The 56698-nt window shown below is 57.3% G+C and carries 51 protein-coding genes and 3 pseudogenes; 26 read left to right on the top strand and 28 right to left on the bottom strand.

Annotated features, from left to right (window positions below; translation table 11 throughout):
• The first annotated feature begins 237 nt into the window (after nt 1-237).
• A complete protein-coding gene (locus tag AC6CWS_RS23085) occupies nt 238-483 on the top strand; it encodes an AbrB/MazE/SpoVT family DNA-binding domain-containing protein (RefSeq protein ID WP_001514834.1) in 246 nt (81 codons plus the stop codon).
• A 326-nt stretch (nt 484-809) separates the two neighbouring features.
• On the opposite strand, the gene AC6CWS_RS23080 is transcribed toward AC6CWS_RS23085, so the two are convergent.
• Both AC6CWS_RS23080 and AC6CWS_RS23075 read right to left on the bottom strand, forming a co-directional pair.
• Complete coding sequence (locus AC6CWS_RS23080) at nt 810-2390, bottom strand: MltF family protein (RefSeq protein WP_080901801.1); 1581 nt, start codon at nt 2388-2390, stop codon at nt 810-812.
• 287 nt (nt 2391-2677) lie between these two features.
• The gene (locus AC6CWS_RS23075) at nt 2678-3844 is read right to left on the bottom strand and encodes an SMP-30/gluconolactonase/LRE family protein (protein WP_032454566.1); all 1167 of its coding nucleotides are present in this window, start codon (nt 3842-3844) and stop codon (nt 2678-2680) included.
• A gap of 122 nt (nt 3845-3966) precedes the next feature.
• Here AC6CWS_RS23075 and AC6CWS_RS23070 point away from each other — a divergent pair, with 122 nt between their 5' ends.
• Nucleotides 3967-4914 (top strand): LysR family transcriptional regulator, encoded by a 948-nt coding sequence (locus tag AC6CWS_RS23070; RefSeq protein ID WP_080901800.1) that lies wholly within the window; start codon nt 3967-3969, stop codon nt 4912-4914.
• Between the two features lie 269 nt (nt 4915-5183).
• Nucleotides 5184-5537, top strand: coding sequence for an anti-adapter protein IraM (gene iraM / locus AC6CWS_RS23065; RefSeq protein WP_023291644.1), 354 nt, complete (start codon nt 5184-5186; stop codon nt 5535-5537).
• Nucleotides 5538-5564: 27 nt separating this feature from the next.
• On the opposite strand, the pseudogene AC6CWS_RS23060 reads toward iraM, so the two are convergent.
• Nucleotides 5565-5759: pseudogene (locus AC6CWS_RS23060) on the bottom strand (inositol monophosphatase family protein); the annotation flags it as partial.
• A 19-nt stretch (nt 5760-5778) separates the two neighbouring features.
• Here AC6CWS_RS23060 and AC6CWS_RS23055 point away from each other — a divergent pair.
• Nucleotides 5779-6027: pseudogene (locus AC6CWS_RS23055) on the top strand (ABC transporter permease); the annotation flags it as partial.
• Nucleotides 6028-6073: 46 nt separating this feature from the next.
• On the opposite strand, the gene AC6CWS_RS23050 reads toward AC6CWS_RS23055, so the two are convergent.
• The gene (locus tag AC6CWS_RS23050; RefSeq protein ID WP_002885064.1) at nt 6074-6355 is read right to left on the bottom strand and encodes a YjcB family protein; all 282 of its coding nucleotides are present in this window, start codon (nt 6353-6355) and stop codon (nt 6074-6076) included.
• 508 nt (nt 6356-6863) lie between these two features.
• Between AC6CWS_RS23050 and pdeC the strand changes: the two genes are divergently transcribed.
• Nucleotides 6864-8468 carry a cyclic di-3',5'-guanosine monophosphate phosphodiesterase PdeC gene (gene pdeC / locus AC6CWS_RS23045; RefSeq protein ID WP_080901799.1) on the top strand — a complete coding sequence of 535 codons (1605 nt, stop codon included), beginning with the start codon at nt 6864-6866 and terminating at the stop codon, nt 8466-8468.
• Here pdeC and soxS read toward each other — a convergent pair.
• The gene (soxS, locus tag AC6CWS_RS23040; RefSeq protein ID WP_023291646.1) at nt 8453-8782 is read right to left on the bottom strand and encodes a superoxide response transcriptional regulator SoxS; all 330 of its coding nucleotides are present in this window, start codon (nt 8780-8782) and stop codon (nt 8453-8455) included. The genes pdeC and soxS overlap by 16 nt on opposite strands.
• 84 nt (nt 8783-8866) lie before the next feature.
• Here soxS and soxR point away from each other — a divergent pair, with 84 nt between their 5' ends.
• From soxR to AC6CWS_RS23020, 4 genes are all read left to right on the top strand, one after another.
• Nucleotides 8867-9325 carry a redox-sensitive transcriptional activator SoxR gene (soxR, locus tag AC6CWS_RS23035; protein WP_004206331.1) on the top strand — a complete coding sequence of 153 codons (459 nt, stop codon included), beginning with the start codon at nt 8867-8869 and terminating at the stop codon, nt 9323-9325.
• A gap of 259 nt (nt 9326-9584) precedes the next feature.
• On the top strand, nt 9585-10253 hold the full coding sequence (locus tag AC6CWS_RS23030; protein ID WP_080901798.1) for a glutathione S-transferase family protein: 669 nt from the start codon (nt 9585-9587) through the stop codon (nt 10251-10253).
• A gap of 390 nt (nt 10254-10643) precedes the next feature.
• Nucleotides 10644-11993 (top strand): NCS2 family permease, encoded by a 1350-nt coding sequence (locus AC6CWS_RS23025; RefSeq protein WP_004206333.1) that lies wholly within the window; start codon nt 10644-10646, stop codon nt 11991-11993.
• 147 nt (nt 11994-12140) lie between these two features.
• Nucleotides 12141-13787, top strand: a complete 1647-nt coding sequence (locus AC6CWS_RS23020; RefSeq protein ID WP_004206334.1) for a Na+/H+ antiporter — start codon at nt 12141-12143, stop codon at nt 13785-13787.
• A 135-nt stretch (nt 13788-13922) separates the two neighbouring features.
• On the opposite strand, the gene AC6CWS_RS23015 is transcribed toward AC6CWS_RS23020, so the two are convergent.
• Nucleotides 13923-14804 (bottom strand): LysR family transcriptional regulator, encoded by an 882-nt coding sequence (locus tag AC6CWS_RS23015; RefSeq protein WP_017900105.1) that lies wholly within the window; start codon nt 14802-14804, stop codon nt 13923-13925.
• Nucleotides 14805-14909: 105 nt separating this feature from the next.
• Here AC6CWS_RS23015 and AC6CWS_RS23010 point away from each other — a divergent pair, with 105 nt between their 5' ends.
• The 7 genes from AC6CWS_RS23010 to AC6CWS_RS22980 all read left to right on the top strand — a co-directional run bounded on the left by AC6CWS_RS23010 (nt 14910) and on the right by AC6CWS_RS22980 (nt 22186).
• Entirely contained in the window at nt 14910-15320 is a 411-nt protein-coding gene (locus AC6CWS_RS23010; protein WP_017900104.1) for a CidA/LrgA family protein, read from the top strand.
• Nucleotides 15313-16002, top strand: coding sequence for an LrgB family protein (locus AC6CWS_RS23005; RefSeq protein WP_080901797.1), 690 nt, complete (start codon nt 15313-15315; stop codon nt 16000-16002). The genes AC6CWS_RS23010 and AC6CWS_RS23005 overlap by 8 nt, the downstream gene beginning before the upstream one ends.
• 627 nt (nt 16003-16629) lie before the next feature.
• Entirely contained in the window at nt 16630-17166 is a 537-nt protein-coding gene (locus AC6CWS_RS23000) for a fimbrial protein (protein WP_017900102.1), read from the top strand.
• Between the two features lie 52 nt (nt 17167-17218).
• Nucleotides 17219-17905, top strand: coding sequence for a fimbrial assembly chaperone (locus AC6CWS_RS22995; RefSeq protein WP_048322709.1), 687 nt, complete (start codon nt 17219-17221; stop codon nt 17903-17905).
• Complete coding sequence (locus AC6CWS_RS22990; RefSeq protein ID WP_087777381.1) at nt 17859-20450, top strand: fimbria/pilus outer membrane usher protein; 2592 nt, start codon at nt 17859-17861, stop codon at nt 20448-20450. The genes AC6CWS_RS22995 and AC6CWS_RS22990 overlap by 47 nt, the downstream gene beginning before the upstream one ends.
• Nucleotides 20447-21061, top strand: coding sequence for a fimbrial protein (locus AC6CWS_RS22985; RefSeq protein ID WP_080901641.1), 615 nt, complete (start codon nt 20447-20449; stop codon nt 21059-21061). Before AC6CWS_RS22990 ends, AC6CWS_RS22985 begins: the two co-directional genes overlap by 4 nt.
• Before the next feature lie 33 nt (nt 21062-21094).
• A complete protein-coding gene (locus AC6CWS_RS22980) occupies nt 21095-22186 on the top strand; it encodes a type 1 fimbrial protein (RefSeq protein ID WP_017900098.1) in 1092 nt (363 codons plus the stop codon).
• Nucleotides 22187-22235: 49 nt separating this feature from the next.
• Here the strand turns inward: AC6CWS_RS22980 and actP are convergent, their stop codons facing one another.
• From actP to acs, 3 genes are all read right to left on the bottom strand, one after another.
• Complete coding sequence (gene actP / locus AC6CWS_RS22975) at nt 22236-23888, bottom strand: cation/acetate symporter ActP (protein WP_025999225.1); 1653 nt, start codon at nt 23886-23888, stop codon at nt 22236-22238.
• Nucleotides 23888-24199 carry a DUF485 domain-containing protein gene (locus tag AC6CWS_RS22970; protein ID WP_004206350.1) on the bottom strand — a complete coding sequence of 104 codons (312 nt, stop codon included), beginning with the start codon at nt 24197-24199 and terminating at the stop codon, nt 23888-23890. Before AC6CWS_RS22970 ends, actP begins: the two co-directional genes overlap by 1 nt.
• 184 nt (nt 24200-24383) lie before the next feature.
• Complete coding sequence (gene acs / locus AC6CWS_RS22965; RefSeq protein WP_080901640.1) at nt 24384-26342, bottom strand: acetate--CoA ligase; 1959 nt, start codon at nt 26340-26342, stop codon at nt 24384-24386.
• A 100-nt stretch (nt 26343-26442) separates the two neighbouring features.
• Here acs and AC6CWS_RS22960 point away from each other — a divergent pair.
• Nucleotides 26443-26643, top strand: a pseudogene (locus tag AC6CWS_RS22960) (hypothetical protein).
• Between the two features lie 111 nt (nt 26644-26754).
• A complete protein-coding gene (gene gltP / locus AC6CWS_RS22955; protein WP_004206354.1) occupies nt 26755-28068 on the top strand; it encodes a glutamate/aspartate:proton symporter GltP in 1314 nt (437 codons plus the stop codon).
• Nucleotides 28069-28102: 34 nt separating this feature from the next.
• Here gltP and AC6CWS_RS22950 read toward each other — a convergent pair whose 3' ends face one another.
• Together AC6CWS_RS22950 and fdhF are read right to left on the bottom strand one after the other, a co-directional pair.
• On the bottom strand, nt 28103-28789 hold the full coding sequence (locus AC6CWS_RS22950) for a tetratricopeptide repeat protein (protein ID WP_023291654.1): 687 nt from the start codon (nt 28787-28789) through the stop codon (nt 28103-28105).
• A gap of 197 nt (nt 28790-28986) precedes the next feature.
• Complete coding sequence (gene fdhF, locus AC6CWS_RS22945) at nt 28987-31134, bottom strand: formate dehydrogenase subunit alpha (RefSeq protein WP_080901639.1); 2148 nt, start codon at nt 31132-31134, stop codon at nt 28987-28989.
• Nucleotides 31135-31406: 272 nt separating this feature from the next.
• Here fdhF and AC6CWS_RS22940 point away from each other — a divergent pair, with 272 nt between their 5' ends.
• Entirely contained in the window at nt 31407-32135 is a 729-nt protein-coding gene (locus AC6CWS_RS22940) for a response regulator (protein WP_044525150.1), read from the top strand.
• Between the two features lie 50 nt (nt 32136-32185).
• Here the strand turns inward: AC6CWS_RS22940 and AC6CWS_RS22935 are convergent, their stop codons facing one another.
• From AC6CWS_RS22935 to AC6CWS_RS22920, 4 genes are all read right to left on the bottom strand, one after another.
• Nucleotides 32186-33193, bottom strand: a complete 1008-nt coding sequence (locus AC6CWS_RS22935) for a carbohydrate kinase family protein (protein ID WP_080901638.1) — start codon at nt 33191-33193, stop codon at nt 32186-32188.
• Nucleotides 33194-33267: 74 nt separating this feature from the next.
• On the bottom strand, nt 33268-34209 hold the full coding sequence (locus tag AC6CWS_RS22930; RefSeq protein ID WP_023319512.1) for an ABC transporter substrate-binding protein: 942 nt from the start codon (nt 34207-34209) through the stop codon (nt 33268-33270).
• A 30-nt stretch (nt 34210-34239) separates the two neighbouring features.
• A complete protein-coding gene (locus tag AC6CWS_RS22925; protein ID WP_023291658.1) occupies nt 34240-35238 on the bottom strand; it encodes an ABC transporter permease subunit in 999 nt (332 codons plus the stop codon).
• Nucleotides 35235-36755 (bottom strand): sugar ABC transporter ATP-binding protein, encoded by a 1521-nt coding sequence (locus AC6CWS_RS22920; RefSeq protein ID WP_080901637.1) that lies wholly within the window; start codon nt 36753-36755, stop codon nt 35235-35237. Before AC6CWS_RS22920 ends, AC6CWS_RS22925 begins: the two co-directional genes overlap by 4 nt.
• Nucleotides 36756-36934: 179 nt before the next feature.
• On the opposite strand from AC6CWS_RS22920, the gene AC6CWS_RS22915 reads away from it, so the two are divergent.
• Nucleotides 36935-39220, top strand: a complete 2286-nt coding sequence (locus AC6CWS_RS22915) for an ATP-binding protein (RefSeq protein WP_080901636.1) — start codon at nt 36935-36937, stop codon at nt 39218-39220.
• 70 nt (nt 39221-39290) lie between these two features.
• On the top strand, nt 39291-39647 hold the full coding sequence (yjdP, locus tag AC6CWS_RS22910; RefSeq protein WP_032429059.1) for a DDRRRQL repeat protein YjdP: 357 nt from the start codon (nt 39291-39293) through the stop codon (nt 39645-39647).
• Nucleotides 39648-39669: 22 nt separating this feature from the next.
• Here yjdP and phnP read toward each other — a convergent pair whose 3' ends face one another.
• The 12 genes from phnP to AC6CWS_RS22850 all read right to left on the bottom strand — a co-directional run bounded on the left by phnP (nt 39670) and on the right by AC6CWS_RS22850 (nt 48501).
• Nucleotides 39670-40428, bottom strand: coding sequence for a phosphonate metabolism protein PhnP (gene phnP, locus AC6CWS_RS22905; protein WP_023291662.1), 759 nt, complete (start codon nt 40426-40428; stop codon nt 39670-39672).
• Between the two features lie 15 nt (nt 40429-40443).
• A complete protein-coding gene (phnN, locus tag AC6CWS_RS22900) occupies nt 40444-41007 on the bottom strand; it encodes a ribose 1,5-bisphosphokinase (RefSeq protein ID WP_080901635.1) in 564 nt (187 codons plus the stop codon).
• Entirely contained in the window at nt 41007-42143 is a 1137-nt protein-coding gene (gene phnM, locus AC6CWS_RS22895) for an alpha-D-ribose 1-methylphosphonate 5-triphosphate diphosphatase (protein ID WP_023291664.1), read from the bottom strand. Before phnM ends, phnN begins: the two co-directional genes overlap by 1 nt.
• Nucleotides 42140-42820, bottom strand: coding sequence for a phosphonate C-P lyase system protein PhnL (gene phnL, locus AC6CWS_RS22890; RefSeq protein ID WP_023291665.1), 681 nt, complete (start codon nt 42818-42820; stop codon nt 42140-42142). The genes phnM and phnL overlap by 4 nt, the downstream gene beginning before the upstream one ends.
• A 107-nt stretch (nt 42821-42927) precedes the next feature.
• Nucleotides 42928-43686 (bottom strand): phosphonate C-P lyase system protein PhnK, encoded by a 759-nt coding sequence (gene phnK / locus AC6CWS_RS22885; RefSeq protein ID WP_080901634.1) that lies wholly within the window; start codon nt 43684-43686, stop codon nt 42928-42930.
• The gene (locus tag AC6CWS_RS22880) at nt 43683-44531 is read right to left on the bottom strand and encodes an alpha-D-ribose 1-methylphosphonate 5-phosphate C-P-lyase PhnJ (protein ID WP_080901633.1); all 849 of its coding nucleotides are present in this window, start codon (nt 44529-44531) and stop codon (nt 43683-43685) included. Before AC6CWS_RS22880 ends, phnK begins: the two co-directional genes overlap by 4 nt.
• The gene (locus AC6CWS_RS22875; protein ID WP_080901632.1) at nt 44524-45588 is read right to left on the bottom strand and encodes a carbon-phosphorus lyase complex subunit; all 1065 of its coding nucleotides are present in this window, start codon (nt 45586-45588) and stop codon (nt 44524-44526) included. The genes AC6CWS_RS22880 and AC6CWS_RS22875 overlap by 8 nt, the downstream gene beginning before the upstream one ends.
• Nucleotides 45589-46173, bottom strand: coding sequence for a phosphonate C-P lyase system protein PhnH (phnH, locus tag AC6CWS_RS22870; protein ID WP_008807244.1), 585 nt, complete (start codon nt 46171-46173; stop codon nt 45589-45591).
• Entirely contained in the window at nt 46170-46622 is a 453-nt protein-coding gene (gene phnG, locus AC6CWS_RS22865; RefSeq protein ID WP_080901631.1) for a phosphonate C-P lyase system protein PhnG, read from the bottom strand. The genes phnH and phnG overlap by 4 nt, the downstream gene beginning before the upstream one ends.
• Nucleotides 46623-47348 (bottom strand): phosphonate metabolism transcriptional regulator PhnF, encoded by a 726-nt coding sequence (phnF, locus tag AC6CWS_RS22860; RefSeq protein ID WP_080901645.1) that lies wholly within the window; start codon nt 47346-47348, stop codon nt 46623-46625. It abuts the gene before it with no gap.
• Nucleotides 47349-47503: 155 nt separating this feature from the next.
• Entirely contained in the window at nt 47504-47938 is a 435-nt protein-coding gene (gene yjdN / locus AC6CWS_RS22855) for a VOC family metalloprotein YjdN (RefSeq protein WP_023291671.1), read from the bottom strand.
• A 227-nt stretch (nt 47939-48165) separates the two neighbouring features.
• Nucleotides 48166-48501 carry a zinc ribbon domain-containing protein YjdM gene (locus AC6CWS_RS22850; RefSeq protein WP_023291672.1) on the bottom strand — a complete coding sequence of 112 codons (336 nt, stop codon included), beginning with the start codon at nt 48499-48501 and terminating at the stop codon, nt 48166-48168.
• Nucleotides 48502-49045: 544 nt separating this feature from the next.
• Here AC6CWS_RS22850 and proP point away from each other — a divergent pair.
• Nucleotides 49046-50548 (top strand): glycine betaine/L-proline transporter ProP, encoded by a 1503-nt coding sequence (proP, locus tag AC6CWS_RS22845; protein ID WP_023291673.1) that lies wholly within the window; start codon nt 49046-49048, stop codon nt 50546-50548.
• A 49-nt stretch (nt 50549-50597) separates the two neighbouring features.
• Here proP and melR read toward each other — a convergent pair whose 3' ends face one another.
• Entirely contained in the window at nt 50598-51536 is a 939-nt protein-coding gene (gene melR / locus AC6CWS_RS22840) for a transcriptional regulator MelR (protein ID WP_004206385.1), read from the bottom strand.
• A gap of 239 nt (nt 51537-51775) precedes the next feature.
• On the opposite strand from melR, the gene AC6CWS_RS22835 reads away from it, so the two are divergent.
• From AC6CWS_RS22835 to AC6CWS_RS22820, 4 genes are all read left to right on the top strand, one after another.
• On the top strand, nt 51776-53128 hold the full coding sequence (locus tag AC6CWS_RS22835) for an alpha-glucosidase/alpha-galactosidase (protein WP_080901630.1): 1353 nt from the start codon (nt 51776-51778) through the stop codon (nt 53126-53128).
• A gap of 92 nt (nt 53129-53220) precedes the next feature.
• Complete coding sequence (melB, locus tag AC6CWS_RS22830) at nt 53221-54636, top strand: melibiose:sodium transporter MelB (protein ID WP_080901629.1); 1416 nt, start codon at nt 53221-53223, stop codon at nt 54634-54636.
• Nucleotides 54637-54911: 275 nt separating this feature from the next.
• Nucleotides 54912-55868: a plasmid segregation protein ParM domain-containing protein gene (parM, locus tag AC6CWS_RS22825; RefSeq protein ID WP_080901628.1), complete on the top strand. Its 957-nt coding sequence runs from the start codon at nt 54912-54914 to the stop codon at nt 55866-55868.
• A gap of 9 nt (nt 55869-55877) precedes the next feature.
• The gene (locus AC6CWS_RS22820) at nt 55878-56249 is read left to right on the top strand and encodes a plasmid partitioning/stability family protein (protein ID WP_017900087.1); all 372 of its coding nucleotides are present in this window, start codon (nt 55878-55880) and stop codon (nt 56247-56249) included.
• Nucleotides 56250-56698 lie beyond the last annotated feature (449 nt).

The following is a 56698-nucleotide window of genomic DNA, read 5'->3' as shown; positions in this document are numbered from 1 at the left end:
GACTTTTTTCATCTGTTTTAAATTAAAATCATTTCTAATCAATTAGATACTATTTGATGCGGACGATGTGCTGTAGCGGGATGTATCAATTATCTATTAATAAAAGATAGTTGAATTATTTTTACTAATACTGATTAGTGCAATGATACTTACTAAATGGTTTGAAATAATGTAAGTTGTTGATATATAATCATAGTTATAGACATGATGTATGATGGTACTAGCGGGGGAGCTCTAATGATCCAGATAATTATTGAGAAATGCGGAGATAGCCCAGTATTCAAAATACCAGAAGCAATTATGGAAAAAGTTGGCTTCAGTATCGGCGATGCTATTGATATTGAAGCCAAAAATGGCTGTATCATTATTGGCCCAGCGGAACTGGTTAAATATTCCCTTGAAAATCTTATTGAGGGCATTTCTGAGGTTAATCTTCACAACAGAGTTGACTTCAGGCTGCCAATAGGCAAAGAGTTGCTCTGATTCTCTTTTAGACTAATTCCAGAAAATTGGAATGATTGCGGTGAGCAACAACCAAGAGAGGAAAGTAAAGTTTTTAGTCGTAATAAAGGCTATTTTTTACTATAAACTTCACATAGTTAATAAATTATCATATAACAATATGAAATTATTATATTTTTTGTTTTGTTTTCCACTATCAGGTAATTAGAACCTTTTTAAGGCTTGCCTTAGACGCAATAGCCGCGTAGTTAAAACAGAAAGCCCCGGTTTCGCCGGGGCTTTTTTTATGATTATTCCACCACCGCCTCAGGAGTCGTTTTGATCACTGATCGCGGATCGCGAGCGCTTCAGGCCGCGGGCACCTGAGCGGTTGCGGGCGTCGCCACGCCTGGCTGCGGTGCGGCGGGCTGTGTCGCTGGCCTCTGCCGCGGCGCGGCCGTCGCTTTTTGTTTGCGGGCCATGTCATCGACGATCAGCCGATAGGCGATGTAATACTTATAGATATTGCTGACGTAGGTCACCGTTTCCGCGCCGATTTTTTCTGCCGCCAGATTTTCGACATTACCGAACCAGACGTTTGGATCAAACCCGCGCTGTTTGGTCATGGTGCGCAGGCGGGCGATACGCGCTGGACCGGCGTTGTAGGAAGCAAAGGTAAATAGCGCTTTATCCAGCCGGGTCATGGGCTCATCAGCATAGTATCGATCTATCATCCAGCGCATATATTTCACGCCAGCATGAATGTTGGGATCCAGCTGTTTAATATCGCCCACCTTCAGCTCTCTTCCGGTGCTGGGCATCACCTGCATCACCCCGACGGCGCCGACGTGGCTTCGAACCGACTGGTTCAGCCGCGACTCCTGGTATCCCTGGGCCGCCATCAGCAGCCAGTCGACATCGTAGCGATCGCCATATTTACGGAAGACGTCCACCATGGCGAGGAACTTGCGCCGTTCCTGACTCGCTGCGGCATTTTTGACATATTTAGCGTTTTTCAGGTAACGCAGCAGGAGAGTATTGCCCAGCGTGGTGCCCTGACGATTCTTTTTCACGAAGTTGTTCAGCAGCGCCAGCAGCTGTGGACTGTCCTGGCGTACCGCCCACGCAATGTTGCCGCCGTCGCGCAGCACCACGTTGTCATGGACCTGGATTTTCGGAAACACCTGTTTCCAGAAAACAGCTTTATGCTGATCGACGACGATCAACGGCACCAGCCCGGCGTTGAGCATTTCCAGCAGATCTTCATCCTCCAGCGCTTCCGGCGCCGCTTCCAGGGTAACCGGCGGTCTTGACTCACTGGCAAATCGGGCGTTCAGCGCTTGCAGACTGTCGTAATAGCTGGAGGAGCGGCGAACAAAGACCGTTTGACCGGAGAGCTGCTCCAGGCTGTCGACCTTTGGCGACGCCGGGCCGGAGATCAGCAACTCTTTGACGCCGCTGTAGAGCGGCTGAGCGAAAGCGGCCTGGGCTTCCCGCGACGAAGTGATGGTCAGGTTGGCGGCGACGATATCCCCTTTACCTTCATTGAGCGCGGTGAAGAGATTATCCCGGCTGACCGGCACGAAAACGATATGCAGCTTCAGGTGGCGCTGTTTCAGCTTTTTATCCCTGGCCAGCTGTTTATTCAGATCTTTTTCCAGCGCCATGAAAATGTCGTGCGTCGCTCCGCGTTGGGTTCCCTTATCAATAAAAAAGAAGGTCTTGCTGTAGGTGGTTAATACCCGGATGGTGCGCCGATCAAGCATGCCAGGCAGATCGCCTTTCCACGGCTGCAGCATGTCGTCGATATGGATTGACAGCGTGTTGTCTTCGGTTGCCACCGGCGGCGCTTTTTCCGCCTCCGCCGCAAGCAGGATAGGGGCGAATAACAGCGTCGCGAGGCAGGTGAGCCAGGCGATAAACAGGCGTGATAGCAAGTTGGCGTTCATGGAGGAACACTCCGCAGGGGGATGTGTTTATTTTAGCAGAACGGCTGCCGTTAGCCGGATTCAATAATAGGAAAATAACGCTGATAAACCTGAACATGCCGCCGAGTATCGTTCGGCAGATTATTATTATTTGGCTATGCAGGAAGGGAAAAGAGAATAGCGAAGAAGGAAGATCTGATGATATTTCAGGGCCAGTCATAAGGCTTCCGTTTGCGTTAATTATCGGCAGATATTATTGCGGTTGAATAAACCCCAGGCAGGCCCGTTGGGCCTGCCTGCTGTGTGGATCAGGGCTGCACCACTTTCCAGATGGTATATTTCTCTTCGCCCGGTTTTACCGCCTGAGCAAAGTGCTGGTTTAAATGGCTGGCGGTGAACATTACCGCGCCGTCCGGGCCGATAGTCGGCGTATCGGGCCAGTATACGCGCTCGTCAGCGGCCAGCAGGGTGAACTGTCCGCTCTGCGGGCGATACCGGACAATACCGTTATGGGTCACATCGGTGATATAGAGCGCGCCATGCTTATCGACCACGATGCCATCGCTATTCCCGCCGACCTCACCCGCTGTACGGATGGCGGCGGCGAGTTGTCGTTCGCTCATGGCGGGATCGCGCAGCGCGGCGGTGGCGATGGTCCGCGCCGTGGTGCCGGTGGTGACCGTCCAGTAGAGGGTTTCCTGGTCCGGTGACAGCGCGATACCGTTGATGCCCAGAATAATGGGATTGCCCGGCCAGACGGTTTCCCCATGGGACGTCACCTGCAGGCCGGCAACCGGCATCAGCGCCGGGTGCTTATTCAGTACCCGGCGAACCGTCCCACGCTGAGCATCCACAACGATCAGTCCGGCCTGGTTATCCGGCGCGCTGCGCAGGCCGCTGTCGGCGATATAGGCCACCCGGCGCGCTTCATCGACCACAATATCGTTAAGAAAGCTCCCTTCACGATCGGCAACGCTGTCGAGCGGAATACGCTGCACCAGTTTGCCGTCGCTGAGCGCATAAATCATGATCTTTTGCGCCTCCGGCGGCGCCGTCTTTTCGCCGGCGACAAAGCCCTGATCTAATGCCCACAGCCAGCCGTTGCGGTGGTCGACATAAAAGCCCAGCACATTGCGCAGGTGCGTGCGGGGATCGGCGCTGATGCTGTTCGCCTCGGTGGATGGAAAGGCGGTAAGGCGTGCGGGGCCGCTCAGCGACGCGGTATCGAGCAGGCTGAGCGTAGCGGGCGCCTGGGGCGAGATCAGGCGTGGGGTACTGACAAACGCCCGGCCAGCGGCGTCAAAATGCAAGCCCGCGATGGGGGCATCGACGGAGCGCGCATCGACGCGCTGCTCCCAGGTTACCCCGGCATAACTGCGCCAGAGCGCTAAATGGGCGGGGTCGTCGGCTCCTGCCGCCAGCGCGTTCTGTCCCAGGGACAGTAGGCCGAGAATAACAAGTGAAAAACGATGCATTATGGTCTCCAGGAAGCAGAAAAACGAGAGAGGGTTGGTTAGCTCTGGTAAAGGATTTTATTAATTCCCCTGGCGAAGATAAGATGCCGGGAATGACAATCATTTGTTCTCTGGAGAACCAAATGGCCCGGCGGTTTGATTATCTTTCGGATGTGGAAGTGTTTCTGGCTGTGGCCGAGCGCGGGTCATTTACCGCCGGCGCGGTGGCGCTATCGTCAACGCCGTCGGTGCTCAGCCGGGCCGTCACCCGTCTTGAGACGCGCCTGGGATGTCAGCTGCTGCGCCGTTCCACCCGGCGGATCAGCCTGACTGAGGCCGGAAATGCTTACCTGATTCAGGTCCGCCAGGCATTTGAGGTGCTGGATAATGCCGAACGGGAGGCGCAGGGGCAAGAAGGGTCGCTGTCCGGACGCGTAAAGCTGAGCGTACCCACCACCTGGGGACACTACCGTCTGCCGCCGCGCCTGGCGCTGTTCCGTCAATTACATCCCGACGTACAGATTGAGCTGAATATGACCAACCGTAATGTCGATATTATCGCCGAAGGTTTCGACCTGGTGGTGCGCCAGGGACATTTACCCGACAGTGGTCTGGTGGCAAAAAAACTGGAGGATGCCGGGCTATGTCTGGTGGCCTCGCCGGCTTATTTATGCTCTACGACGCAACCGCTCAATAAAATAGCCGATTTGCGCCATCATTCATGCCTGACATTTATTTTGCCGGCGACGGGAAAAGTTGCGGAATGGGTATTTCGTGAAAATGACCAGGATATTAACTGGCTACCGCCTTCCTCCCTGCATGTTTCTGATGATGTGCTCGGGGTAGTCTCGTTGGCCCTCGCAGGGGCGGGGATCTGCCAGAGCTATGCGTTTATTGTGCAGGAGGCGGTGGCGCGTGGGGAGCTGGTCCCTGTGCTTCCAGCATTCGCCGGACGCTCACGGCCTTTCTCGGTCGTTTACCCGCCGCATAAAAGCCAGTCAGCCGCCGCACGGGCGTTGATTGCGCTGCTGACCCTGCCGGCGGAAGCTTTGGCGACGCTCAGCGCCACATCGTCTGATACGAATGGATGAAGACTCATCCAAAGGGACTAATACATATTGTCAATTATTTTTATTTAATCTTATTTTTTATTGTATTTTCTTTTCTTAGGTTGATTTGTTTCTATTTTTATAGCGTCTAATCATTAATCTCTCGACGAAAAGTAAACGTTACTAATAATTGAGTATGTTGTTAGGAATTGTCTTAAGTCAAATAATTGTCAGGGATGCTTGCAGTTTATATTAATGAATGCTATCACTATATACGGTAACAATTTGTAGCATTTATATAAGGAAGGAATATGAAATGGACTATTCTTAATACTCTGATCTGCCCGCAATCCGGCATCGCCTTTTCGGCGATATCCAGCCTGCGTTTCTTAAAATTTATTATGTGGTACGAGGCCGATGTGATCCTGCTGCCTGGCGAGACAATGAAGCTCTATTCCTCAAGAGTTTTAATTAATGACCAGTATCATTCATTAAAAATCTACAATATTGCGGTGTACGACGAGGCGCAGTGGGAAATATTACGCGAGCGGCCATCGTGCCCATACCATGCCGGCGGCGAGCGGTCTGACTCCTGTTTTTACCAGTCCTTTTGCGCGATTAAGCGCTGCCCGAATAATATTCCCCGCAGCGAAACCTGGCGGTAGTCAGGCCACGCCGGGGGCGGTGTAGCGTCATTTCTCCAGCAGGGCGGCCAGTCGTGGCTGGACGCCTGCGCAGCCGGCCAGCACGTGGTTACCTCGCCGCAGCCCCTCATTGGCGAGAAACGCATTGCACGTTCCGCCCGCCTCCTCAATCAACAGCATGCCTGCCAGCGCGTCCCAGCTGTTCATATGCGCTTCATAATAGGCATGGAGTTGGCCGGCGGCGTTATCAGAGCAGACATCATCCACCCCGGGGATCGTTGCCGCCAGCATCTTTGTTTTTCTGGAGTCGCTGGATGAGTTTACCGGCACCTTTTTCGTCGGGGCGCCGGATGTCACTACGCTACCGCTGCTGCTCAATAACGCCAGCATGTCGGGTAACTATCAGGTCTCGTCGATTACCGCGCTGATTTTGCTGGCGCCATCGCTGCTCTTTATGGTGGTGATCCATAAATTTATGCGTCCGGAGATGATGGCGAGACTGGGGAAATAAGGGCTGCAGAAAACGAAAAAGCTTCCCGGTGGGAAGCTTTTTAACCTCAGGTCATCATCATTGGCCATTCTGGCGGTGTCTGACTCATGACTTCAATCATCACATCTTTGATATTGCCCCAGATTTTGGCAATATCGAGCAGGGTGATGCCGAGCAAACCGGTGGCGAACCAGCAGGCGGCGGCAAGGCCGAGGCAGCTGCAGATCACCGCCAGACCGGCATAATCGCTTTTGCGAAGTTGGATATTCAGTGAACTGGCAAGAAACATCAGTACCGCGCTCACCAGGGGCCAGCGCAACAACACAACACTGGTAGTAATGGAAGCCATTAACCTGTCCTCAAAGAAAGTCGGAGAGCCATGGACGACCTGGCGCGACTGACGATGGCATAGCGCTCTGGTCTCAACTGGCGTACTAGAGAGTGATGAAACGCCATTTCTGTTTCATCAACTTGTGTGAACTATATCACACTTGGCGCTTTATTCACCAGTCAAAAAATGAGCTTTCGTTGCGCTTAATAACACTGATATTTATGTGGATATTAGTAAGTAACCCCTGATGATCTTATTTTCATTCTCTTGCTAATGATTATTATTCTGCGGGTTTTATTACTTGTTCTTGTTTAATACACGGAGAAACCGAGTCAGAAGCGCGTCTATTCTTAATCTTGGCGGAATATCTTCCGAATACCTGATAAATAAGTATTATTCTTCCCTGTCAGTGGTAAAGCTGACGCCCGTGAGGGCTGGCGGAAATCGGCTGATGTCTATCGCAGTCGCGATTGCTAACGTGTTTGGGCTACCTTAATTAAGGCATATCGCATGGATGTAAGCGTAAATGGGTGACAGTACGCCGCATAAGGCGCTAAGGCTCATCGGAACGGGTTTGGTTATTTTATTGCCAGTGGTACTGGCATTGTGGTTTGCCCAACTGCGGGCGAAAGCCGAAACCATTGATCAATTACACTCATTTTCGCAGCTGGCGCTGCAAAAAACGGAAATGGTCATCCGCGAAGCGGATCAGGCCCGGGCGAAAGCCAGCCAGTATCGCGGGGAGCTGTGCTCAGCGGACCATCAGCGTTATTTATTGCATATCGTTCGCGGCCTGCTGTATGTAGAAGATCTGATCTACGCTAACGGCCAGCGCTTTATCTGTTCAACGTCCGTTCATCAGCAAACCGGCTGGCGGATGCCGGCGGCCAATTACACCAAAAAGCCGGATGTCGCGATTTACTATTACCGGGACACGCCGTTTTATCCCGGCTTTGCCATGAATTATATGCAGAAGGGGCCCTATGTGGTGGTGGTCAATCCCTTCTCGTACAGCTCGGTAATCGCCAGCGATCGCGATTTAGCCTATGGCGTGTTCGATACCAAAACCAACCTCTTTTTCTCGGTGAGTAACAATGTCGAGCCCGCGGAGCTCCATGCGTTAATTCGCGAAGGCGATACCTTTTTTAATCAGAATGGCCGGGTGTATACGATAGCCCGCTCCGCTATCCGGCCGATCGCCGTCATTATGTCCACCTCGCGGGCCAGCTATTATCATAACTTTTGTGACCAGGCCAGCCTGACGCTGCCGCTGGGGATCATTTGCAGTATTTTACTGGTGCTGGTGTGGTCGCGCACCCGCCGGCAGTATCACTCGCCGCGCAATATGCTGCAGCGGGCTCTGAGCTGCCGCCAGCTGCGCCTGCACTACCAGCCGATTATCGATATTAAAAATAACCGCTGCGTCGGGGCGGAAGCGCTGCTGCGCTGGCCAGGGTTTGACGGTCCGGTGATGAACCCGGCGGAGTTTATTCCGCTGGCGGAAAATGAAGGCATGATTGCCCAGGTGACGGACTACGTGGTGGATGAGCTGTTTTACGAAATGGGAGAGTTTCTTGCCAGCCATCCGCAGCTGTACGTGGCGATCAATCTCTCTGCGTCGGATTTCCACTCGGCGCGGCTGATTTCACAGATCAGTGAGAAAGCGCGCAGCTATGCGGTCTGTATCGGGCAGATCAAAATCGAAGTAACCGAGCGGGGGTTTATCGACGTACCGAAGACCACGCCGGTGATTCAGGCGTTCCGCGAAGCGGGCTATGAAATTGCCATCGATGATTTCGGCACCGGCTATTCGAATCTGCATAATCTGCACGCCCTGAACGTCGATATCCTTAAAATCGATAAAACCTTCGTTGATACGCTGACCACCAACAACACCAGCCACCTGATTGCCGAACACATCATCGAGATGGCGCGCGGGTTGCGTCTAAAGACTATCGCGGAAGGCGTGGAGACGCCTGAGCAGGTAAGCTGGCTCTACAAGCGCGGCGTGCAGTATTGCCAGGGCTGGCTGTTTGCGAAAGCGATGCCGGCGCGGGAGTTTATGCAGTGGTTAGCCAATGAGCCCGCGCCCGTGAACGTGCCTCAGCCGTCGCGTCACGCGGAGATCTGATGGCGGTAGTCGCTGGGGGTGCGGTCGAACTCCCGGCGGAAAACCCGCGAGAAGGTTTGCTGCGAGACGTAGCCCAGATCCATGGCGATATCAAAGATCGGCCGCTGGGTGGTTCGCAACGCCTCCGCCGCCAGCAGCAGACGGCGCTGACGAATATAATCCCCCAGCGTCTGATGCATCACGGTGCGGAACATCCGCTGCAGGTACCACTTCGAGTATCCTGACTTTCTGGCGACTACATCAATGTTAAGTGGTTGATCGATATGTTCATCAATCCATTCAATCAGTGTTTGAATAATATCCTGATGGGACATAAAGCGGCCTCTCTCAATTCTCGATTCGTCGTTTTGTCTGCGGGCGAGTATAATTCCTCAAGTTAACTTGAGGTAAAGCGCTTTATGGAAAAGAAATCACCCCGCATCAAAATGCTGCTGACGCCCGGGGAAGTGGCAAAACGAACCGGCGTGGCGGTCTCGGCCCTCCATTTTTATGAGAGTAAAGGGCTGATCCACAGCCAGCGGAATGCCGGCAATCAGCGGCGCTACCGGCGCGATGTCCTGCGCGCGGTGGCGATTATCAAAATTGCGCAACGTATCGGCATCCCGCTGGCCACCATCGGCGACGCGTTTGGCGTGCTGCCGGAAGGGCACAATCTCAGCGCAAAAGAGTGGAAAATGCTGTCATCACAGTGGCGCGAGGAGCTGGACCGGCGTATCCACACCCTGACGGCGCTGCGCGACCAGCTCGACGGCTGCATCGGCTGCGGCTGTTTATCGCGGCGCGACTGCCCGCTACGCAACCCGGGCGATAAACTGGGGGAAGAGGGGACCGGCGCCCGGCTGCTGGAGGAGGAGTGATAAAACTAAAGCGCCACAACTGGGCGCTTTAGTTGTTTTCCGGTCTTGGTCTTTCGCATTATCTCGTTGGTTCACGAGAGGGTTTCCCCCGACGTCGACGTCCCTCAGTATTGCGCAATCTGTTGATGGAGGTTCCGGTTTGCGTCGACACTTTAACTATGGCATCTGCCGCCGTTTTTTCCTCACTATTTTGCCGAAATTTTCCCGGCAATCAGCGCCTGTTCCTATAGTTAATTTGAACAAACCACGGGAGAGGCCCATGCTGACGGTACATCATCTTAATCAGTCACGATCGCAACGCGTACTGTGGGCGCTGGAGGAGCTACAGCTGCCTTATCAGATAGTCCGCTATCAGCGGGAAAAGTCGATGCTGGCGCCAGCGGCATTGAAGAAAATCCACCCGCTGGGTAAATCGCCAGTGCTGGAAGACAACGGCAATGTGCTGGCGGAGTCCGGAGCGATCCTTGAGTATTTGCAGGAGAGCTGGGACAGCGATGGGCTGCTGAAGCCACAGGGCGCGGATGACAAACTGCAGTACCGCTTCTGGCTGCACTATGCCGAAGGCTCGCTGATGCCGCTGCTGTTAATGAAGTTGGTGTTTGCCAGCCTCGGCAAACCCCCGGTGCCCTTTGGCGTCCGCTCGCTGGGCTCGCTGCTGGGCAAAGGTATCCAGAAAGCGTGGCTCGATCCTCAGCTGGCCACCCATGCGCGGTTCATTGACGACCATCTTGCCACGCGGCCATGGTTTGCCGGCGATCGGCTGAGCATGGCCGATATCCAGATGAGCTTCCCGGTAATGGCGCTGCTGGCCCGCGGCGGCATGCATGATCTTCGCCATATTGAGGCCTGGCGACAGCGGGTGGAGCAGCGCCCGGCCTGGCAGCGGGCTATCGAGCGCGGCGGCCCCTTCACCTTACCCGGCGCCTGAAGTATCAGCGGATCCGATGACGCGGCTAAATGAAAGCAACTCACTAAAAAATTGTTAGCGGATTGCGCATGGACGATAACGTTTGCGCATCGGCTGGTTATTTTCTGTTCGTCATAAGCGAAATTTAGCGAAATACGATAAACATCGGTTGAAAAGGGTTATCTAAAGGCCGGATAATCGTTTGCCTTTCTGTTTTACTCCCTCTTTTTTCTGCTAGCCGGGGGGAGTTGATAAGGTTGACACACCGTAGTGTATGCGCGGAGTTAAACGTTTGCTTTTTTGCGGCCCCCCTGGCGCTGCGATTCGGTACAAGGAGATCGCGTTTAACTGGCAGTGGAAGGTCCACCACGCATATCAACGAACAATAAAAATTTTCAGGGGAAGTTTTCTATGTCTACGCCTTCAGCGCGTACCGGCGGTTCATTAGACGCCTGGTTTAAAATTTCGGCGCGCGGTAGCACCGTGCGTCAGGAGATTGTTGCAGGTCTTACTACCTTTCTGGCAATGGTGTACTCCGTCATCGTGGTGCCGGGCATGCTCGGAAAAGCGGGCTTCCCACCGGCCGCGGTGTTTGTTTCTACCTGTCTGGTGGCGGGCGTTGGCTCGCTGGCGATGGGATTATGGGCAAACCTGCCGATGGCCATCGGCTGCGCTATCTCGTTGACCGCTTTCACCGCCTTCAGCCTGGTGCTGGGGCAACACATCAGTATTCCGGTGGCGCTCGGCGCGGTATTCCTGATGGGCGTCCTGTTTACGGTGATCTCGGCAACCGGCATCCGTAGCTGGATCTTGCGCAACCTGCCGCAGGGCGTGGCCCACGGTACCGGGATCGGGATCGGTCTGTTCCTGCTGCTGATTGCCGCCAATGGCGTTGGCCTGGTGATCAAAAACCCGCTGGACGGTCTGCCGGTGGCGTTGGGGAACTTTGACAGCTTCCCGGTGGTGATGTCGCTGATTGGCCTCGCGGTGATCATCGGTCTGGAAAAAATGAAGGTACCGGGCGGTATTCTGCTGACCATTATCGGCGTGTCGATTGTCGGCCTGATTTTCGATCCTAACGTCCATTTCTCCGGGATTTTCGCCATGCCATCCCTGAGCGATGACCAGGGCAACTCGCTGATTGGTAGTCTGGATATCGTCGGCGCGCTAAATCCGGTCGTGCTGCCCAGCGTACTGGCCCTGGTGATGACGGCGGTCTTTGACGCCACCGGCACCATCCGCGCGGTGGCCGGTCAGGCGAACCTGCTGGACAAAGACGGACAGATCATCAACGGCGGTAAAGCGCTGACCACCGACTCCCTGAGCAGCGTCTTCTCTGGCTTAGTCGGGGCGGCGCCGGCGGCGGTGTATATCGAATCGGCGGCGGGTACAGCAGCCGGCGGTAAAACCGGCCTGACCGCGGTGACGGTAGGGGTCCTGTTCCTGCTGATCCTGTTCCTCTCTCCGCTCTCTTATCTGGTGCCGGCCTACGCGACCGCGCCGGCGCTGATGTACGTCGGCCTGCTGATGCTGAGCAACGTGGCGAAGATCGATTTCAATGACTTCGTTGACGCGATGGCTGGCCTGATCACCGCGGTGTTTATCGTGCTGACCTGCAACATCGTGACCGGCATCATGATCGGTTTCGCGACCCTGGTGATCGGCCGTCTGGTCTCCGGCGAGTGGCGCAAGCTGAACCTCGGCACGGTGATTATCGCTGTGGCGCTGGTGGTGTTCTACGCCGGCGGGTGGGCGATTTAAACCCTTTGTGCTCCTCACGGGCGGCTCAGGCCGCCCGTTTTATTTTTAAGCCACATCCTGTTTCCATTTGCGTTAATCTGGGTAGCGTATGATTCAAAGGCAAGACGCCTCACAGGTATAAAAGAAAACGCAGCAAACAGGGAACACATGGAAATATTCTTTACCATCCTCATCATGACCCTTGTGGTCTCACTCTCCGGGGTAGTGACGCGCGTACTGCCCTTTCAGGTTCCACTCCCACTGATGCAAATCGCCATTGGCGCGCTTCTGGCGTGGCCGACCTTTGGTTTGCATGTTGAATTTGATCCAGAGCTGTTTCTGGTCCTGTTTATCCCGCCGCTGTTGTTCGCCGACGGCTGGAAAACGCCAACTCGCGAATTCATTGAGCACGGGCGCGAGATCCTCGGCCTGGCGCTGGCGCTGGTGGTCGTAACGGTGGTCGGCATCGGCTTTCTGATCTACTGGATTGTGCCGGGCATTCCGCTGATCCCGGCGTTCGCGCTGGCGGCCGTGCTGTCGCCGACCGATGCCGTGGCGCTCTCGGGTATCGTCGGGGAAGGGCGGATACCGAAAAAAATCATGGGTATTTTGCAGGGTGAGGCGCTGATGAACGACGCCTCCGGCCTGGTCTCGCTCAAGTTTGCCGTCGCGGTGGCGATGGGCACGATGGTCTTTACCGTCGGCGGCGCCACCGTCGAGTTTCTGAAAGTGGCGATTGGCGGCGTGCTGGCCGGGTTTGTGGTGAGCTGGTCGTATGGCCGCTCGATGCGCTTCCTCAGCCGCTGGGGCGGTGACGAGCCCGCCACGCAGATCGTCCTGCTGTTCCTGCTGCCGTTTGCCTCCTATCTGATCGCCGAACATATCGGCGTCTCCGGCATTCTGGCGGCGGTGGCGGCAGGGATGACCATCACCCGTTCCGGTGTGATGCGTACCGCGCCGCTGGCGATGCGCCTGCGCGCCAACAGCACCTGGGCGATGCTGGAGTTTGTCTTTAACGGCATGGTGTTTCTGCTGTTGGGCCTGCAGCTGCCGGATATCCTCTCCAGCTCGCTGGTGGCGGCGGAAGCCGACCCCAATGTCGAGACCTGGATGCTGTTTACCGACATCATCCTGATCTATGCCGCGCTGATGCTGGTGCGTTTTGGCTGGCTGTGGTCGATGCGTAAGCTTAGCCAGCGCTTCCTGAAGAAGAAACCGATGGAGTTTGGCTCCTGGACCACGCGCGAGCTGCTGATCTCCTCCGTTGCCGGGGTGCGCGGTGCGATTACCCTCGCCGGTGTGCTCTCTATTCCGCTGCTACTGCCGGACGGGAATGTCTTTCCGGCGCGCTATGAGCTGATTTTCCTCGCTGCCGGGGTGATCCTGTTCTCGTTGTTCGTTGGGGTGATTGCGCTGCCGATCCTGCTGCGCCACATTGAATCGAGCGATAATGTGCAGCAGCGGAAAGAGGAGCGTCTGGCGCGCGCGGCGACGGCGGACGTGGCGATTGTGGCGATCCAGAAGATGGAAGAGCGGCTGGCGGCGGATACTAAAGAGAATATCGATAACCAGCTGCTGACCGAAGTCAGTTCGCGGGTGATCGGTAACCTGCGCCGCCGCGCCGATGGTCGTAACGATGTGGAAACCTCGATGCTCGAAGAGAGCCTGGAGCGGCGCTTCCGCCTGGCGGCGCTGCGCTCTGAGCGCGGTGAGCTGTACCATCTGCGCGCCACCCGGCAGATCAGTAACGAGACGCTGCAGAAGCTGCTGCACGACCTCGACCTGCTGGAAGCGCTGTTGATCGAAGATCAGTGATCGTCAGACCCGGTGGCGTAGCGCCGCCGGGTGATCTCTCGTAACGCACGTGTGTCCGCGGGCAGCTGACGCATTACCGGGCCGACAACCTCCGCGGTATCCACCCGATGCGCACCAGCCTGGCGCCGCCAGGCGTTATTCCAGCCAGAACGCTTTACTGCACGCCAGCCAGGCCTCAGCGCTACGCGACATATACACACCTTCCCGCCAAATCATCCCCAGCTCCCAGCGCAGCTCGCTTTGCAATGGGATCCAGCAAAAGTTCTGCGGGTCGAGACGCTGGCAAATCGGCTCCGGCAGGATCGCCACGCCAATGCCGGCCTGCACCATGGCGGCGAGAAAATCCCACTGACCGCTGCGCACAGCGATCCGCGGCTTCACGTCGTGCTCGCTAAACAGGCGCATCAGCTGCTGGCTGAGGGCAAATTCCTCGTTGTAGATAACCAGCGGATGCGCCGCCAGCTCCGCCGGCGAGAGCGACGTTTTGCCTTCCCACGCCGCGGTCCTGGGCGTCAGGACGCACAACGGGTGGTTGAATAACGGCAGGGTGGTGAGGCTGCTACCCTCTTCGATGGGCAGGGCGGTCATCGCCATATCAAGTTCGCCATTGCTGACCGCCTGCTGAACCGTCAGGCCGCCAAACTCGGCGATTTTCAGCTCGACGCCCGGGTAGCGCTGGCGGAAACGGCTGATCGGCTCCGCCATCAGCATCCCGACCATCGGCGGAATGCCAAGACGCAGCACCCCCTTATGCAGGTGATTGATATCGCTCAGCTCTGACTCCAGCTGGCTGAACTCGCCGAGGATCGCCTGGCCGCGTTCAAAAACCACGCGCCCGGTATCGGTAAGCAGCAGTTTGCGGCCGTCGCGGATCAACAGCGTGCAGTTCAGTTCATCTTCGAGATTTTTGAGCATCTTGCTGATGGTGGGCTGTGTGACAAACAGCTTTTCCGCCGCGCGAGTAAAACTCTGCTGACGAACCACTTCAACGAAATAGCGCAGCGTTCGGATATCCATAATTATTCCCTGAGACTATACCTGCGATGATTTTAATTCATTTCTGTCCGCGTCGGCGGCTCTCTATACTGCATGCCTGACTTCTTTTTTTCAGGACTATCGCTCATGGCCTTCGCGCCAGCTCGCGTGACGCCCATGGTCATGCAACGTCTTCTGGTACCCGTTCAGGTACTTATCTATGCCGGACTGTTCGTCTGCGCTGAATATTTGGTTAGCTGGCTACGCCTGCCGCTTCCGGCGAATCTGGTCGGGATGCTGATCATGCTGGCGCTGATTGTCTGCCGGGTGATTCCTTTAAACTGGGTGCGGGCCGGCGCCCGCTGGCTGCTGGCGGAAATGCTGCTGTTTTTCGTGCCGGCAGTGGTGGCGGTCGTTAACTATGTGCAGCTGCTGATGGTTGATGGTTGGCGTATTTTTCTGGTGATTGGTTTAAGTACCATGATGGTGCTGGGCGCAACCGCCTGGGTGGTTGATAAAGTGTATCGCTATGAAGTTAGCAGGATGAAACATGAGTGATTTTCAGCTGAGCGTCCTGTGCCTTCTGGTCACACTGGGGCTTTATTTTGCCAACAAGCGGCTATATCGCCGCTTCCATAAACTCCCATTGATGCCGCTGGTGTTAACCCCGATCCTGTTGGTGATGATTCTGGTATTTGGCCATATCTCCTATAAAAGCTATCTGGGAGAGACCCACTGGCTTCTGTGGCTGCTGGGCCCGGCAACGATTGCTTTCGCCGTGCCGGTATATGACAACCTGGCGATTATTAAGCGCCACTGGATGTCACTCACCGCCGGGGTGACCACCGCGTCGGTTGTTGCGGTGACCAGTTCGGTCTGGCTGGCGAGATGGTTGACGCTGCCTGATGAGATCCAGCGGAGCCTGGCTGTGCGCTCGGTAACGACGCCCTTTGCCCTTGCCGCAGCGAAGCCGCTGGGCGGCCAGCCTGATTTAGTCGCTCTGTTTGTTGTTGTCACCGGGGTATTCGGTATGGCGATAGGTGATGTACTGTTTCTGCGACTTTCTATTCGCGCAGGAATGGCGAAAGGAGCGGGGTTTGGCGCAGCATCACATGGCGCTGGTACCGCACGATCTTATGAGCTTGGCCCACAGGAGGGCGTCGTCGCCAGCCTGGTGATGATGCTTTCCGGAGTCGTGATGGTGCTGGCCGCGCCTTTGGTGCGCTGGGCACTGTTTTAAAAGTCACTCCGCGCTCATTTCAGCTATTTTTTACGGATGAACCTGGTGGCATGGTGATTAATGGAACAACTTGATTGGGGATTTATCACTATCTCTGATTGTTGCCAGGGAAAATAATCCTTAATTAGTCTTAGTTCTAATATTATTTATTGATAACCCTAGTCTGGTTTTTCTTTAATCCGCCATGATTATTCTTAATTATTTATCGATAGTTTGTAACCAAATGTTTCTATTTGAATATTGTTTTATTTACTATATTTATTTGTATGTGTTTGAATATTTTAATAATGAATATTTTGATATTATAACTCAATGATTTTATTTGCATATTTTTAATGCATATATGATGGTTATTAATGACAGACATTTATGACTTTGAATTAGCCTTTCTTCTATTGTTGAGAATACTCCTGGTTTCCGTTATCTTGTTTGCGTGAGCTTTTATTATTGAATGGATTCAAGTGGAATTAAAGCTCTTGCATTTGAACTAATGTTAAATGCAAGCCATACATTTCCCTAAGAAATATACCAGCAGTTAAGAACGTTGGTATCCAATCTCATTCGCTAATAGCTTGCCATAAACAATTGATGGATTGATTGTTATTCTGAATAAATAGGGGAATACAAATGAAAGCAAATTTCAAAACGTTAGCTAAGATTTTAGCTTTATCTTCTGGCTGCTCTTTGGTGGCAATGTCTCATGCGAATAATACTATCGACTTCACGGGGACGGTGGCCGAAACCACATGTTCCGCCAGTATTGATAATAATGCTTCATCTATTGAAATGGGGACTGTCTCGGTAGCAGATTTAACAGCGAACGTCTATAGCGCCGCGAAGAACTTCTCTTTCACACTGGCCGGTTGCCCTACGGGCGAAGGTGCTCTGACCAAAGCCCGAATTACCTTTGGTGGTGAAGCAGATAAGTTTAATAGTGATTATTTTCGAAACCAGGCTACAGGAACACCAGCAACCAATGTTGCTGTTGCTATTTTTGATGGCGCTGGCGTATTGCAAAAGAACAATACTGAAGGTTCTGATGTCGATATTTCTTCTGGGGAAGCGACCATTCCGTTTATCGTAAAAATGGCTAAGTCAGGTTCCTCTGCTCCAACTAAAGGCCCAGTGAAGACGACCGTAACCTATAACGTAACCTATTATTAATTAATCACTATATCAAGGGAAAGCAGTTTGCTTTCCCTGTTTGGACAAGGCTATGAACAGATTATTATGTTTAGTGTGTTTTTTTTTCTCTATTTCAGTTTCGCAGGCTAGCGTAGTTGTTGGCGGAACGCGCGTTATCTTTGATGGAACAAAAAAGACAACCACCGTCTCTGTTCAGAATAAAGATAATGTTACAAATATCGTCCAGTCATGGTTAGCCATCGTTGATGAGACATCACCCGCGAAAGACTCCTTTATTACCACCCCGCCTCTATTTCGCTTGAAGGCAGGAGAAAAAGGATTTGTACGCATTCTTCGTACAGGCAAACCGATGCCGGAAGATCGAGAGTCTATGTTATGGCTCAATATTAAAGGAATTCCTGCAACGGATGACGTATCAGATAAAAATATAGTGCAATTTGCGATTAACTCAAGGATTAAACTCATTTATCGGCCTGCAGCTTTAAAAAATGCTATTCCGGAAGAATTTGCTCAAAAACTGCAATGGTCAAATGATGGCAGAGCCATTAAGGTAAAAAATGATTCTCCTCTCTATATGAATTTCTCTGAGATTTTTATTAATGGTAAAGCAGTACCCGAGGCGTGGTTTGTTGCACCCTATTCAACGATAAGAATACCGGTAGCTAATGCCTCTCCAGCTGGGAAAAAAGAAATCACATGGAGTGTGATCAATGATTATGGTATGTCGGGACCAAAATATAAGGCCATCATTCAATAGCGCTGGATGGAATGATGCATTCTCATTGAAAACTAGCTATATCGCCATACTTTGCAGTCTTGGCGCTATCCCCTTAACGTCTTTCGCTGGGGAGTATTTTAACCCACATTTACTTGAAGTTAATGAAACTAGTGCGACAAGCGTAGATTTATCTTATATTTCTCGCGAAGCCGTACCTCCTGGTCAGTATAATCTTGATATTTATATTAACGACAAGTTTATCGCTTCTGACACTATCGTCTTTAAGCCACAAAAGGAAGGTAGTGATTCGCCTGCTGAGCCGTGTATTAGCGTTGCGCAACTAAAAGAGTGGTCAATAAAAACGCAGGATTATCCTGAGCTCACGATAGAGGGCTCCGAGTGTGCAAAACTGCCTGCAATACCAGGATGGGAAACGGCGGTTTTACTTTCACAGCAGCGAGTCGATTTTACCGTGCCGCAGGTCGCGATGCTGCGTCACCCTCAGGGCTATGTCCCCGAGAATCAATGGCAGCAGGGCATTACCGCCGGGCTGCTTAACTATAATATTTCGGGGCAAAAAAACGATCCGCGGCACGGAGGCGCATCGACATCCAGTCAGTTTCTTAGTCTGCAGCCTGGGTTGAACGTTGGGCCATGGCGTTTACGTAATTACAGCACCTTTAATCATGATAATGATGGCAACCAGTGGGACTCCGTCTATAGCTATATTTCGCGCGATATCCATGCTCTGAAAGGCCAGCTGATACTGGGGCAGACTTACACCTATCCTGGCATCTTTGACAGCTTCAGCTTCACCGGTGTGCAGATGAATGCAGACAGGGAGATGCTACCGGACAGCATGAATGGCTTTGCTCCGGTGATCAAAGGCATTGCCCGGACGACTGCAGACGTAACGGTATATCAGAATGGATACAGCATCTATAAAACCACGGTCTCTCCCGGGGCATTCGAAATAAATGATCTTTATCCAACGGGGAGTGCGGGCGATCTCTATGTTACGGTGAAAGAGTCTGATGGCGGCGAGCAGAGCTTCGTGGTGCCTTTTGCCTCGCTGGCGATTCTCCAGCGGGAAGGGCAGATAGACTATGCTTTCAGCAGCGGTAAAACTCGCTCGGCGAGCTCAGGCGGAAAGGAATACCATTTTCTGCAATCCACCCTTGCCTGGGGTGCATTGAGTAACGTTACGCTGTACGGCGGTTTTCAGCAACTGGAAGATAAATATAGCAATGCGCTGTTGGGAGCTGGGTTTAATCTGGGATCTGTTGGCGCACTCTCATTGGATGCTTCTCAGTCCTGGGCTGATATAAAAGAAAATCCAACCGCGGATAATACCACTGCCAGCGAGGGGCAGTCTTATCGCGTGCGTTTTAGTAAAGATTTTCCATTAACGGGTACCAACTTCTCCGTTGCCGGATATCGGTATTCAACCCATGGCTATTATTCTCTGCAGAATTTCATTGACCGGGGAAATGCTCATAGCGGGTGTTGTTCATTAACGGGGCGGACTAAAGATCGTTTTGACGCTTCGGCCTCCCAGATTTTCTCCGGGTTCGGTTCTCTCGCCCTCTCGCTGGTCAGTGAATCTTATTGGGATAATTCACGTATGGAGTCGCTGGGGGTGAGCTATAGCAATACCCTGGGTCGCATTTCTTACTTCATTAACTACTCCTACAGCCGAAATGTGCAGAGCACAGGCCAGAACAGCGATAGCTCTCCGACCAGCGATAATATGATATCGCTTACGATGAGCATGCCTTTTGGCGCGGATATATCGGCTAACTACAACCTGAACAGCAGCCGGACGGGCGACACGACCCATAGCCTGGGGTTGAGCGGTTCTGCGTTTGCGGACCGTTCTCTGAACTGGAACGTGCAGGAAGGCTACAACGCCAGCGATAAAAGTACCTCTGGAAACGTCAATCTGAACTATCAGGGTTCCCGGGGCGAAGTCGCCGCCGGATACGGGTATGACAGCTATAGCTCGCACTACAATTACTCGCTTCGCGGCGGGATGGTTGCCCATTCTGGCGGGGTAACCCTTTCTCGCTATCTGGGCGAGAGCGTGGCGCTGGTCGAAGCGCCGGGCGTCAGCGATGTGGCAGTTCGGGGGCAGACGAATATTACGACCGATGCTTTTGGATACGCCGTTGTGCCTTTTGTACGCCCCTACCATGAAAACAATCTCTCTCTTGATGAGCAGCAGGTCTCTGGTGCGGAAATTGATAACATTGTCAGAAAGGTAGTCCCGACGCGAAATGCGATTGTTAAAGTCAAATATGATACCTGGATCGGCTATAAGGCCATGGTCACCATCAACTACAAAAATAAAGCGGTGCCTTTTGGCGCCGTGGTGACGCTTGAGGATGAAAATCTGAATGATAAAGAGCGTCGTAGTTCGATTGTCGGCGATGCCGGGCAAGTCTATATTACCGGGTTACCCAAAAAAGGCCGGCTATTTGTGAAGTGGGGTGATACGCAAAATAGCCAGTGTTATCTCAATTATGATTTTTCATCTGATCAGTCAGTGGATGATATCGTTTTTTATGCAGAGAATTGCCGATGATGAATACCAGGGTAAAGGCTTTAATTCATAATCTCAGGATAGCGGCGATGAAGAGGGGGAATGGCCGGCTATCCATAAAACCATGCTTATTGCTTATTATTAGCATTGGGGTTTTATTCATTTTCGCAAGACCTGCCTGGCCCTTTAACGCCAATAGTGAAGTTAATTTTAATGTCAGCGGTAAGATTGAAGAACCCGTATGTGAAGTGTCGGTAAAGCCCTCCAGTACTATCGATCTGGGAACGGTTTCCCTTCAACGTCTGACCGGTAAACCAGGCGCGAGTAGTGATGCCACGGCCGTTGCCATTGCCTTTGAGCATTGCTCAACGGGGATGACCTCGGTGACGATAACATTTAACGGTAATTCATATAGTAGTACCTATCCCAGTATTTATCAGGATGAGCTTATTTATGGTGCCAAGAACGTAGGGTTACAGCTGCTAAGTGCGGTGGATCAGAAAAGCCTGGGGCCAAATGATACTTATACCTATGCCCTCCCTGAGGGCGCTGAACGCGTTTTTAATATGATTGCCAGAATGTACACCCCTGACGGGAAAGTAACAGCGGGAAAGGTGGCTTTTACCGTTACTTTCAACGTGACCTACAAATAATAGTGCGCATAAAAACATATAAATGGAGTTAGTATGAAACGTGTTTTTTTACTGCTGCTGTGGCTGTCTCCAGTTTGTGGCTGGGCCTGCAGCAACTATATAAATGGCGGGGATGTCACCATTGCCAACCTGCCGCCAAGAATATTGCTGAGTGCGAATAACTATACGGCTGGGACCATTCTCTATGACTCCGGGAAAATCACCGGGCCGCAAACTTCGATGAATAATTGTAATGGTGGTATTTACGCACAGTTTAAATGGGCTTCCTCAATGGTGGGTTCTCACACCAGCGATCATATCTATACGACTTCAGTCCCGGGGATCGGTATCAGAATAAAAGTGTGGCTTAATGTCACAGGGCAAATGGAGGGTTACAATACCCAAATCAAACCTGACTATAGCGAACATTATATAGGAGATGCGAATTTTCTATTGGGGCAGGGGAGCTTGTTTTATTTTTATAACCACTCTCACTACAACCCTGTCTATCAATTGCAATTGATAGCCACTGGCGGCGCTATCGCCAGCGGTAGTGCTCTGACCTTGGGTAACCCAACCTCAACGGTGTCCATCAAAGATGGCGATGGCACGATGGCAGCTTCCAGTTTGCGCGTCACTGGTTCCACGCAAATCCAGCTGGTGCCGATGGGGTGCGATGTTGACGTGACAAGTCTGCTATTTCAGATGGGCAACGTCAGCGCCTCTGAATTTAATAAGGCGACAAAAGTCGGTTCTGCACAACAAAATCTGACGCTGACTTGCGAACCAGGAACGAACGTCACACTGAAGGTCTCGGCCTCTTCAGCTCAAGGAGATAATCCAGACAATAGCGTGATATCCCTGGGATGGGCTCCTGATGCGGCAACAGGTGTCGGCGTGCAATTGAATCTTAATGGGAAGGCATTACCCTTGAATACGGATCTCACATTGTTTTCATCCAGCAGAACGACAGTTTTGAATTCGGGTGCAGAGGCCAGTTACCGCGTATTCAGCAATCCGGACAACCCGGGAGGGGCTTCAGGTACAGAGAGACTTTCCTTTACGACTAACTATTATAAAACCGGTTCCGAGGTGAAGGCTGGGCAGGCGAACGCCAACGGAACCCTGAACTTTACCTACAATTAACCTAAATGCCGCGGGTTGCTTCCCCGGCCAGCAGGCCGGGGAAGCGAGCTTAATGCGCCTGACCTTTCTCGATGCCAATCCCTGTCTGCGAACGGATAAACTGGGCGCGGAACTGCTCGCGCTCGCGCATCCCTTCCGGTGAGTTATCGGTCGCGGAGAAGAGCCAGATGCCGATAAAGGCGATCGCGATGGAGAACAGCGCTGGGTATTCATACGGGAACAGCGCTTTCTCATGACCGAGGATCTGCACCCAAATGGTCGGGCCGAGGATCATCAGAATCACCGCCGTCAGCAGACCCAGCCAGCCGCCGATCATCGCCCCGCGGGTGGTCAGCTTCGACCAGTACATCGACAGCAGGATAATCGGGAAGTTACAGCTGGCGGCAATAGAGAACGCCAGGCCGACCATGAAAGCGATATTCTGATTTTCGAACAGGATGCCCAGCAGAATGGCCACCACGCCGAGGATCAGCACCGTAATTTTGGAGACCTTCAGCTCCTGACGCTCGGTCGCCCCTTTACGGAAGACGTTGGCGTACAGGTCGTGCGACACCGCTGAGGCGCCCGCCAGCGTCAAGCCAGCGACCACCGCCAGAATGGTGGCGAAGGCGACCGCGGAGATAAAGCCGAGGAACAGGTTGCCGCCCACCGCATCCGCCAGATGCACCGCCGCCATATTATTGCCGCCGATAAGCTGCCCGGCCGCGTCTTTGAACACTGGGTTCGCGCCGACCAGCATGATGGCGCCGAAGCCGATGATAAAGGTCAGAATATAGAAGTAGCCCATAAAACCGGTGGCGTAGAACACGCTTTTACGCGCTTCTTTGGCGTCGCTCACGGTAAAGAAACGCATCAGGATATGCGGCAGGCCGGCGGTACCAAACATCAGACCGAGGCCAAGGGAGAGCGCGGATATCGGATCTTTCACCAGCCCGCCTGGGCTCATAATCGCCGCGCCTTTCGGGTGGACGGCCATCGCTTCGGTAAACAGATTATTGAAGCTGAAGCCGACGTGCTTCATCACCATAAAGGCCATAAAGCTGGCGCCGAACAGCAGCAGAACCGCTTTGATAATCTGCACCCAGGTGGTCGCCAGCATGCCGCCGAACAGGACATAGAGCACCATCAGGACGCCCACCAGCACCACCGCAACGTGATAGTTAAGGCCGAACAGCAGCTGGATCAGCTTGCCGGCGCCGACCATTTGGGCGATCAGATAGAGGGCCACCACCACCAGCGAGCCGCAGGCGGAGAGGGTGCGGATCGGTCCCTGTTTGAGACGATAGGACGCCACGTCGGCAAAGGTGTAGCGGCCAAGGTTGCGCAGACGTTCGGCAATCAGAAACAGGATAATCGGCCAGCCGACAAGGAAGCCCAGCGAGTAGATCAGACCGTCGTAACCGGAGGTATACACCAGCGCGGAGATACCAAGGAACGACGCTGCCGACATAAAGTCGCCGGCAATCGCCAGCCCGTTCTGGAAACCGGTGATATTGCCGCCGGCGGTGTAGTAATCGCTGCGCGAACGCACCCGTTTTGACGCCCAGTAAGTGATATACAGTGTCAGGGCGACGAAAATCAGGAACATGACAATCGCCTGCCAGTTGGTCGGCTGGCGCTGTACCGCGCCGGTAATGGCGTCTGCGGCCTGAACGCCGAGGGGCAGCAGCGTGGCGGCGAGCGCCGTCAGGACTCTCTTGATCATGCTTTTACCTCGTTGAGAACGCTCTTGGTCAAACGGTCGAATTCACCGTTGGCCCGCCAGACATAAATACCGGTGAGAACAAACGAAATGACGATCACCCCGATGCCCAGCGGGATCCCGCGGGTGACGCTGGTCCCGGCGTGCAGCGGCGTGCCGAGCCAGCCTGGCGCGAAGGCGATAAGCAGAATAAAGCCCACATAGATCACTAACATAATCACTGACAGAATGGCGGCAAACCGTTGCCGTGATGCCACCAGCTCCCTGAAATGCGCACTATTTTCTATCCGCTGACAAAGTTGTTCATTCATCTTAGCGTCTCCAGAGGTCTCCCTTTCGTCATCCACGCAGCGGACGCTGGCGACAGCAACCCCTCCGGCGTTAAAGGCCGGGATACGGTTCGCTGACGGCGTTCCTGCGAGTGAAATCCTGGGGGAGGGACTTATTTTTATCCTCTCCCCGGTGGGGGAGAGGGTGTAGGGAATCGGTCCTTGCTTACGATGGCATGGTAATGGCCTGCTTCTCTTCGAGCAGTTTTTCCACTACGCCAGGATCGGCGAGAGTCGAGGTATCGCCGAGGTTGCTGGTGTCGCCCGCGGCGATCTTGCGCAGAATGCGGCGCATGATTTTGCCCGAGCGGGTTTTTGGCAACGAATCGGTCCAGTGCAGAACATCCGGCGTCGCCAGTGGGCCGATCTCTTTGCGCACCCAGTTACGCACTTCCGCATACAGCTCCGGCGTCGGTTCTTCACCGTGATTGAGCGTCACGTAGGCGTAAATAGCCTGGCCCTTGATGTTGTGCGGAATACCGACCACTGCCGCTTCGGCGATTTTCGGGTGCGACACCAGCGCCGATTCGATCTCGGCAGTACCCAGACGGTGGCCGGAGACGTTCAGAACGTCATCCACGCGGCCGGTGATCCAGTAATAGCCATCTTCATCTCGGCGCGCGCCGTCGCCGCTAAAGTACATATTTTTGAAGGTGGAGAAGTAGGTTTGCTCAAAGCGCTCATGATCTCCGAACAGGGTTCGCGCCTGGCCGGGCCAGGAGTCGGCGATGGCAAGATTGCCCTCGGTGGCGCCATCCAGCGGCAGGCCTTCGTTATCCACCAGCACCGGCTGGACGCCGAAGAACGGGCGGGTAGCGGAGCCAGCCTTCAGCTCAATCGCCCCCGGCAGCGGAGTGATCATAAAGCCGCCGGTTTCGGTCTGCCACCAGGTGTCCATCACCGGGCACTTCTCGTTACCGATCTTCTTCCAGTACCACTCCCAGGCTTCCGGGTTAATGGGTTCGCCGACCGAGCCGAGAATGCGCAGTGAGGAGCGGTCCGTGCCTTCGATAGCCTTGTCGCCTTCCGCCATCAGGGCACGGATCGCCGTCGGCGCGGTATACAGAATGCTGACCTTATGCTTATCGACGACCTGGCACATACGCGCCGGGGTTGGCCAGTTCGGCACCCCTTCGAACATCAGAGTGGTGGCGCCGCACGCCAGCGGGCCGTACAGCAGATAGCTGTGGCCGGTGACCCAGCCGACATCGGCGGTGCACCAGTAGATATCGCCCGGGTGGTAATCGAAAACGTATTTAAAGGTGGTGGCCGCGTAGACCAGATAGCCGCCGGTGGTGTGCAACACCCCTTTCGGTTTACCGGTGGAGCCAGAGGTATAGAGGATGAACAGCGGATCTTCGGCGTTCATCTCGACGGGGCGGTGTTCGGCGCTGGCGTTCGCCATCAGATCGCTCCACCACAGATCGCGGCCCTCCTGCCAGTCGATTTTACCGCCGGTACGTTTCAGGACCACGACGTGTTCAATGCTGTTGACGTTCGGGTTTTTCAGCGCGTCATCGACGTTTTTCTTCAGCGGGATGGCGCGACCGGCGCGCAGCCCTTCATCCGCGGTGATCACCAGGCGCGAGCTGGAGTCGATAATGCGTCCGGCCACTGCCTCCGGCGAGAAGCCACCGAAAATCACCGAGTGGATGGCGCCGATGCGGGCGCAGGCCAGCATCGCCACCGCGGCTTCCGGCACCATCGGCATATAGATGGCGACCACGTCGCCTTTTTTAATCCCGAGGCCGAGCAGCACATTGGCGAAGCGGCAGACGTCCGCATGCAGTTCACGGTAGGTGATGTGCTTGCTCTGGCTGGCGTCGTCGCCTTCCCAGATGATGGCGGTTTGATCGCCGCGCTCGGCGAGATGGCGGTCGAGGCAGTTGGCGGCGAGGTTCAGGGTGCCGTCTTCATACCATTTGATGGAAATATTACCCGGCGCAAAGGAGGTATTCTTCACGCGGGTGTAGGGGCGCATCCAGTCAAGGATTTTGCCCTGCTCGCCCCAAAATGTATCAGGGTCGGTTATGGATTGTTGATACTGCGACTTGTACTGATCCGGGTTAATCAGGCAACGTTCCGCAATGTTAGCGGGAATAGGGTGTTTGTGTATTTGGCTCATGGCTTTTTTTCTCCTTTGAACTTGTTAAATATATGTCAAACAAACGTTAAGAGTAGGGGTTTTGGCAGCTTTGTTTGTTAATTGGGGGGCAGATCACGCAATGATTCAACTGAGTGAAATTTCGTCAAATGAAACTTTGAAGTGAAATAATTACGCAAATGAATTTATAGAAACGGAAGATGTGAAATATTTTTTATTACAAATACTTATGCATTGTAACTGGGGAAAATTCGTGACTTTATGCAGAAAACCAGAAGAAAGCCCTATTCTTAAAGGCTTGCGCAGCATGCCGTGCAAATGATACTGATATTGCGCGTTAAATAACCCCACAAAGCAACGCAACACAATTCATACCCCCTGCAGTGGGTACCATGACGAAAAGGAATGGTGCCTTTCATTGAGGAAGTCTGTAGTGAAGAAAACAAAAAAAGTCAGTCTGGCCTGGCAAATTTTGCTAGCCCTGGTGCTGGGTATCCTTTTGGGCAGTTATCTGCATTACCACGCCGAAAGTCGCGATTGGTTGATTAGCAATTTGCTGACGCCGGCGGGCGATATCTTTATCCATCTGATTAAAATGATCGTGGTCCCGATTGTTATTTCGACCCTGGTGGTCGGGATTGCCGGCGTGGGCGATGCCAAACAGTTAGGCCGGATCGGCGCCAAAACCATTATCTATTTCGAAGTGATCACCACGGTGGCGATCGTGCTGGGTATCACCCTGGCCAACGTCTTCCAGCCGGGAACGGGCATTGATATGTCGCAGCTGGCGGCGGTTGATATTTCGAAATACCAGAACACCACCGCTGAGGTGCAGAGCCATGCGCATGGCCTGATGGGCACCATCCTGTCGCTGGTGCCGACCAACATCGTGGCGTCGATGGCGAAAGGCGATATGCTGCCGATTATTTTCTTCTCGGTGCTGTTTGGTCTGGGGCTCTCCTCGCTGCCGGCGACGCACCGTGAGCCGCTGGTGACGGTCTTCCGCTCCATCTCCGAAACCATGTTCAAAGTCACCCATATGGTGATGCGCTATGCGCCGATCGGGGTGTTCGCCCTGATTTCAGTGACCGTCGCCACCTTTGGTTTCGCCTCGCTGTGGCCGCTGGCCAAGCTGGTGCTGCTGGTTTACTTCGCGATCCTGTTTTTCGCGCTGGTGGTGCTGGGGATTGTCGCCCGCCTGTGCGGCCTGAGTATCTGGATCCTGATCCGCATCCTGAAAGATGAGCTGATTCTGGCTTACTCCACCGCCAGCTCCGAGAGCGTGCTGCCGCGTATTATCGAGAAAATGGAAGCCTATGGCGCGCCGGCGTCAATCACCAGCTTCGTGGTGCCGACCGGCTACTCCTTTAACCTCGATGGCTCAACGCTGTATCAGAGCATCGCGGCGATCTTTATCGCCCAGCTGTACGGCATCGACCTCTCCATCTGGCAGGAGATCACCCTGGTACTGACCCTGATGGTGACCTCGAAAGGGATCGCCGGCGTGCCGGGCGTCTCTTTTGTGGTGCTGCTGGCCACCCTGGGCAGCGTCGGGATCCCGCTGGAGGGCCTCGCCTTTATCGCCGGCGTCGACCGTATCCTCGACATGGCGCGTACCGCGCTGAACGTGGTGGGCAATGCGCTGGCGGTGCTGGTTATCGCCAAGTGGGAGCATAAGTTCGACCGCAAAAAAGCGCTGGCGTATGAACGCGAAGTGCTGGGCAAGTTTGATAAAACCGCGCAATAAAACACAAAGCCCGGCGCGAGCGCCGGGCTTTTTCTTATCCTTTACTGATCCTGTCAAACTCTTCGCAGCCGGTATCAAACCCCTCCAGGCAACTGACGTTAAGCCAGTGCAGCGCCTTCTGCTTATTCGGTTCGATAAAGCCTTTCTCTCCCTGCTGGAACATCATCCCGGCCCAGTATTCGGCATAGCCGGTCCGCGAGAGCGCCGAGCTGCCTTTAAAGTAGGCGCTCGCTTTCCCATCATCTTCCGGACCGTGCACGCCGCTGGCGTAGATCAGCCCCAGCAGCATCTGGGCGTCTACCGCCGCATCGCTTTCGCTGTCCCGGGCGGCATCCTGCAGAAGCGTGATGGCGTGCGCCACGTCGGTGGGGCCAGCCTGACGGTTCACCAGCACCCGCGCGAGGACGATCTCCCCGGATTTACTGCCGGCCTCGACGGCTTTTTCCGCCAGCTGGCGGGCCTGCGGATAGTCCGCCTGCTGCGGATTGCGAATTTTTAGCTGCGCCAGCAGGGCCAGCGCGTCGCCATCGCCCTGCGCCGCTGCTTTCTGTGCCCAGAATTCGGCTTTCTGATAATCGCCGGAGCTAACCCAGGTATCCGCAAGGTAATATTGCGCGCGTCGATCGCCGGCTTCCGCCTGCTGTTGATACCGGCTACCCGGTTCGGTGGCCACCGCTGCGCCGCTGGTAATGACCAGTAAAAATAAAAAGAGGTATTTCATTTGTATTTATTATCAGCAAGGAACATAGCGCGCAGTATAAAGGGAGGCGAAAAAGAAGAAAATGACAGGGATCGGTAGGTAGAGCGGATTCGCTCGACCTACCGCAGGTACGCGGGCACGGCGCCGCTTGTATGCCGGGTGGCGGCTGCGCCTGACCCGGCCTACGCATCGCGCGAGCCGGATCAGGCCGCCGCACCTTAACCCATCGCGCTTTCGCGCAGGCGGGATTTCAGCTTGTTGTACTCGTCGATCACGTACTGTTCCGCCGCGCGCTGATCGGCAATCCGCTCAACGTTGACGGCGCAGTACTTGTACTCCGGCGTTTTGGTTATCGGGCTCAGGTTCTCGGACACCAGCTCGTTACAGGCGCCAATCCACCACTGGTAGGTCATATACACCGCCCCTTTGTTCGGCCGGTCGCTGACCTGCGCGCGAGTGATGATCCGACCCTTGCGCGAATTCACCCACACCAGCGCTTCATCCTCAATGCCTAACCGTTCGGCGTCGGCGGTGTTGATCTGCGCATAGCCAGGCTCATCCGCCAGCGCCGCCAGCGCCGCGCAGTTACCGGTCATTGAACGGCACGAGTAGTGGCCGACTTCGCGCACCGTCGACAGCACCATCGGGTACTCGTCGGTGAGCTTATCGATCGGCGCGACCCAGTCGCAGGTGAAGAACTGCGCCAGCCCGTTCGGGGTATCGAACTTCTCTTTAAACAGATACGACGTCCCCTGATCGGCGTCGGACTCATCGCGGCACGGCCACATGACGTAGCCAAGCTCACCCATTTTCTCGTAGGTGGCGCCGTAGAAGTCCGGGCACAGATGCCGCAACTCGTCCCAGATCTCCTGGGTGTTGTTGTAGTGCATCTTGTAGCCCATCCGGGTAGCGATTTCGCTGATAATCTGCCAGTCGGTTTTCAGGTCCCATTTCGGCTCTACCGCTTTAAAGAAGCGCTGGAAGCCGCGGTCCGCTGCGGTATAGACGCCTTCGTGCTCGCCCCACGAGGTGGACGGCAGGATAACGTCGGCCGCTGAGGCGGTTTTGGTCATGAAAATGTCCTGGACGATAACCAGCTCCAGATCGTCGAACGCTTTGCGCACCGCCGAGAGTTCGGCATCGGTCTGCAGCGGATCTTCACCCATAATGTACGCCGCCCGCACTTCGCCGTGCGCCGCGCGGTGCGGCAGCTCGCTGATGCGGTAGCCGGTGTGCGCCGGCAGGCTGTCGACGCCCCAGGCTTTGGCGAACTTCTCGCGGTTTTCCGGGAACTTAACGTACTGATAGCCCGGATAGGTATCCGGCAGCGCGCCCATGTCGCAGGCGCCCTGAACGTTGTTCTGGCCACGCACCGGGTTGACGCCGACGCTCGGTTTGCCGAGGTTGCCGGTGAGGATCGCCAGGCTGGTCAGGGAACGCACGGTCTCCACGCCCTGGTAGAACTGGGTCACGCCCATGCCCCACAGAATGGCGGCGGATTTGGCGCTGGCGTACATCCGGGCGCAGGCGCGGATCTCCTGGGCGCTGACCCCGGTGATCTCCTCCACCGACTCCGGCGTGTAGCCTTCAACGATTTTGCGATACTCCTCGAAGCCTTCGGAACGGCTGGCGACGAAGGATTTATCGTACAGATCCTCTTCAATAATCACGTGGCCAATGGCGTTGAGCAGCGCGATATTCGAGCCGTTCTTCAGCGCAATGTGCATATCGGCGATGCGCGCGGTTTCAATTTTGCGCGGGTCGCAGACGATAATTTTCGCCCCGTTGCGTTTAGCGTTAATGACGTGATTCGCCACGATAGGGTGGGAATCCGCCGGGTTGTAGCCGAAGATAAACACCAGATCGGTGTTATCAATCTCTGTGATGGCATTACTCATGGCGCCGTTACCGACCGACTGGTGCAGACCTGCAACCGAAGGGCCGTGTCAGACGCGAGCGCAGCAGTCGACGTTATTGGTACCAATAACGGCGCGCGCGAATTTTTGCATCACATAGTTGGTTTCATTCCCGGTACCGCGGGAGGAGCCGGTGGTTTGGATCGCATCCGGGCCATATTTGGCTTTAATGGCGCTGAGGCGAGTGGCGACGTAATCCAGCGCCTCATCCCAGGAGACAGCTTCCAGCTTGCCGCCGCGTTGACGACGGATCATGGGGGTTTTCAGGCGCGGCGTCAGGATCTGGGTATCGTTAATAAAGTCCCAGCCATAATAGCCCTTCAGGCACAGGGTTCCCTGGTTGGTTTTCCCCTGCGCCGCTTCAGCCCGAACGATTTTGCCGTTATCGACCACCAGGTTGATTTTGCAACCTGATGCGCAATACGGGCAAACCGTGACGACTTTTTTCATCGGTCTTGCTCCAGTTATTCAATGGGCGCGTTTGCGCTATCGCGCCGTCACTATGCATCTTCTATGCCATATTTTCATTGTGGGTATTCCTTGATGATACGTGGCTTTTTTGGGCGAAATGCTGACGAAAAACAGCCTGTCGACAGATTTGACGTGTCGATACCCTAGAGATGTGACGGCGCTTGAAAAAATGTCACCGGAAGAGGAATTTGTCGGCGCAGCCTTGCAGAATCGATCAGACTGACACTAACTCCCCGCGGGCAGAGGCAAAGATGAAACCGGTCATTTTAGTGGTTGATGACGACATAGCGATGGGCGAGCTGCTCAGCGATGTGCTCGGCGCGCACGCGTTTGAGGTGCTGGTCTGCCAGACCGGCGGCGACGCGCTGGCGACGGTGGCGCAGCGGGCGGACATCGCGCTGGTTTTGCTGGATATGATCCTGCCGGATACCCATGGCCTGCAGGTGCTCCAGCAGCTGCAGCGCACCCGGCCTGAGCTGCCGGTGGTGATGCTCTCCGGCCTGGGCAGCGAGTCCGATGTGGTGGTGGGCCTGGAGATGGGCGCCGATGATTACATCGCCAAACCGTTCAGTTCGCGGGTGGTGGTCGCCCGGGTGAAGGCGGTGCTGCGGCGCAGCGGGGCGCTGGCCAGCGAGGCGCCGGGCGGCGTCGCTGGCCTGACGTTCAACGGCTGGCGGCTGGATACCACCCGCTGTGAGCTGTATAACCCGCAGCAGCAGGCGATCCCGCTGACCCAGGGAGAATACGGTTTGCTGCTGGCGCTGGCGCAGAACGCCCGCCGGGTGCTGAACCGCGAACAGTTGCTGGCGCTGACCCATACCGAAAGCACCGAGGTGTTCGACCGCACCATCGATGTGCTGATCATGCGCCTGCGGCGCAAAATCGAGCTGAACCCGCATCAGCCGACGCTGATTAAAACGCTGCGCGGCCTGGGCTATGTCTTTTCCGCCGACGTGACCCACAGCGAGAAGGCGGCGTAGGGCGGGAAGCTGTCTAACCGGCCTGCCCATTGCTGGGGGAGTCAACCCTTCTAATTATTCTGCAACTGAATAAACGCCTGTAGCTCAGTGAGCGTTTTGGCGCCGTCGATCGCATTGGCAGCCTGCAGGCTGGCGCGTGCGCAGGCGTGGGCTAGCTGCAGACTGTCGGTTAACGGCCAGCGTTCGTGGCTGCCGTACAGCAGGCCGGCGCAGAAGGCATCCCCGGCGCCGACGCTGCCGACAATCTCCTCCGGCGGCAGCCGCCATGACGGCACCCAGCGCCCGGCTTCGGTACGGGAGACGCCCCATGCCCCCTCCGGGCAGTGGATCACCACCCGTTGGCGCACGCCGGCGTCAAGCAATGCGCTGGCGGCGCGGGCGATATGGGCGACGTGCGGCTCGCCGTTGGGTAGACGAATCTCCAGCCCGCTAAACTCGCTGGCTTCCAGCTCATTGATGGTCAGGTAGTCAAGATGCGCCAGCGCCGGCAGGACCAGCGGGCGGTAGCGCGGGTCGCCCTTGCGCGACACCAGATCGAGGGAAACCTCATAGCCTCGCTCGCGCATCTGCGCCAGCAACCGCGCGCTGCGGGTGCCGTACTCTTCGTCGGGGCGATCGAGACTCTCAAGCAGCAGCAGATAGCCGAGATGGAAAATTTTCAGCGGCGCATCCAGCGGCTCAAAGGCCGGAAGGTCAAGCAGGCGGTTGGCGCCGGGAGAGTGAAAGAAGGTGCGCTGGCCTTCGGCGTCGGTCATCACCTGAGTCATCGAGGTGGGGGCGGAGCTGGTGCGCTGCACAAGCTGGCGATTGATATGGTACTGATCGAGCATGGCGGTAATGTAGTCGCCATCGTTATCCTCGCCAATCAGGCCGACCGCCTGCAGCGGCAGTCCGGCGTGCATTTTGGCCAGGGTCAGCAGGACATTCAGCGGCGCGCCGCCGGTGGCGCGTTCGCTGTGAATAATTTCCACCAGCCAGCCGCGCTCCGGCCACTGTCTGATCAGGTGGACATGATCGACCAGCATGTTGCCTGCGGCAATAATGCCTTTGCGTTCCATGATCGCTACCCCGCGCCGTCATACCTGTTAAGCGTAGCGCACAATCGGCGGAACGATTGTGCGCCCGGTTGCGCTTATTTCACGGTCCAGCCTTTGTAGGAACTGACGTTATTTTTGTCGATCATGGTCACCGGGATCAGCACCGGCGCGGTCGGCGCCGGTTTGCCCTGCAGGATGTTATAGCCAATTTCCACCGCCTTCGCCGCCATCACCTGCGGATCCTGCGCCGGCGTCGCGACGAACAGCGAGTTCTTACGCTTCAGCGCCTCTTCGCCGTCCGGGCTGCCGTCGACGCCGACGATGAAGAACTCGCTGCGCTGCGCCTGTTTCGCTGCCAGATCGGCGCCAATCGCCGTCGGATCGTTGATCGCGAACACGCCGTCAATCTTCGGATTGGCCGCCAGCAGGGAGGTCATCACCTCCAGTCCGCCTTCCCGGCTGCCTTTCGCGTTCTGGTTGGAGGACAAAATTTTAATATCCGGGTGTTTTTTGAACTCCGTTTCGCAGCCTTCGACGCGGTTTTGTACGGCGGATACCGGCGGCCCGTTGATGATCACCACGTTGCCTTTGTTGTTCAGACGATCGCTAATGTATTTACAGGCCAGCTCGCCCGCCTGGGTGTTATCGGAGGTGATAGTGGCGTCGGCCCCTTCGGCGGCAACGTCAACCGCCACTACCACGATCCCGGCCTCTTTGGCCCGCTTCACCGCCGGGCCAATGCCTTTCGAATCGGCGGCGTTGAGGATAATCATATCGACTTTAGCGGCGATAAAGTTGTCGATCTGCGCCACCTGCTGGCCCAGGTCGTAGCCGCTGGAGACCAGCGTCACTTTGACGTTATCCCCCGCCAGTTTGCGGGCTTCCAGCTCCGCGCCCTTGGTGATCTGCACAAAAAACGGGTTGGCAAGGTCGCCCACCGTCACGCCTATCGCTTTCAGCTCTTTGGCCGACGCAAAGGGGGCGGCGGCCAGCAGCGCGCCAGCACACAGCGCGGTGACTATCGGTTTTAAACGCATTCGCTTTTCCTCGCAGGTAAGATGGTGTTGTTATGCACTTTGATGGTGTCGGGTACGGTATTTGTCGATCAGCACCGCAATGATGATCACCGCCCCTTTGATCACCAGTTGCCAGAAGTAGGAGACCCCCATCAGGGTCATACCGTTATTGAGGGTGGCGATAATCAGCGCCCCCACCAGCGTACCGGTGATGGTGCCGATGCCGCCGACGAAGCTGGTGCCGCCGAGAATGACTGCGGCGATGGCGTCCAGCTCGTAGCCGACCCCGAGATTGCCGTTGGCGCTGTACAGCCGGGAGGCGCTCATCACCCCGCCAAGGCCGGAGAGCAGGCCGCTCATGCCATAGACAAACAGCAGCACCAGCCAGACTTTGATGCCGGTCAGCCGCGCCGCCTGCATGTTGCCGCCCACCGCGTAGATATGCACCCCAAGGGTGGTTCGGCGCAGGATAAACCAGCACACCGCGATAACCGCCAGGGCGATGACCACCAGCCACGGCACCGGGCCGAGGTAGTCATTGCCGATCCACTCGAAGCTGATATCGGAGTTGATTACCGTGGTGCCGTCGGCCAGCAGATAGGCGGCGCCGCGCAGCGCCGTGTAAGTGCCGAGGGTGACGATAAACGGCGGTAGCCCGGCGAAGGCCACCAGCGCGCCGTTGAACAGCCCAAGCAGCAGGCCGAGCATCAGCGCCGCCGGAATTGACAGCAACGCCAACTCCGGGATCAGCGAGACCACCATTGCCGCCACCGCGGTGGTGCCGAGAATGGAGCCGACGGAGAGGTCAATGCCGCCGGTGAGGATGATGAAGGTCATTCCCGCCGCCAGCACAATGTTGATCGAGGCCTGGCGGGTAATATTCAGCAGATTGCTTTCCGTGAAGAAGTTGGGGGCGATAAAGCCGAAAACGGCGACGATCAGGATGAGGATCGGCAGAATGCCGACGGTCTGCATCAGGTCGCCCATCAGCATTTTTTTCGCCGAAGCGGATGTCGCGACCGGCGCGGAGGTCTCTTTCGGTATGCTCATAGTTGCCCTGCCTTAAGGTGAGAATCGTTCACGCCGGTGGCCAGCGTCATGATCTGTTCCTGGCTGATATCGCCGGACTGCAGCTCGCCGGCGATAGTCCCTTCGCGCATCACATAGACCCGGTCGCTCATGCCCACCACTTCAGGCAGTTCGCTGGAGATCATCAGAATAGCGACGCCCTGGCGCGCCATGTCGTTCATGATGCGGTAAATCTCACTTTTCGCGCCGACGTCGACGCCGCGGGTGGGTTCATCGAGGATCAGAATGCGTGGGCCAATCGCCACCCAGCGCGAAATCAACAGCTTCTGCTGGTTGCCACCGGACAGTCCGCCGGCGCGCACCTGGGCGTGCGGCACGCGAATGTTAAGTAACTGGATGGCGTCATCGGAAATAGTTTGCGCCTTACGGCGATTGAGCATCCCCCAGGTCGCGTCGCGCTCCAGCGTCGCCATGGTGATGTTTTCCTGGGCCGCCAGTTCGAGAAACAGGCCCTGCTCTTTGCGATTTTCGGTCAGAAAGCCGATTCCATGGTCGATGGCTTCGCGCGGCGAGTGGATCACCACCGGCTCGCCGTCGATCTCGATCACCCCGCCGGTGGCTTTGCGCACGCCAAAGATCAGCTGCGCCAGCTCGGAGCGTCCGGCGCCGACCAGCCCGGCGAGGCCGACGATTTCGCCAGCATGCACCACCAGGCTGCTGGGCTTAACCTTGCCGCCATCGGTCAGATCCTCGACCCGCAGGCGCGGCTGGCCGCGGGGAATATCGCGCTCTTTATTGAACAGATCGCTGAGCGGACGGCCGACCATCATGCGCACCAGCTCCGGCGCATTGAGCTTGTCGCGCACCAGGCTGCCGACATACTGCCCATCGCGCAGGACGCTGACCCGGTCGGAGAGCTCATACACTTCCGCCATGCGGTGGCTGATATAGATGATCGCCATGCCCTCGTCACGCAGGCGCAGGATGAGGTCGAACAGGCGCTGGGTTTCTCGCGAGGAGAGGGCGGCGGTGGGTTCATCCATCACCAGAATGCGGCTTTGACGGTGCAGAGCGCGGGCGATCTCCACCTGCTGCTGTTCGGCGATGGTCAGGGTCATCACCCGGTCGCTGGCCTTGAACTGGGCGCCGAGACGGTCGATCACCGCCTGCGCCTGGCTGAGCATCGCTTTGCGCTGCACCAGGCCACCGCGCGCCAGCTCGCTGCCGAGGAAAATGTTTTCCGCGACGGTCAGGTTCGGCGCCAGCTGCATCTCCTGGTAGATCAACGTGATCCCGGCGGCCAGCGCGTCCTTGGGGCCGCGGATCGTTTGCGGTTTCCCGTCGATCAGGATCTCGCCGCTGGTGGCGGTATAGGCGCCGGCGAGGATCTTCATCAGCGTGCTTTTTCCGGCGCCGTTTTCCCCCATCAGGGCATGGATCTCGCCGGGCCAGACCGTCAGGTCGACGCCCTTCAGCGCGTAGAATTTGCCAAAAGCTTTGGCGATATGGCGCATTTCCAGTACCGGGGTGGCGATCATCACGGCGCTCCTGTCTGCGAGAACAATAGCTGCAGTCCACCACCGGAAAATAAATGCAGGATGTCAGAATCCATTCATATTTGTCATAGTGATAAATAGTTAACCGCGATCACAGTTACGCGGCGTCATTTTCTGCACCGTCACGCTTATCTGCCGACCGTTCCTTCACCGGAGTTGCTATGACCGCTCGCCGACACCCGTTTTTCACCAGCGCCCGTGGCCGCCTGCTCTCCTTTAATCTGCTGATGGTAGTCGTCACCCTGCTGGTGAGCGGCGTGGCGGTGTTCGGCTTTCACCACGCCAGCCAGTTGCAGGAGCAGGTGCAGCGCCAGACCCTCAACGATATGCGCGGCAGTATGGATCTGGCGCGGGACACGGCGAATGTCGCCACGGCGGCGGTGCGCCTGTCGCAGGTGGTGGGCGCGCTGGAGTACAAAAGCGAAGCGGAACGGCTGCTGGCGACGCAGCAGGCGCTGAAGCACTCGCTGGCCCAGCTGGCGGCGGCCCCGCTGGCGCAGCAGGAGCAGGCGCTGGTGGCCAGTATTATTCGCCGCAGCAACGCGCTGCAGCAGAGCGTGGCGGAGATGCTGGAGCGCGGCCAGCGCCGCCATCTGCAGCGCAATGCGCTGCTGAGTTCGCTTTACCAGAATCAGAGCAACCTGCGCCATCTCGCCGATCTTAACGATCGCGGCGGGGACCGGGCGATCGATCCTCGCCGGCTGGCCGAGATGGACCGGCTGATCGTTGCCGCGATCCATACCGTCACGCCGCGGTCGATCGTCCTGCAGCTCGACCAGCTGCGCGGCGACCTGCCGGCCCATAGCGCCGATCCCGCGCTGGCGTTTGTTCTTCCCGACGTCACCCGGGAGCTGGCGAAACTTGCCCCGCTGTCGGCCCAGCTGGAGGAGAGCGACCTGACGATCAGCTGGTACATGTACCACATCAAAGCGCTGGTCGCGCTGCTTAACGACGACATCAATCAGTACGTGACCCGGGTGGCGGAAGCCTCCGAACAGCGGGCGGCGCAGAGCCATCGGGAGCTACGCTCCATCAGCATGTTTATTCTGCTTTCCGCGCTGCTGGCGCTGGCGATCACCGGCTGCGCCGGGTGGTACATCTACCGTAACCTGGGCTCTAACCTGACCGCTATCTCGCGGGCGATGTCGCGGCTGGCTCAGGGAGAGCCGAACGTCTCGGTGCCGGCCCTGCAGCGGCGCGACGAGCTGGGCGAACTGGCGCGCGCCTTTAACGTTTTCGCCCGCAATACGGCGTCGCTGGAGCACACCACCCGGCTGCTGAAAGAGAAGACCACCCAGATGGAGATCGATCGGATTAAGCGCCAGGAGCTGGAGGAGGCGCTGCTGCACAGCCAGAAGATGAAGGCCGTCGGCCAGCTGACCGGCGGCCTGGCGCATGATTTTAACAACCTGCTGGCGGTGATCATCGGCAGCCTTGAGCTGGTGGAGCCGAATGCGCAGGATGCGCCGCGCCTCACCAGGGCGCTGAAGGCGGCGGAACGCGGGGCGCTGCTGACCCAGCGGCTGCTGGCCTTTTCGCGCAAGCAGGCGCTGCATCCCCAGGCGGTGGCGATGGCGCCGCTGCTGGAGAACCTCAGCGAGCTGATGCGCCACTCCCTGCCGGCGACCTTGAGCCTGGAGATTGAGGCGCAGTCGCCGGCATGGCCGGCATGGATAGACGTCGGCCAGCTGGAAAACGCCCTGATCAACCTGGTGATGAACGCCCGCGACGCCATGGCCGGGCGCGCGGGCGTCATTAAAATTCGCACCTGGAATCAGCGAGTCACTCGCAGCAGCGGCCAGCGGCAGGATATGGTGGCCCTGGAGGTGATCGATCACGGCAGCGGCATGTCGCAGGCGGTGAAAGCCCGGGTGTTTGAACCCTTCTTCACCACCAAAGCCACCGGCAGCGGCAGCGGCCTGGGGCTGTCGATGGTGTATGGCTTTGTGCGCCAGTCGGGCGGCCGGGTGGCGCTGGAGAGCGCGCCGGGACAGGGGACGACGGTGCGGCTGCAGCTGCCCCGGGCGATGACCGAGGTCGGGAAGGCGGTGGCGCCGGTGGAAGACGAACCCATCCCGGCGGGAGAGCGGCTGGCGCTGGTGCTGGAGGATGAAGAGGATGTTCGCCAGACGCTGTGCGAACAGCTGCATCAGCTGGGCTGGCTGACGCTGGAAACCGCCAGCGGGGAAGCGGCGCTGCAGCTGCTGGAGGCCTCGCCGGATATCGCCCTGTTGATCAGCGATCTGATGCTGCCCGGCGCGCTGAGCGGCGCCGATGTGATCCATACCGCCCGCCGCCGCTTTCCGGCGCTGCCGGTGCTGCTGATCAGCGGCCAGGATTTGCGCCCGGCGCAGAACCCGGCCCTGCCGGAGGTGGAGTGGCTGCGTAAGCCCTTTACCCGCGCCCAGCTGGCGCAGGCGCTAAGCGCGGCGTACGCGAGGATTTGAGATTCCTCCGCTACCCGGGCGGCATGCCGTTGATTAAGGTAGCGGCAGGACTCTGATGAGATTGGCCCCGATGAAACGTTACGCAACCGCACTGCTCTTTTGCACTCTGTCGCTGACCAGCCTGGCCGCTCGCGCCGATATTATCGATGACGCGATCGGCAATATTCAGCAAGCCATTAACGACGCCTATAACCCGGGCAGTAGCCGTTCCAGTGACGACGACGACAGAGACAATGACGATGGCCGTTATGATGACGGGCGCTATCAAGGGAGCCGCCAGCAGAGTCGTGACAGCCAGCGCCAGTATGACGATCGGCAACGCCAGCTGGACGATCGCCGCCGTCAGCTGGATGAACGCCAGCGCCAGCTCGATCGCGATCGCCGCCAGTTAGAAAGCGATCAGCGTCGTCTGGACGATGACTATTGATCGCCCCGCTGCAGACCGACGCTTAATCCAGTACTATTTCCATCCCGTCATAGCCCGCTTCGAAACCTTCCGGTAGCGGGTTATCCATCATCCAGACGTCAAACTGATGGCTGATATGGGTGAGGATCACTCGCGGACAGCCTATCGCCTGGTTAAGGGCGCGAACGGTAGTGAAATCGTTGTGGTTACGCGGGGTCTGCGCGCGCGGCTCATGACTGCAGTCGATGATCATCGCCTGCGGGCGATTGTTGAGTAAAAACTTCAGCGTCTTGTCCGGCAGCCCGGCGGTATCCGAGAGCCAGGCCACCCGACTGTGGGCCGACTCCAGCAGATAACCGAAGGTGAGCTTCGAATGGTTGAGCGGCAGGGGCGTCACCCGCAGGCCCTGCAGCTCAAACACCACAAACGGCGTGACGGTATGGCTGAAGTCGAGCAGGCCGGGGTGCTTGAGCAGATCGTCGCAGCCGGCGTCGTCCGGCGGGCCATAGACCGGGATCGGCCCGCCCACGCCCCAGCGCAGCGGAAACAGCCCCTGCACATGATCCAGGTGATAGTGGGTTAGCAGCACTTGCTGAAAGCTGCCGGCGGGATGATGTTCCATCAGATCCGGCCTACCGGCGTCCAGCAGCGTCACTGCGCTGTTGAACGTCACCACCCCGCTACAGGGGCGGCGGCGATGGCTTTCCTCACGGCGGGCGCGGCGGCAGGCCGCGCAATCGCAGCCGAAGACCGGCACCAGCTGAGCGCCGCCGGTGCCGGTTAAGCGGAGGGTCAGGCTCATCGTGTCACCTTTCACTCATACCGGTTGATTCTCTACGCGTGCCACGTGGCTGCGCAGCAGGCGGAAGAAATCGTCAACCGATTGTCTGAGACTGCCGTCGTTATTCAGCGTCAGGCAATCGTCCGGCTTATAGCGCGCGGCGCGGTCCAGACGCTGGGCGATGTCCACCGCATTTTCCCGGCCGCGCTGCTCCAGCCGCTGGCGCAGCACCGGCGGCGAGACGGCGAGACAGATCGGCACCAGCACCTCGCCGTAGCGTTCCCGCGCCAGCGCCAGATGGGCGCGGGAGCCATTGGCCACCACGTCGAAGCCGGCGTGCAGCCAGAGGTCGATCTCCACGCCAATGCCATAGTAAGTATGGTTGGCGTGCCAGCTGAGGGCAAAGAGATGCTGCTCGGCGCGGGTAAAAAATTCATGTTCGCTGAGGGCGATATGGTTTTCGTTACCGGCGTTAAAGGGCCGGGTAATGTAACGATGCGCCACCAGCAGCTGCGGGTGCTCGCGCTGGCGCAGCGCCGCCAGCAGGCTGTCTTTACCGGAGCCGGAGGGCCCCACCAGCCAAATCAGTTTCCCCGGCATTAAAAGACCCTCCTTCCCTGGCGCCAGACATGGTCGATGTGGACATGCTCGCCGCGACGGTGCGCCAGCACCAGGTCGGCGCGTTTCCCCTCGGCGATGACGCCGCGATCGTCAAGGCCCAGCGCCTGCGCCGGATGTTTGCTGACCAGACGGATCGCCTGCGCCAGGGTGAAGGCGTTATCCTCGGCGTCGGCGATGCGGAATGCGGCATCCAGCAGGCTGGCGGGGTAGTAGTCGGAAGAGAGAATGTCGAGCAAACCGTGGTTCGCCAGCTGGTGGGCGGCGACGTTGCCGGAGTGGGAACCGCCGCGCACGATATTCGGCGCCCCCATCAGGACGTGCATCCCGCGCTGACGTGAAGCCTGCGCCGCGGCCAGGGTGGTAGGAAACTCGGCGATCACGCTACCCAACTGGTGGGATTCAGCCACATGCGCCTCGGTAGCGTCGTCGTGGCTGGCGAGGGCGATACGGCGGGCGCGGCACATGGCGGCAATGGTCTGGCGATTGGGCTGCGACCAGGTGGCGGCCAGGGCCATCTGCTCGGCTTCAAAACGATCCATCTCGTCATGCGTCAGATGGTACTTTCCCTGATAGTAATCGCGGTACTTGCTGCGATCGGCATACTGGCGCTGGCCCGGGGAGTGATCCATCAGCGAGACCATGCTCACCGATTCGCGCTCGATCAGCTTTTCAAACAGCGGCAGCGTGGTGTGATGCGGCAGCTCGCAGCGCAGGTGCAGACGGTGCTCGGCGCGGTTAAGACCACGCTTTTGCGTCTCTTCCACCGCATTGACCATCTTCTCCAGATTCTCAAGACGATCGCCGCCATCGCGCACGTCGCCAATCGCCACGGCGTCGAGCACGGTGGTGATGCCGCTGGCGACCATCATTGCATCGTGGCTGCTCATCGCCGAGTGGGCCGGCCAGTCCACCTTCGGTCGCGGGGTAAAGAATTTGTCGAGGTTATCGGTATGCAGTTCGATAAGGCCCGGCAGCAGCCAGCCGCCTTCGCCATCCAGCGCCTGCGGCAGCCGGCTCTGGCTTTCCGCGAAGGCGAGAATGCGACCGCCCTGGACTTCCAGCGAACCGTGTACCACGTCGTCGTCGAGAACCAGATTTACGTTATTGATAATCATGCTGTCATTCCCATGGGGTGCAGCCGGTCGGCGACCTGGCGGCGTACCCCTTCGTCATGGAAAATCCCGACGATGGCCGCGCCGCGCGCTTTGGCATCGTGGATCAGGTCGACCACGGCAGCACTGTTTTTGGCATCCAGTGAGGCGGTGGGTTCATCGAGGAGCAGGATCGGATAGTCGACCGCAAAACCGCGGGCGATATTGACCCGCTGCTGTTCGCCGCCGGAAAAGGTCGACGGCGCAAGATGCCACAGACGTTCGGGAACGTTGAGGCGGGTCAGCAGCTGGGCGGCTTTGGCGGCGCTCGCTTCACGCGGCGTCCCGAGGTCGAGCAGCGGCTGCATCACCACCTCCAGCGCCGAAATGCGCGGGATCACCCGCAGAAACTGGCTGACCCAGCCGATGGTGGTTTGACGCACTTCCAGCACCTTGCGCGGCGTGGCGGTGACCAGATCGACCCATTCGTCGCCGTGGCGGATATGAATATGGCCGCTGTCCGGCAGATAGTTGGCGTACAGCGAGCGCAGCAGGGTCGATTTGCCGCTGCCGGAGTGGCCGTGGAGCACCACGCACTCCCCGGCGTTAACGGTCAGCGAGGCGTCGGCCAGCACCGGCAGACGCACGCCGTGTTGCTGGTGCAGAACAAAGGTTTTATGAATGTTTTCAACGCGGATCATGTTAGCCCTCACGGGGTTGAGTTGCCGGGTGGCGCTTCGCTGACCCGGCCTACGAATAACGCATCTGCAGGCCGGGTAAGGCGCAGCCGCCGCCCGGCAAAACAGCGTCAGTTCTGCAATACCGACGACACCAACAGCTGGGTGTAAGGGTGATGCGGATCGTCGAGCACCCGGTCGGTTAAGCCACTCTCCACCACCTGGCCCTGCTTCATCACCAGCAGTCGGTTCGCCAGCAGGCGGGCGACGCCGAGATCGTGGGTGACAATCACCACCGCCAGATTAAGCTCCACCGCCAGGCAGCGCAGCAGATCAAGCAGCCGCGCCTGTACGGACACATCCAGCCCGCCGGTGGGTTCATCCATAAACACCAGCTTCGGCTGGGTGACGAGATTGCGGGCGATCTGTAGGCGCTGCTGCATGCCGCCGGAAAAGGTGGTGGGCAGGTCGTCGATGCGCGAGGGCGGGATCTCCACCTCCTGCAGCCACTTTTCAGCGGTGGCGCGAATGTTGCCGTAGTGGCGGGCGCCGGTGGCCATCAGCCGTTCGCCGATGTTGCCCCCGGCGGAGACCTGGCGACGCAGGCCGTCCATCGGGTGCTGATGCACCACCCCCCATTCGGTGCGCAGCAGGCGGCGGCGTTCGGCTTCGCTCATGGCGTACAGCGAGCGCTGCTGGTACAGCACCTCGCCCCGCTGCGGCGTCAGGCGGGCGGAAATCGCCTTCAGCAGGGTGGTTTTACCGGATCCGGACTCCCCAACGATGCCGAGCACTTCCCCCGGCCACAGTTCGAAGGAGACGTCGCGGAAGCCTTTATCCGGGGCATAGAGATGGGTCAGGTGATTGACGGCAAGTAACGGCTGGCTCATTTTTTCTGCTCCTCGCTCTGCTGGCGGCAATAGTCGGTATCGGAGCAGACAAACATCCGCTGGCCGCTGTCATCCAGCACCACTTCGTCGAGGTAGCTGTGGCGCGAGCCGCAGATGGCGCAAGGCTCATCCCACTCCTGGACGGTAAACGGATGGTCGTCGAAATCGAGACTTTCCACCGGGGTATAGGGCGGCACGGCGTAGATCCGCTTTTCACGCCCGGCGCCGAACAGCTGCAGCGCCGGCATCATGTGCATTTTCGGGTTATCGAATTTCGGGATCGGCGAGGGGTCCATCACGTAGCGGCCATTGACCTTCACCGGGTAGGCGTAGGTGGTGGCGATATGGCCGAAGCGGGCGATATCTTCATACAGTTTCACCTGCATCACGCCATACTCTTCCAGGGCGTGCATGGTGCGGGTTTCGGTTTCGCGCGGCTCGATAAAGCGCAGCGGCTCCGGGATCGGCACCTGATAGATCAGGATCTGATCCTCCACCAGCGGCGTCTCCGGGATGCGGTGGCGGGTCTGGATCAGGGTGGCGTCTTCAGTGCGCTCAGTGGTGGCGACGCCGGTCACGCGCTTAAAGAACTGGCGGATCGACACCGCGTTGGTGGTGTCATCGGCGCCCTGGTCAATCACCTTCAGCACGTCGTTCTCGCCGATGACGCTGGCGGTCAGCTGGATGCCGCCAGTGCCCCAGCCGTAGGGCATGGGCATTTCGCGACCGCCGAACGGCACCTGATAGCCGGGAATGGCTACCGCTTTGAGAATAGCCCGGCGGATCATGCGCTTGGTTTGCTCGTCGAGATAAGCAAAGTTATAGCCAGTCAGTGGGTTAGCCACGTTCGTTCTCCCGTTGCAGGCGTTTCAGCAGCGCCAGTTCGGCCTGGAAATCGACATAGTGCGGTAGCTTCAGATGCGAGACGAAGCCGGCGGCTTCAACGTTATCGGCGTGGGCCAGCACAAACTCTTCATCCTGGGCGGGACCGGCAATCTCTTCGTCATAGTCCGCCGCCTGCAGGGCGCGGTCGACGAGGGCCATGGCCATCGCTTTGCGCTCGCTCATGCCGAAGGTCAGACCGTAGCCGCGGGTGAAGTGCGGCGGTTCATCCTGCGGGGCGACGAAGCCGTTGACCATTTCGCATTCGGTCAGCAGCAGCTCGCCAATATTGACGCTAAAGCCCAGCTCTTCCGGGACAATCTCCACCTGCACGTAGCCGCTGCGGATCTCGCCGGCAAACGGATGGTTGCGGCCATAGCCGCGCTGAGTCGAATAGGCCAGCGCCAGCAGGTAGCCTTCATCGCCGCGCATCAGCTGCTGCAGGCGTGAAGAACGCGAGCAGGGGTAGACCGGCGGGGTGCGGGTGATATCGTCGGGCGGTGTGCCGCGATCTTCCTCGGCCTTCGCCAGCCCCTGCTGTGTGAGCAGGCGGAAAACATGCGGCGAGGTCGGCGCTTCGCTATCGGCTTTCGGCACAGACGGCGCGTCGCCGTTCGCCAGCAGGGTAAAATCGAGCAGGCGGTGGGTGTAGTCGTAGGTAGGGCCCAGCAGCTGACCGCCGGGGATATCTTTGTACACTGCCGAGATGCGGCGTTCGAGACGCATTCCGGCGGTGTCGATCGGTTCGCTAACCGCCAGCCGCGGCAGGGTGGTGCGGTAGGCGCGCAGCAGGAAGATCGCTTCGACGTTATCGCCGCTGGCCTGCTTGAGCGCCAGCGCCGCCAGTTCGCGATCGGCGATGCCGCCCTCGGTCATCACCCGGTCCACCGCCAGATTGAGCTGGTCGCTTATCTGGTCAACGCTCAGTTCGGGAAGCCGTCCATCGCCCCGTCGTTTCTGTTCCTGTAAGGCGTGAGCGGCGCGGATCGCCTTCTCGCCGCCCTTGACGGCAACGTACATTTAGCAAACCTCCACGTGGGTGGTGCGCGGGATCGCCAGCAAGCGCTCGCCGCAGGTGAGGATCAGGTCAATGCCCAGCGGGAACGGGTGCGGGCGCTCCGTCAGTTCGTCAATGATGCAGTCCGGCAGCTGAGGGGCGATCATTCGCTCTTCGGCAATGCCTGCCCCGGTCAGGCGCAGCATGCGCCCGCCGCTCAGGCTGGCGAGCTGGACGATCAGCGTGACGCCGGTCTCCGGGGCGGTGACGGTGCCCGCGGAGAGGACGTTGAGCTGCTCGGCGCTGATGCCGTCATTGGCGACCGCAAAGACCGCCTGCTGCGGCTGGTCCACCAGCGGCGCGCCGGTATGGAAGCGCAGATTCTGTCCCACCAGATCGTTATGCAGGGCGCTGGCGAGCCAGACCGGTGTTTCGTGATCGGCAAGGGTCAGCAGCAGGCTGGTGGAGGCGACGTTCAGCGGCTGCCAGCCGTGCTGCAACTGCTGCAGGGAGACAATCACCCCCGGCTCGCTCATCGCTTTCAGCAGGCGACGAAAACTGTGTTGGGCATCCTGCACAGCCAGGGTAAAAGCGGGTTGTAAGGTCATGCGTTATCTCCGCGAACCAGGGTAAAGAAGTCGACCCGGCTGGCGTTGACTTCGGCGCGTCGGGCTTCAGTGCGCGCGCTGCGTAGCGCTTCCAGCGGGGTTATCAGGGTTTCCATTAAATTGTGAAAATGGCGGGGCGACTGCAGCAGGGCGTCGATGGCCGCGCAGCGTTCGGCGTGCGGGCGGTCGCGGCCTAAGATCCAGCTGTAGCCGAGCGTACCATCGGCCAGACGTACCGCCGCCCGGGTGAGCGTGGCGTCGCCGGCGAAGAAACGGTCGCCGATACCGCCCATCCGGGCCTGAAGCTGCACCAGGCCTGTCTCGGGAGAGCGGATCAGCTCATACTCCGGCGCCAGCTGCAGGGCGTGCATGCGTGCCAGAAGATCTTGCGGTTCACTGTGGGCCAGCACGGACATCCAGCGCTGGCGGGTGGCGGTATCGAAGTGCATTCAGTGCTCCATGGTGAATTCAATCATGTCGGCGCGGGTCAGGCTGACGGAGTATTCGGTGACGGCCTGCTCGCCCTGGCGGCTGTTGAGGGTGCGCACGCAGAGCAGCGGCGCCATATTGGGGATCTCCAGCAGCTTGCTCTCTTTCGCCTGCGCGCGACGGGCGCTGATTTTGGTACGCACCCGGGTCAGTTCGACGTTAAGCCGATCGCGGAGCAGGTTGTGCAGCGAGCCGTGGCTGAAGGTCTGCAACACCGGCCAGAAGTGCAGGTCGGCGAAGTAGTGGTCAATCAGGCACAGGGCGACGCCATTGACCCGGCGCAGGGTGCGCAGGTGGATGACATTCTCGCCCTCGCTAATGCCAAAGGCCTCGGCAACGTGCGCGCTGGCGGGGCGCAGTACCGACAGCAGTTTTTCGCTGGTGGGATCGCTGCCTTGTTCCAGCAGGTTCTGGCTGAACCGCGCCTGGGCATTGAGCGTGTAATCGATCGGCCGCATCAGCACCAGCACGCCGACGCCCTGACGGCGTTGTACCCAGCCGCGCTCAACCAACTGGTCGATAGCCCGACGCAGGGTATGGCGGTTTACGTCGAAGCGCGTCGCCAGCTGCTGCTCGGCGGGCAGATAGTCGCCGCAGCGATAGTGGTGGCGCAGCTCCTGCTCAAGCCGGGCGGCGATTTCCTGATAGCGCGTGGGATAACTGGTCGGATGTCTGGACAGGTGCATGGTCATCAAGCCTCACACAGCATAGGCGAGGAGCCTCCTCGCGTTGTGAGCCGATCCTGACCGGTTTATGTTGCAGTTCTGTTAAGTGATGATGACTAAAGGATGAAGAGTTAATGCCAGACGGATGACAGGGCGGCCAGGCCGCCCTGGCGGGGTCAGCCTTGTTTGACTACGTTGATCATCCATGGGACGCCAAAGCGATCGACGACTTTGCCGAAGCCGTGGGCCCAGAAGGTTTCCTGCCAGGCCATCTCAATGCGCCCGCCGACCGCCAGCGCGTCGAACCAGCGCTGGCCTTCAGCGACATCGTTGGGATCGAGGACGAGGGTGAAGCCGGCGTAATGCACATCGGGCCCGAAGGCGCTGTCGCTTAGCATCAGCTCGCCGTTGCCGATGCGCAGGCTGGCGTGGGCGATGGCGTCATCCGCCATCTTCTGGCCAGACGGGCAGCCGTCAGAGGCTTCTTGCGCCGAAGGCGGCATTTCGCCAAAGGTCATTTTAAACATCAGCTCGGCGCCCAGCGTCTGCTGATAGAAGGCGATCGCCTCGGCGCAGTTGCCCGCAAAGGCAAGGTAAGGACTTAAGGACATGGTGAATCCCTCAGTGACCGTAACCCGTAAAGCGTAGTCGCCCACAGCGGGATTGAGCCAGACGGCAGCGCGAAAATGGGGCGGGAATAGTGCTGCAGGCGGCAGCGTAAATAGCGGCGGCTGGCGGGATAAATAACCGGATGCGCAGGGAGGCGAAGGGCAGTGAGGATATCGGGAGCGGCGACGGCGATAGGGGAAAATAATCGCGTCGCCTGCCCGGAAATAAATCAGTTCTTTTTGACGAATTCAGATTTCAGCTTCATCGGGCCAAAACCGTCAATTTTGCAGTCAATATTGTGATCGCCTTCGACCAGGCGGATATTCTTCACTTTGGTGCCGATTTTCAGCATCGATGAGCTGCCTTTAACCTTCAGATCTTTCACTACCGTGACGCTGTCGCCATCGGCCAGTAAATTGCCATTGGCATCTTTAACGATCAGAACGTCGTTTTCTTCCGTGGCTTCGGCAGGGTTCCACTCATGGGCGCATTCCGGGCAGATGTACATGCCGTTGTCTTCATAAGTGTAAGTCGAATCGCATTTTGGGCAGTGTGGCAGTTGCATGACGTTCCTCGTGATGTCGTCGAAAAACAGGACGTTGGTCCTTTAAACAGCGGCTGAGAGCCGAAAGTGGCTATGATTATAGCGCAATCACCCACTTTTGTCGGGTGTTTTTTTGCTAAAAAATAGCCGGGGCGCTATTCCGGGAAGAACCGAATAATTGCTGAAATTAACCGCCGGCGATGGAACAACATCGACGAAATAATTTCCGGGCGATCGGCAGAAAATGAACTTATTTATTTTCTGGGACTCTGTAATTAGGCGGTAAATTTATGTGAAGTTGATCGCAGATATAAACACTGTTAGGGTAAAAAAGGGGAGCAGGTCAATTTCATCAATGATGACGATGAGCCGCTCCATTTATTCACCAGTAGCCACAGCAGGCGTCAACAGGTTCGGTTGTACATTCTGTCAGCAGACAGTGCAGGCAAACCTGCTACGCTTGAAATGAGGAGCACAGCAATTCACCGCTCCTGACGCACGTTGCGAATGGCTTTGCCATTCGGCGAAGAGACGTGCATTCAAGGCGGAGTAGCAGAGGAAAAATATGCTTAAAAGGAAAAAAATAAAGCCCATCACCCTTAAGGATGTGACCATCATCGACGATGGTAAACTGAAAAAGGCGATCACCGCGGCCTCCCTGGGCAACGCGATGGAGTGGTTCGATTTCGGCGTCTACGGCTTTGTGGCCTACGCCTTAGGTAAAGTCTTCTTCCCCGATGCCAACCCAAGCGTGCAGATGATTGCCGCACTCGGTACCTTCTCCGTTCCATTTTTAATTCGTCCGCTGGGCGGCCTGTTCTTCGGGATGCTGGGCGATAAATATGGTCGGCAGAAAATTCTCGCGATAACTATCGTGATCATGTCGATAAGTACTTTCTGTATCGGCCTTATTCCTTCGTATGCCACGATAGGTATCTGGGCGCCGATCCTGCTGCTGCTGTGTAAAATGGCGCAAGGCTTCTCGGTCGGTGGTGAATATACCGGGGCGTCGATCTTCGTCGCGGAATACTCCCCTGACCGTAAACGCGGGTTTATGGGCAGCTGGCTGGACTTTGGCTCCATCGCCGGGTTTGTGATGGGGGCCGGCGTGGTGGTCCTGATCTCCAGCGTGGTGGGTGAACAGAACTTCCTTGAGTGGGGTTGGCGTATCCCGTTCTTCCTGGCGCTGCCGTTAGGCATCATCGGCCTCTATCTGCGCCATGCGCTGGAAGAGACCCCGGCGTTCCAGCAGCATGTGGACACCATGGAGCAGGGCGACCGTGAAGGTCTGCAGGACGGGCCGAAGGTCTCTTTTAAAGAGATTGCCACTAAGCACTGGCGTAGCCTGCTGACCTGTATCGGTCTGGTGATTTCCACCAACGTGACCTATTACATGCTGCTGACCTACATGCCGAGCTACCTGTCGCATAACCTGCACTACTCGGAAGATCATGGGGTGCTGATCATCATCGCCATCATGGTCGGGATGCTGTTTGTGCAGCCGGTTATCGGTATGCTTAGCGACCGTTTCGGCCGCCGCCCGTTTATCCTGATTGGTAGCGTGGCGCTGTTTGCCCTGTCGATCCCGGCCTTCATTATGATCAACAGCAACGTGACGAGCCTGATCTTCGCCGGTCTGCTGCTGCTGGCGGTGGTGCTGAACTGCTTTATCGGCGTGATGGCCTCATCGCTGCCGGCGATGTTCCCGACGCACATCCGCTTCAGCGCTCTGGCCAGCGCCTTTAACATCTCGGTGCTGATTGCCGGTCTGACGCCAACCCTGGCGGCGTGGCTGGTGGAGACCACCCAGAACCTGATGATGCCGGCATACTACCTGATGGTGATCGCGGTGGTGGGTATGGCGACGGGCCTGTCGATGAAAGAGACGGCTAACCGTCCGCTGAAAGGGGCGACCCCGGCGGCGTCGGATATTCAGGAAGCGAAAGAAATCCTTGGCGAGCACTACGATAACATCGAGCAAAAAATCGAAGATATCGATCAGGAGATCGCCGATCTGCAGGCAAAACGGTCGCGTCTGGTGCAGCAGCATCCGCGTATCAACGACTAACTGTTTTCACTGCTAATCATGCCGCCTGGGGAAACCCCGGCGGCATTTTTTATGCCTCCGGCAAGGCCAGACCGTGACGACGCTGTTGGCTAAGTTTACGGTACTGCTGCGGCGGCATCCCCACGTAGCGGGTAAAGGTGCTGTAGAAACGGCTGCTGGAGCGGAAACCGGCGGTGAGGGCGATATCCAGGATGGTCTTGTCGGTATCGCTCAGCAGCGCCCGCACGTGATTGATACGCATGGCGGTAATGTACTGCTTCATGGTTTGCTGCATCACTCTCTGGAATACCCCCATCGCATAGTTCGGGTTGAGCTTAACGTGCTCGGCGACGGCATTGACGGTCAGCGCCTGGTCGTAGTGGGCGGCGATAAATTCCAGCATCTGGCTGACATAAAACTGCGCATGGCGCGAGACGCTGTTCTTATGGGTGCGCGAGGTTTTGTTGACCAGAATCGGCTGCCAGCCGGCGAGGCTCAGCCGTTTCAGCATCAGGGCGATTTCATCGATCGCCAGCTGGCGAATCTGTTCATTGTCGTGGTTCAGCTCCTGTTGCCAGCGGCGCACCTCGAAGGCGCTCAGCTGCTGGGCGGCAAGGGATTTAATCACCATCCCGTGAGTGACGTGGTTGATCAGCTCCCGGTCCAGCGGCCATGAGAGAAACAGATGCATCGGCAGGTTAAAGATCGCCATCTGCTGGCAATCCCCCGGGCGGGTCAACTGATGCGGCGTACAGGCCCAGAACAGGGTGATATAGCCTTTCTCTATGCGCACTACTTCGTTATTAATCAAATATTCCACGTCGCCATCGAACGGCACGTTGACCTCCACCTGGCCATGCCAGTGGCTGGTAGGCATGGCGTGCGGCGGGCGCAGCTCGATATCCATACGCTGATACTCAGAGTAGAGCGCCAGCGGGCTGCGGCTCTGCTTTTCATCGCTGCTGCACATAAAGGGATCGGGGGGCAGGGAGGTGAAGCGGTATTCCATCGTTAGCGTATTCCTGAATTGTCAGAGTGGCTGCATTTTTCGCCAGAACTGACGACAGCTTAGCGGAAGAATCGGCCCATTTTCTCTCCTTTTTGCGCAATCTGTTCCCGAAAACTCAGATTTTGTGGCGCTTAATGGCCGATCTGAGCTTTCGGGAATGCTCCGGTGGGAACAGGGCAGCGCAACGCTGAACGGCGTGCCACTCTGCAAGGGTTCAATGACCAGATGGAGAGAGCGTAATGACCGCCCCAAAAATTACCTTTATCGGCGCCGGTTCGACGGTGTTCGTTAAAAATATTCTCGGTGATGTTTTCCAGCGCCCGGCGCTGAAATCGGCGCATGTCGCGCTGATGGATATCGATGACACCCGGCTGGAAGAGTCGCATACCGTGGTGCGCAAGCTGATGGATTCCGTCGGCGCGAAGGGCGAAATCAGCTGCCACCGCGATCGCAAAACCGCCCTGCAGGGCGCTGATTTCGTTGTGGTCGCCTTCCAGATTGGCGGCTATGAGCCCTGTACTGTCACCGATTTTGAGGTCTGTAAACGCCATGGCCTGGAGCAGACCATCGCCGATACGCTGGGTCCGGGGGGCATTATGCGCGCCCTGCGTACCATACCTCACCTGTGGGCTATCTGCGACGACATGACCGAGGTCTGCCCGGACGCCACCCTGCTTAACTACGTCAACCCAATGGCGATGAACACCTGGGCCATGTACGCCCGCTACCCGCATATTAAACAGGTTGGCCTGTGCCACTCGGTGCAGGGAACGGCGGAAGAACTGGCGCGCGATCTTGACCTCAACCCGGCGGATTTACGCTACCGCTGCGCCGGGATTAACCATATGGCGTTCTATCTCTCGCTGGAGAAAAAGCTCGCCGACGGCAGCTATGTCAGCCTCTATCCCGACCTGCTGCAGGCCTACGCCGATGGGCGCGCGCCGAAGCCTAACCTGCACGGCAACCCGCGCTGCGAAAATATCGTCCGCTATGAGATGTTCAAAAAGCTCGGCTACTTTGTGACCGAGTCATCGGAGCATTTTGCCGAATACACGCCATGGTTTATCAAGCCGGGCCGCGAGGACCTTATCGCCCGCTATAAAGTGCCGCTGGATGAATACCCGAAACGCTGCGTCGAGCAACTGGCCAACTGGCATCAGGAGCTGGAGAGCTATCAGCGCGGTGAGCGCATCGAGGTGAAGCCATCCCGTGAGTATGCCAGCACCATCATGAACGCCATCTGGACCGGCGAGCCAAGCGTGGTGTATGGCAACGTGCGCAATGACGGCCTTATCGACAACCTGCCGCAGGGCTGCTGCGTGGAAGTGGCTTGCCTGGTGGACGCCAACGGCATTCAGCCGACCAAAATGGGTGCGCTGCCGGCGCATCTGGCGGCGCTGATGCAGACCAACATCAACGTGCAGACGCTGCTCACGGAGGCGATCCTCACCGAAAATCGCGATTACGTCTATTACGCCACGATGATGGATCCGCACACCGCTGCGGTGCTGGGGATCGAAGAGATCTACGCGCTGGTGGACGATCTGATCGCCAGCCACGGCGACTGGCTGCCGTCCTGGCTGCATCGTTAATCTTCTCATGCCGCCGGGGGCAACGACCCGGCGGCGTCCTGCATGCTCTATCAAACACTGAAGGAGGCGCTGGCGACAGCGACCTGTACCCTATGAGTATTTCAATGACAACAAAGCTCAGCTACGGATTTGGTGCCTTTGGTAAAGATTTCGCTATCGGTATCGTCTACATGTATCTGATGTATTACTACACCGATATTGTTGGACTGTCGGTTGGGGTGGTCGGCACCTTGTTTCTGGTGGCGCGGATCCTCGATGCGATAGCCGATCCGATCATGGGGTGGATCGTCAACTGTACGCGATCGCGATGGGGGAAATTCAAACCGTGGATCCTGATTGGCACGATAACCAACTCGGTAGTGCTGTATATGCTGTTCAGCGCCCATCACTTCTCCGGCGGGGCGCTGCTGGCATGGGTGTGGCTGACCTATCTGCTGTGGGGGTTCACCTACACCATCATGGATGTGCCGTTCTGGTCGCTGGTACCGACCATTACCCTTGATAAACGCGAACGTGAACAGCTGGTGCCGTATCCACGCTTTTTCGCCAGCCTGGCGGGATTCGTCACTGCTGGCGTCACGCTGCCGTTTGTCAGCGCCGTGGGCGGCTCCGACCGCGGTTTCGGTTTCCAGATGTTCACCCTGGTGTTGATCGCCTTCTTCGTGGTTTCCACCCTCGTCACGCTGCGCAACGTCCACGAGGTTTACTCCTCGGATAGCGGCGTGAGCGAGGATGCCAGCCATCTCTCACTGCGCCAGATGGTGGCGCTGATCTATAAAAACGATCAGCTGGCCTGCCTGTTGGGCATGGCGCTGGCCTATAACACGGCGGCGAATATTATCGCTGGCTTTGCGATTTACTACTTTACCTACGTGATTGGCAGCGCGGAGATGTTCCCGTATTACATGTCCTACGCCGGCGCGGCGAACCTGCTGACGTTAGTGCTGTTTCCGCGGCTGGTGAAAGGGCTGTCGCGGCGCATTCTGTGGGCGGGCGCTTCGATCATGCCGGTGCTGGGCTGCGGCGTGCTGTTGCTGATGGCGCTGAGCGGGATCTACAACGTCGCGCTGATTTCGCTGGCCGGCGTGCTGTTGAATATCGGCACCGCGCTGTTCTGGGTGCTGCAGGTTATTATGGTGGCCGATACCGTCGACTACGGCGAATATACGATGAACATCCGCTGCGAAAGTATCGCCTATTCGGTGCAGACGCTGGTGGTGAAAGCGGGCTCGGCGTTCGCGGCCTGGTTTATCGCCATCGTGCTCGGTATCATCGGTTATGTGCCGAATGTGGCCCAGTCGTCCCAGACGCTGCTGGGGATGCAGGCGATTATGATAGCGCTGCCGACGCTCTTTTTTGCCCTGACGCTGTTTCTCTATTTCCGCTATTACAAGCTCAACGGCGATATGCTGCGTCGCATTCAGATTCACCTGCTGGATAAATATCGCCGGGTACCGGAAAATGTGGCTGAGCCGGAACGGCCCATTGTGGTATCCAACCAGGTGTAAAAAGCGTTCGAAAACAGCTGACGAAAGAGGGGAGGGATGCTCTCTTTTTTGGACAAAAATGAGCGTTGAAAGCGGACGAAAAGAGAAAACGCATTTCTCTAATTTGTCTCAAAATATTCTCTCTTTAGGTTCATGTAGTTGTTATTTGCTCCAATTATTCTCAATTAAAACTCAGAATTGTCTCTTTTTCGTGCTCTTGCGCTGCTTTTTAACTCTTGCTACTCTTTTTGGGTGTTACATTTTTCTCTTATTTGTCTCAGTGATGGAGCAATGCGATGCGCATTTTTATCGATGATGGTTCAACCAATATCAAAATGCTGTGGGAGCAAGATGGCGAAACTTTCACCCATATCAGCCCCAACAGTTTTAAACGCGGCTGGTCTGCCACCTTCGGTTCCGGGAAGCCCTTTAACTACACCGTGGATGATGAAAAGTACTCATTCGACCTGATCACTCCCGACGCGCTCCCGACCAATAATATTGACTGGCAGTACAGCCCGTTGAACTCCATCGCTGTCCATCACGCGCTGCTGACCAGCGGTCTTGAGCCACAGGACGTCGAAATAGTTGTGACGCTGCCGCTGACTGAATTTTATGACGAGGATGCGCAATATCGCCTCGACAACATTGAGCGTAAGAAAAAGAGCCTGCTGCGCGAAGTTAAACTGAATAAAGGCGTGGTGTTCAATATCACCAAAGTCACCGTGCGCCCGGAATCGATTCCGGCGGGCATTAGCCTGTGCGATGAACTCAAGCCCTCCCATTCGGTGCTGATTGTCGACCTCGGCGGCACCACGCTCGATATCTCGATGGTCGCCGGGCAGATGACCTCGGTTTCGCGCATTTACGGCGACCCGAAGCTGGGCGTATCGCTGGTGACCGACGCCGTTAAGCTGGCGCTGGCGCGGGCGAATACCGATACCTCAAGCTATAACGTCGACCAGATCATTATCAATCGCCATGACGAAGCGTACCTGACCGATAACATCAACGATCCGGATGCGGTTTCTGAGGTGAAAAAGGTGATCACTAACAGCATCGAACGTCTGACCACCCGCGTCCTGACGGCTATCGATAGCTTTAAAGGCTACTCGCATGCCATCGTGATTGGCGGCGGCGCGCCGCTGGTTGCCGATGCCATTCGTGAACGTATGGGCCTGCGTGAGGACCGTTTCGTGGTGGCTGAAGAGCCGCAGTTCGCCCTGGTGCGTGGTCTGAAAATTATTGGCTAAGGAGCGTCTATGACTCTGGAACGCAGAAAAGTGCTGATTTACCTGCGCCCGGATATCAGCGCCAGCGAGCGCTTCGCGGACGCAAAAATTGAGGCCCACCATCGCGGCGACCGTGGCGATATGTCGCGCACGGCGCTGCTGGCGGGGCTGGCGTTAGGGGAAGTCGATAGCCGCTTGCCGTCGATGCTGGCGGCGCTGCTGGCGGAAGACACGAAACCGGAAACGCTGCGCAAGATGCTGGCCTCGTTCCTTGAGATCCAGCCGGCCTCTTCCGCCCCGACAGCCGCACCAGCGGCCGCCCCGGCTAAGGCGCCGGAGCCGCCCGCGCCGGTCAGCGAGAGCGTTTCGGCGCGCAACCTCGCCGGTTCGCTGCCGGACTAAGCGCTATTCGCGGTTTGCGCTATCCGGGAAACTCCCCGGCTTGCGCTGCGCTTAGCCGGGCTACTGTTTACACTGTCCGGTAGCCCGGGTAAGGCGGAACGCCGCGACTGGGAAATTCCCCGGCTTGCGCTGTGCTTAGTTTGTAGGCCAGGTAAGGCGTAGCCGCCACCCGGCATACAGGCGGCTCCCTGGCTGTGGCCATGCCCGGCGGCGCTACGCTTGCGCGGGCCTACGGATCCAGTGCAATGGGGGGCCTAGTCCGGTAGCCCGGGTAAGGCGGAACGCCGCGACCCGGGAAATTCCCCGGTTTGCGCTGTGCTTAGTTTGTAGGCCGGGTCAGGCGTAGCCGCCACCCGGCATACAGGCGGCTCCCTGGCTGTGGCCATGCCCGGCGGCGCTACGCTTGCGCGGGCCTACGGATCCAGTGCAATGGTGGGCCTAGTCCGGTA

It is taken from the genome of Klebsiella sp. M041 (genome assembly GCF_059759695.1).
Note: the sequence above shows the minus strand (reverse complement) of the source record. Positions and strands in the feature narration are given on the sequence as shown.

Excerpts from the sequence above, each read along its gene's own strand:
- yjdN (WP_023291671.1), bottom strand. The coding sequence starts at position 47,938 with ATGTCCTTAAGTCCTTACCTTGCCTTTGCGGGCAACTGCGCCGAGGCG.
- AC6CWS_RS23075 (WP_032454566.1), bottom strand. The coding sequence starts at position 3,844 with ATGCATCGTTTTTCACTTGTTATTCTCGGCCTACTGTCCCTGGGACAG.
- parM (WP_080901628.1), top strand. The coding sequence starts at position 54,912 with ATGCGCATTTTTATCGATGATGGTTCAACCAATATCAAAATGCTGTGG.
- AC6CWS_RS22990 (WP_087777381.1), top strand. The coding sequence starts at position 17,859 with ATGATTATGGTATGTCGGGACCAAAATATAAGGCCATCATTCAATAGC.
- soxR (WP_004206331.1), top strand. The coding sequence starts at position 8,867 with ATGGAAAAGAAATCACCCCGCATCAAAATGCTGCTGACGCCCGGGGAA.
- AC6CWS_RS23070 (WP_080901800.1), top strand. The coding sequence starts at position 3,967 with ATGGCCCGGCGGTTTGATTATCTTTCGGATGTGGAAGTGTTTCTGGCT.
- phnN (WP_080901635.1), bottom strand. The coding sequence starts at position 41,007 with ATGCCGGGGAAACTGATTTGGCTGGTGGGGCCCTCCGGCTCCGGTAAA.
- AC6CWS_RS22985 (WP_080901641.1), top strand. The coding sequence starts at position 20,447 with ATGATGAATACCAGGGTAAAGGCTTTAATTCATAATCTCAGGATAGCG.
- proP (WP_023291673.1), top strand. The coding sequence starts at position 49,046 with ATGCTTAAAAGGAAAAAAATAAAGCCCATCACCCTTAAGGATGTGACC.
- AC6CWS_RS23085 (WP_001514834.1), top strand. The coding sequence starts at position 238 with ATGATCCAGATAATTATTGAGAAATGCGGAGATAGCCCAGTATTCAAA.
- pdeC (WP_080901799.1), top strand. The coding sequence starts at position 6,864 with ATGGGTGACAGTACGCCGCATAAGGCGCTAAGGCTCATCGGAACGGGT.
- AC6CWS_RS23015 (WP_017900105.1), bottom strand. The coding sequence starts at position 14,804 with ATGGATATCCGAACGCTGCGCTATTTCGTTGAAGTGGTTCGTCAGCAG.
- AC6CWS_RS23025 (WP_004206333.1), top strand. The coding sequence starts at position 10,644 with ATGTCTACGCCTTCAGCGCGTACCGGCGGTTCATTAGACGCCTGGTTT.
- phnG (WP_080901631.1), bottom strand. The coding sequence starts at position 46,622 with ATGCACTTCGATACCGCCACCCGCCAGCGCTGGATGTCCGTGCTGGCC.
- AC6CWS_RS23010 (WP_017900104.1), top strand. The coding sequence starts at position 14,910 with ATGGCCTTCGCGCCAGCTCGCGTGACGCCCATGGTCATGCAACGTCTT.
- AC6CWS_RS22980 (WP_017900098.1), top strand. The coding sequence starts at position 21,095 with ATGAAACGTGTTTTTTTACTGCTGCTGTGGCTGTCTCCAGTTTGTGGC.
- AC6CWS_RS23030 (WP_080901798.1), top strand. The coding sequence starts at position 9,585 with ATGCTGACGGTACATCATCTTAATCAGTCACGATCGCAACGCGTACTG.
- phnF (WP_080901645.1), bottom strand. The coding sequence starts at position 47,348 with ATGCACCTGTCCAGACATCCGACCAGTTATCCCACGCGCTATCAGGAA.
- AC6CWS_RS22995 (WP_048322709.1), top strand. The coding sequence starts at position 17,219 with ATGAACAGATTATTATGTTTAGTGTGTTTTTTTTTCTCTATTTCAGTT.
- AC6CWS_RS22920 (WP_080901637.1), bottom strand. The coding sequence starts at position 36,755 with ATGATCGCCACCCCGGTACTGGAAATGCGCCATATCGCCAAAGCTTTT.
- AC6CWS_RS22915 (WP_080901636.1), top strand. The coding sequence starts at position 36,935 with ATGACCGCTCGCCGACACCCGTTTTTCACCAGCGCCCGTGGCCGCCTG.
- AC6CWS_RS22935 (WP_080901638.1), bottom strand. The coding sequence starts at position 33,193 with ATGGAACGCAAAGGCATTATTGCCGCAGGCAACATGCTGGTCGATCAT.
- AC6CWS_RS22875 (WP_080901632.1), bottom strand. The coding sequence starts at position 45,588 with ATGTACGTTGCCGTCAAGGGCGGCGAGAAGGCGATCCGCGCCGCTCAC.
- AC6CWS_RS23050 (WP_002885064.1), bottom strand. The coding sequence starts at position 6,355 with ATGGCTTCCATTACTACCAGTGTTGTGTTGTTGCGCTGGCCCCTGGTG.
- phnK (WP_080901634.1), bottom strand. The coding sequence starts at position 43,686 with ATGAGCCAGCCGTTACTTGCCGTCAATCACCTGACCCATCTCTATGCC.
- AC6CWS_RS22820 (WP_017900087.1), top strand. The coding sequence starts at position 55,878 with ATGACTCTGGAACGCAGAAAAGTGCTGATTTACCTGCGCCCGGATATC.
- AC6CWS_RS22950 (WP_023291654.1), bottom strand. The coding sequence starts at position 28,789 with ATGAAATACCTCTTTTTATTTTTACTGGTCATTACCAGCGGCGCAGCG.
- AC6CWS_RS22835 (WP_080901630.1), top strand. The coding sequence starts at position 51,776 with ATGACCGCCCCAAAAATTACCTTTATCGGCGCCGGTTCGACGGTGTTC.
- phnM (WP_023291664.1), bottom strand. The coding sequence starts at position 42,143 with ATGATTATCAATAACGTAAATCTGGTTCTCGACGACGACGTGGTACAC.
- AC6CWS_RS22930 (WP_023319512.1), bottom strand. The coding sequence starts at position 34,209 with ATGCGTTTAAAACCGATAGTCACCGCGCTGTGTGCTGGCGCGCTGCTG.
- AC6CWS_RS23005 (WP_080901797.1), top strand. The coding sequence starts at position 15,313 with ATGAGTGATTTTCAGCTGAGCGTCCTGTGCCTTCTGGTCACACTGGGG.
- phnL (WP_023291665.1), bottom strand. The coding sequence starts at position 42,820 with ATGATCCGCGTTGAAAACATTCATAAAACCTTTGTTCTGCACCAGCAA.
- AC6CWS_RS23020 (WP_004206334.1), top strand. The coding sequence starts at position 12,141 with ATGGAAATATTCTTTACCATCCTCATCATGACCCTTGTGGTCTCACTC.
- AC6CWS_RS22850 (WP_023291672.1), bottom strand. The coding sequence starts at position 48,501 with ATGCAACTGCCACACTGCCCAAAATGCGATTCGACTTACACTTATGAA.
- melR (WP_004206385.1), bottom strand. The coding sequence starts at position 51,536 with ATGGAATACCGCTTCACCTCCCTGCCCCCCGATCCCTTTATGTGCAGC.
- AC6CWS_RS22925 (WP_023291658.1), bottom strand. The coding sequence starts at position 35,238 with ATGAGCATACCGAAAGAGACCTCCGCGCCGGTCGCGACATCCGCTTCG.
- yjdP (WP_032429059.1), top strand. The coding sequence starts at position 39,291 with ATGAAACGTTACGCAACCGCACTGCTCTTTTGCACTCTGTCGCTGACC.
- iraM (WP_023291644.1), top strand. The coding sequence starts at position 5,184 with ATGAAATGGACTATTCTTAATACTCTGATCTGCCCGCAATCCGGCATC.
- AC6CWS_RS23080 (WP_080901801.1), bottom strand. The coding sequence starts at position 2,390 with ATGAACGCCAACTTGCTATCACGCCTGTTTATCGCCTGGCTCACCTGC.
- phnH (WP_008807244.1), bottom strand. The coding sequence starts at position 46,173 with ATGACCTTACAACCCGCTTTTACCCTGGCTGTGCAGGATGCCCAACAC.
- AC6CWS_RS22940 (WP_044525150.1), top strand. The coding sequence starts at position 31,407 with ATGAAACCGGTCATTTTAGTGGTTGATGACGACATAGCGATGGGCGAG.
- AC6CWS_RS22970 (WP_004206350.1), bottom strand. The coding sequence starts at position 24,199 with ATGAATGAACAACTTTGTCAGCGGATAGAAAATAGTGCGCATTTCAGG.
- melB (WP_080901629.1), top strand. The coding sequence starts at position 53,221 with ATGAGTATTTCAATGACAACAAAGCTCAGCTACGGATTTGGTGCCTTT.
- acs (WP_080901640.1), bottom strand. The coding sequence starts at position 26,342 with ATGAGCCAAATACACAAACACCCTATTCCCGCTAACATTGCGGAACGT.
- phnP (WP_023291662.1), bottom strand. The coding sequence starts at position 40,428 with ATGAGCCTGACCCTCCGCTTAACCGGCACCGGCGGCGCTCAGCTGGTG.
- AC6CWS_RS23000 (WP_017900102.1), top strand. The coding sequence starts at position 16,630 with ATGAAAGCAAATTTCAAAACGTTAGCTAAGATTTTAGCTTTATCTTCT.
- soxS (WP_023291646.1), bottom strand. The coding sequence starts at position 8,782 with ATGTCCCATCAGGATATTATTCAAACACTGATTGAATGGATTGATGAA.